Source organism: Paenibacillus sp. EC2-1 (assembly GCF_049311625.1).
In the GTDB taxonomy this organism is placed as follows: Bacteria; Bacillota; Bacilli; order Paenibacillales; family Paenibacillaceae; genus Paenibacillus_AQ.
Map to the genome: position 1 here is coordinate 1482672 of NZ_CP186006.1, position 57671 is coordinate 1540342.

Consider the following 57671-nt stretch of genomic DNA (forward strand, 5'->3'; position numbering starts at 1 on the left):
TCTATGTTAATTGCCATATTAGTCTTCCGGTTAGCATGGGTTCAACTGGTGATGAAGAATCAAAAACCTCCTGGAAGCAAACATACCTTACTTGAAAATTCTCTCTTGCAACGTGAACGGGGTCTCGTTTTAGATACAGGACGAGGGCATTTTTTGGACCGTAATGGGATACCTTTGACGGGTAAATTAATCTGGTCTGCGGTTTTATTTCCTTTTGGAAAAGGAAATGAGGTAACACGGAATGATTCTATGTTGAGAGTGGCACATATACTAAAAACAGATCAAGCAGATTTAAAGAAAATTTGGACGGGTTTGAAAGAACCAATGCTATGGCATGACCGAGGAGCATCCATTCCACTTGCACTGGATTCAGAACAGATTAAGGAAATATCTGCATTGAACTTTGCAAGTATTCAGGTGTTACCATACGAACAAAGATACGGCGATCAAGATTCGGGTATGCAGTGGCTCGGCTATATATCGGGACAACGCCAAGAGAATATGTTCTATCGTGAGTATGAGGGGGTAAAAGGAACAAGCGGACTGGAACGGACGCTGGATACTCTTCTTCAAGGAATGGGTCCAACTGTTGTTTATTTCCCTGTAGATGGACGAAATCAAATAAACCAAGAGATGAAGCCAATGGTGAAAGCAGAGAGCAATCCATACTATCCTTTGAAGATTACAACAACGGTGGATTATGAGCTTCAGAAAAGAATTGAGAAACTCACAGAACAAGCTGGCATGAAAGAAGGGGCTGTTGTAGTGCTAGATGCCCATAACAGTGATGTATTGGCTATGGTGTCTCGCCCCTTTTATAACCCAGAGAAGATACATCCACAGGTCGGGGAATGGGAGAATAAAGCGCTGAAGGGGGCAAGCCCTGGATCGATTTTCAAGATTGTAACGGCAGCAGCTGCTTTAGATAATAACTTGTTGTCAAGTAAGGAGACCTTTCACTGTAGCGGTGAGTACGGTAAGTATGGGTTGTCCTGTTGGAAGAAAGGTGGGCATGGCACAATTACTGTACATCAGGGGTTTGCTGATTCTTGTAACATTGTATTCGCAAGTTTAGCTGAACGACTCACTTCAGGACAGATCACTGATACAGCACTAAAACTCGGGCTAGGAAGAACGATTGGATGGCAGGCACAGAATATATTAGGCCTTCCGGTGTTGAAGCCATTTGATCATGAAGAGAGTGGAGCTATTTTCTCCAATAATATGGATCCAGCCGACTCAGGTGCCAGAGTGCAGACAGCCATAGGACAAAGAGATACGGCGGTTACACCGCTTCAGGCAGCGAATTTGATTGTAACACTCCTTCATCACGGTGAGACCATTCGGCCACGAATTATCCGTCAAATATCTTATGCGAACGGACAAAATGTACAGACTTTAGATCCTATGCGTGGGACAACACATGAAGGAGTTATTTCCCGGGAAACCGCTCATACTCTTCTAAACTGGATGGAGGAAGTCGTTCTTAACGGTACAGGACGTGGACTTCAACATACAATATGGAAAGTAGCAGGGAAATCAGGTACTGCTGAGACAATAAAAAAAGGCCACCCCCGAAACAATCAATGGTTCGTGGGATACGGCCCCGTACAAAAACCTCGTTATGCAGTATCAGTATTTGTTGAAAACGTGACTCCTAACAGTAAGCATGACGCCACGAAATTGTTTGGTCAGGTCATGGATTTGTTAGCTTCACTTGAATCTGATGAAGGCTGATCTGCCTTCGGTCCCATCTCGAAAGGAGACACGTCGAACTCTTCTTTTGGAAGCGTTATCCAACGCTGAAGGTAACCTTGTTGGAGTAGTTCTTTCAGCAGGATCATAAGAATCGGTGATAGGATTAGACCTGCCACTCCGAATATGGATAGCGAAATGATCATGAAGGATAACATTAAATAGGCTGAGGAAACACCGATCGATTCCCCTGTTATTTTAGGCTCAAGTAATTGACGGGTTACCATCACGACCGCAAGTAGGAGTATGAGTCCGACTGCAAGGCTCGCATTTCCAATAACAAAGAGATAAATGATCCACGGGATAAAAATAACTGGAACGCCGAGAAGCGGTAGAATATCAAAGGCTGCACTAATAAGTGCTAGTGATAACGCATTTCCTGTTCCAAGAATAAGCAGACCTATGTACACCAGAACAAATGTAATGCTAACCAACTTTAATTGTGCTTTCAAATAAGAGCCGATTGCAGTAAACACATGATTTTTCAAAAAGAGAAAAGCTTCTTTTAAGGTGCGTGGCGTCTTTTCTTTGGCGAACTTACGCCAGCTTCCAATTTCAGAACTAAGGAAAAAGGCAAGAATAATCGCTACACCAAAGTTGGTTATAAAGGTTGTGAAAGAACCCATGAACCCAATAATGTAGTGGAGAAAACTTCCGAGCACTGTCTGCGCAAAATTCGTAATATCTTGGAAATATCCATTTAACCTTGCAGTCATGTCAGGAGGCAGGGCATCCAACTTAGTCTGTAAATAACTAGTTAAAGATGCGAACTGTTCTTGAAGGGTCTCTGTGTAATAGGGGAGATTATCCTGCAATTGCATGAATTGTGACACAATAAGCGCTCCTGCACCGAATAAAACACCTAAAATGATTAACAAAAATAGTAAGACTGCGATAGCTGCAGCGAATGTCTTAGGTAGACCACGACGGTGAAAAAAAAGGGCGATTGGTTCAATAAGAAAGAATACAAGGAAGGATAAAAATACGGGAGCTGCTATCTGATATAACTTGCTGAAGGCATACATAACTAGGTATACCGTCAGCACAATCATTGCGATATCGAAGAATGTTCTCCAATATTTTTTGTACAGGGGAAGCATAGGATTTGATCGGCTCCTTCTATAATTTTATAATTGTTACCATTGTACATGATTTCAGAAAAAAACGCCTATTTCTTTATTTGCTATGATAAAATAATAAATAGTGTATTGCCAAAGAAAAAGAAAAGCGGGGAGTTGGCATGCAGACATTACTGCTTTGGTTATTTTATATTTCATCTTTCTATGCCTTTATTCCTGGGCTTATTACCCGGATTTTTGGTTTTCGAGTGTTTCGCAGAGGAACGGGGAATCATGAATTTGCCCTGACATTTGATGACGGACCTGATCCAGTTTATACTCCTATGCTGCTTGACCTGCTAAAACAATATGAAATGAAGGCAACTTTTTTCTTGGTTGGATCCCATGCAGAGAAATATCCGGATGTGGTGCGAAGAATTTATGCAGAAGGTCATTTGATTGGAATTCATAACTACATTCATAAATCAAATTGGCTGATGCGTCCCAAAACAGTTCGTATGCAATTGAAACGGACGGATGACATTATCTATGAGATGACGGGTGAGCATCCGACTTATTATCGACCACCGTGGGGGATCGTGAATCTTTTTGATTTTGCTAAGAACAGTGGATACCGCATTGTATTATGGTCCTCTATGTTTGGAGATTGGCGCACTAAGACAGGGTCTGACAAGCTCGCGATGCGGATGCTTCGAAAGCTAAAAGCTGGGGAAGTTATGCTCTTACATGATTGTGGAAATACAATGGGTGCAAATCCGGAAGCACCAGCGCAAATGTTAATCGCTTTGGAACAGGTTTTGGAGGAAGCGAAACGAAAGAATCTTAGAAGTATCCGGATCGATGACATGATTAAGCAAGAGAGAAAATCCAAGAATGCACAAGTGTCTATTGTGAAACGGATTGTTGTATCTTTATGGCTCTTATGGGAGAAGGCATTTCATTTGATGTTCCGGCTTGAGACGGTATCTCCGAAAGATCCCATGCTCCATTTCCGTGCTAGAGCTTATCAAGGTAAAGCTGTGATTTTGGAAGATGGCTCACGTCTTGAAAAAGGAGATCAAGTACTAGAACTTCATTTTGATAATAAGAAACTATTCCATATCGGAAGTCGATCCCGATCAGAAATGCAACTTGCCATTCAGATGATACGGGCTGTTCAAAAGGATCTTCCTACACTCGCCAATATGGTTCTGGAACGACCTGAGTATGTGGATGTTAAAGGTTTATATGGAGTTACGATGATTTCTCGTGGTCCAGAGCAATTTGGATTTCAAGTTCAAGATCTGCCATCCGGGTGGTTTGCAAGTTCTACGCGTATTTATCTTAAGGTATTATTAAGTGTTATTCATCCTAAAGGCCAATCCCGATTGAAGCAGGGGAGTCAGTTACTTGAACCTAAGATGCTAATTATGCCAGTTGACGTATTAATTGAACGATACGCGGAGAAGCATAATCGGCATTATCGGGTCACGGAGAGTGATAACGTAGTAGAGGAACATGAGTTAACGGATCTGCCTATATCGAGCGCATCACAAGGATTGTCTTCTTAAACCAAAAAAGAGGAGCCCGGAACGGTCAAACGACCTAGGGCATCCTCTTTTTTTATTTTGATGAAAGAATTATATTAGATCTTCAATACGCCGCCGGAGCTTGCGTTGGTAACGAGCTTGGAGTAACGGGCTAAATAACCTGTTTTCACTTTAGGTTCGAATTCTTTCCATCCCGTACGTCTCTTCGCCATTTCCTCTTCACTTACTTCGAGTTGAATGACACGGTTGTTTAGATCCAGTTCGATAATATCTCCATCTTCAACGAATGCGATAGGACCGCCTTCAGCTGCTTCTGGAGAAATATGACCGATACTGATTCCGCGGGATGCACCTGAGAAGCGACCATCCGTGATTAAGCCTACTTTTGCCCCAAGACCCATTCCAGCGATCTGGGAGGTAGGAGCAAGCATTTCAGGCATTCCTGGTCCACCTTTAGGACCTTCATAACGGATGACAACGACATGGCCTTCTTTAACCTTGCCATTAGCAATGCCTTCCAGCGCTTCTTCTTGGGAGTTAAAGCAGATTGCAGGTCCCTTGTGATAACCGCCAACGGAAGCATCAACTGCTCCGACTTTAATGATGGAGCCTTCAGGTGCCAAGTTGCCGTACAGAACGGCCAGACCTCCACGTTCGGAGTAAGGATTATCAAGCGTATGAATAACATTGGTATCTTGAATTTCACATCCCGCAACATTCTCGGCAAGTGTTTTGCCTGAAACGGTAATGCAGTCTCCAAACAGAGCACCTGGTTTCTTTAGAAGCTCATGAAGTACTGCACTTACGCCACCAGCGTTATGCACATCTTCGATAAAGTAATCGGAGGCAGGAGCGAGTTTGGACAGATAAGGTACACGCTCTGCAACTTCATTAATACGCTCGAGTGGGTAATCAATACCTGCTTCATGAGCAAGAGCCAGCGTATGAAGAACAGTGTTGGTTGATCCGCCCATTGCCATATCGAGTGCAAATGCATTATCAATAGCTTCACGGGTTACGATATCACGTGGCTTAAGATCCATTTCGATGAGGTTCATAAGCTGAGCTGCTGACTGTCTCACGAAATCTCTGCGCTCATCTGCAACAGCAAGAATTGTGCCGTTACCAGGTAAAGCCAGACCTAATGCCTCAGAGAGACAGTTCATGGAGTTAGCTGTAAACATGCCTGAACATGAACCGCAAGTTGGGCAACCGTATTGCTCCAGCTCAAGCAGCTCAGCATCGTTTATTTTACCGACCTGGTGAGCACCTACACCCTCAAACACAGAAGTCAGAGACAATTTACGTCCATTGCTATCAACGCCAGCTTTCATTGGTCCACCGCTAACAACGATGGTTGGGATGTTGACACGTAGAGCACCCATTAGCATACCTGGTGTGATTTTGTCACAGTTCGGAATACATACCATGCCGTCAAACCAGTGAGCTGAAACGACAGTTTCCAGGGAATCTGCGATGATTTCACGACTTGGCAATGAATAGCGCATACCAATATGTCCCATGGCAATACCATCATCTACACCGATGGTGTTAAATTCGAAAGGTACGCCGCCAGCTTCGCGGATCGCTTCCTTAACGATTTTACCGAATTCTTGAAGATGGACGTGGCCTGGAACGATGTCGATATAAGAGTTACATACCGCTATGAATGGCTTGCCGAAGTCTTCTTCCTTTACGCCGGCGGCACGCAGCAAGCTGCGATGCGGTGCCCGATCAAAACCTTTTTTAATCATGTCTGAACGCATTTTTTTTGCTGTCATGATGTCGGTTCCCCCCAGATCTCTTAAAATTAGATTTACTAGCGCTTTATCGCGGTTCACCGGCAAAGTAGCCGGGTATCCGTAATGAACGTTTAGGTTGTATATGAGTCTATCATAAAAAGGTATGTTTTTCTATACGATTTCATGAGTGTAATGAGGAAAAAGGCCTAGCGTAATAACATAAAGAGATCTGATCCTTATCGTAGGAGCAGACCTCTTTATATGAGATAAGTTATTTTTTTCCGCCTTTACGTCCAATTTCTTGATAGAAATCACGGTCATGATTACGGGAAGTCGCTTCTCCGCCTTTTTGACCGATTTCTTGATAAAAATCACGGTTATGATTTTTTGATGTGGCTCTTCCACCTTTTTTACCAATCTCTTGGTAAAATTCACGATTGTGTTTTTTTGCAGTAGCCTCACCACCAAGACGACCGGCCTCTTCTCTAGACATTTTTCCATTCTTACTGTTAGGTGCCATCACAAATCACTCCTTCTCAGTCGCTTTTTGCTGTGCGCATGACTTACTTACCACAGGAAACTTGTAATGAAACAATAAAAACGACTAAAGATTGGTAATTCAGTGGGGTTATCTGACAAAGAAACGACGCATTGGAATTTTTTCTAGTCTTAGAATTCCTTCTACAGATGGTTCAATAATGGGGTGGAAAAGCTTCTTAAAGCTAGGCTTTGCAAGCAAGATTGTGCATAGAATAGCCGCTATAATTAGAAGTGCTGCTCCACTCGTATTTGTGATGGATTCATGCAATCCGCTGTAATCAGCTACACGAATAATGAATCCATGAAGCAAGAATACGTATAATGTACGGCGACCCAGATCCGTAATATGACCCACAGTCATGGGGATCCAGGCGAGAAATGCCACCGATGCAATGAGTTGTAGCGCATATGTGGCAACTCGGAACACGCCAGCATACCAGGCGTCTTGTCCCAGCTGCATATATGTTAAACTACCGTAAAACCAGCCTACATTCAGTTTGTTACCTGAGAGGCTAAATACAAGCAGTAGTAGCAGCGAGAGAAAAGCCGAAATGAGCTTTATAGATGGCTTAAAGCGCTGGCTGAATGTTTCGAAAGAAAAATGATAACCAGCTATAAAAAATGGGAAGAAGACAAATGTTCGGCTAATGCTTAACCAAACACCATCAACAGGCAAATAACCAACGAACACGCCAAGTAAGCCGGCAATGAGAAGTTGCTGTGCTGCTGTTAATTTATTCATTGCCATAAGCAGCATGCGCCAGCATGCGTGGCTGAATAGAAACCATAATAGAAGGTATGGAGCGAAGAAAGAGCGATGAATATCTTCTACATGAAAAACAGTAGCATCCAATATGGAATACAAGCTTTGGAAGATAACATACTGCAAACCGATCTGAAGCAGTACATCACGACCTTGCTTACCAGTCATCGATTTTTTGGCAAAATACCCGGTTACGAGAACGAACAGAGGCATGTGGAATGAAAAAATCCACAGGTATAGCGTGTGAAGACTGTCCATTCGGGTAATTAAGGGTTCTATCGCATTTCCTATAAACACGGTAACGATTAGAATGAAACGTAGGTTGAGAAAGAAGGTTTCTCCCTTCTGTTCTATGGTGTAATTCATGGTTTCCCCCCGTGGCCCTGATTATTGGAACATGGGCCTTTATATAGTTTAGTTCTCTGTTGAGATTGTTAATTTCATCTACAATTTAAAATTACTCTTATTAAAGTTTTAAATAGGTGATTTAAATCACAAAGTCAGGTGTTGTCAACGTTTTCAAATGTGTCGAAGTATCGACTATCCAAGTATTTGTTGAAAAGATAGACCTCTGTTTTAAGACCTCACATATGGAGGAAGAAAAAGGAGACATTTCTATTTAGAAAGAGTATCATCGAATAAAAGGGAGGGATTTTGCTTGCCAATTATTCAGGTGAATGGACGCTCATCCTCGTGCCGGGGGGTATTATTCGATAAGGATGGTACTCTGCTTCATTTTATGGCGCTCTGGGGCGGCTTTGCTGACTATGTTCTGAAGTTCATGGAAGAGCGTCTCGCCCTTATGGGAGCGGGATTTGTAGTACCCCGAGACAAAGTGCTTGGGACAGTCCATGGCACTGACGGGAAGATACTTGATTATGATGTTCAAGGACCGCTTTCTATGGGGAGTGTAGAGGAAACCACAGGAATTTTGGCATGGCATCTTTATGCAGCTGGTATGCCTTGGAATGAAGCAATCGTACAAGTCAATCAAATTACGAAAAATGCGATGTATCATATAAGGCAGGATAAACCGGCCCTTCCGATGCCGGGCTTGGAACCGTTTTTACAACATTGCAAGAAAGCTTCTATCGAAATGGCTGTTGTCACTTCAGACCATACCGAAGCTGCATTGGAACATTTAGAATGGATGGGAATAGGGCAGTACTTCTCGGTGGTTATAGGCCGTGATCAGGTAGAGAACAGCAAACCGCATCCTGAAATGGTGGAGCTGGCTTGCAGAAAGCTTGGACTAGGGCAACATGAAACTGTCGTGATCGGAGATAGTAACGGTGACATGCAGATGGCTAAGCAAGCAGGCACAGCAATGGCGATTGGAATCTACCCTGGAGAGCAAGGTGGAGAGCATCTAATAGATGCCGATGTTGTGATCTCTGATTATAATGATATTAGTGTAATCCTATAGATTTGTTATTTTATGGTGCTGTACGGAGGTGCGTAGAGTGGAGAATAAGGAAAGAATCGAAAGATTAGCTACTTGGATTGAAGCGAGTGATTATATCGTTTTTTTTGGCGGAGCAGGTACATCGACTGAGAGTGGTATACCAGACTTCAGGTCTGCTGCAGGGCTCTATCAGACGGAGCAGCATTCTCCGTATCCTCCGGAGGAACTGCTTAGCCATACGTTTTTTATGGAACATCCCGAAGTGTTTTATGATTTTTATCGCAGTAAAATGCTGCATCCTCATGCCAAGCCGAATGGTTGTCATAGCCTGTTAGCAAAACTTGAGCAGGAAGGAAAGCTTAAGACAGTCATCACACAAAATATAGATGGCCTGCATCAGACAGCAGGGAGTACAAATGTTCTTGAGCTGCATGGCTCTATCCATCGTAATTATTGCATGGACTGTTCAAGGTTTTATTCTCTGCAAGAGATTATGCAAATCAAGGAGACGGTTCCTCGTTGTCCAGATTGCAGTGGCATCATTAAACCGGATGTCGTCTTATATGAAGAAGAGCTAGATCAGCAAATTCTGATGCGTTCAGTGCAGGAAATATCAACAGCCGACCTATTAATTATTGGAGGGACGTCGTTGACGGTGCATCCAGCGGCAGAGCTCGTGAATTATTTTCATGGCAGTAAAATAGCACTCTTAAATGCAGATCCTACACCGTATGATCATCGCGCAGGCCTGCTTATCGCAGATCGTATTGGAAAGGTCATGTCTGAGGCTGCGGCCCTGCTTCACCGAGATATTTAATTCTAGGGAACAACAGCCGTACAGATCAACGATGTAATCGTTTTCTTGTCAACAGCCATTTTAACAAGCTAAGATATAATAAGGCATCATATAATTCATGCAATTTCAGAGAGGCAGGGATCGCAAGTGACATATGTAGCAAGCGAAAGCCGCTATGAGGGAATGAAATATAATCGCTGTGGGCGATCAGGCTTGAAGCTACCGGCTATATCCCTTGGATTATGGCATAATTTTGGTGGTGTAGATGCTTATGAGAACGGACGTAACATGATTACGCGTGCATTCGATCTCGGGATCACTCATTTTGACTTAGCTAATAATTACGGACCACCAGCAGGATCGGCTGAAGAGACATTTGGGAGAATATTATCGAGAGATATGAAGCCATACCGGGATGAGCTCGTTATTTCTTCCAAAGCAGGGTACTATATGTGGCCTGGACCTTATGGAGATTGGGGTTCACGCAAGTATATGATTTCCAGTCTGGATCAGAGCTTGAAACGCATGGGACTTGATTATGTCGATATTTTTTATTCACACCGTATGGATCCGGATACTCCTTTGGAAGAGACGATGATGGCACTTGATCATATTGTTCGTTCAGGTAAGGCGCTCTACGTGGGGATATCCAACTACTCACCAGAGAAGACACAAGAAGCCGTTACGATTCTTAAGAGTTTAGGAACACCGTTATTAATTCATCAACCAAGCTATTCCATGCTGAATCGCTCCGTGGAGAATAGTCTGCTTGATATCCTTGAAGAGAACGGTGTAGGTAGTATTGCATTTACTCCCCTAGCTCAAGGAATGTTAACGAATAAATATTTGAACGGTGTTCCGAACGATTCCCGGGCCGCTAGTTCTTCTGTGTTCTTGAATGAGAATAATATTACCCCAGAGGTGCTTCGTAAAATCCGCGCATTAAACCAGATGGCTGCTGCGCGTGGCCAAAGTCTGGCGCAGTTTGCTCTGGCATGGGCGCTCCGCGGTGGACGGATTACCTCAGCTCTTATCGGAGCGAGTAAAGTTAGCCAGATTGAGGATAACGTTGCTGCATTGAATAATCTCGAATTCTCGAAGGAAGAGCTTGACCGAATTGAGACTATTCTAAAAACAGAAAATGAGGGATAACAGCAAAGCCACACCATGATACAAATACAGAAATACACAGCCCGCTTTCCTACATGAGAAAAGCGGGCTGTCTTTGTTATTTGCTAACAAGGTTTATAAGCCAGTGATGTCTTTGCGGTAACTAGATGGCGATTGGCCACAGAAACGCTTGAACTGCCTTGAGAAATAGAGGGGATCGGTTAATCCGACCGACGCAGACACTTGCTCAACAGAGAGCTCAGGCCGTTCGCGAAGAAGTCGCTTTGCCTGATCAATTCTTAGCTTAAGAAGGTATGTCACAGGAGAAATACCCGTTTCTTTTTTGAATATGCGGGACAGATATGCTCGATTATAACCAAGGCTTGTACACATCTGCTCGATCGAGACAGGATGCGCATACTGAGAAGTCATATAGTTGATCATTTGCTTCACTGTCCGCTGGACCTGAGGCTCTACGACCTCTAGCTGAAGCGGGCGACTCGTATGGTTCATGATTTCAGCCCAGATAAGATGAAGATATCCAATAGCGGCTGTATGAGAGCTCTCCTCTTTTGTGTGAAATCGTTCCTGTATTTGTTGTATATACGTTGGTACTTGACTCATTTCGGAAGAGTGTAGAACAGGGAAGTCTGGAAGAAAGCCCGCAGACTCCACTAAATCATGACTTGCATCTCCAGTGAATGCGACCCACCGATATTTCCATGGATCCAATGGATTGGATACATAGCTGACTAGTTGTCCTGGATGGATGAGAAAGCAGTCTCCAGGCCCAAGATTAAACACGTCGCTTTCCGTACGAAAGGTTCCCTGTCCAGCTTCAACGGCATGTAGTAAATAGTAGTCATATATTTTCGGCCCTAATGCATGATCTGGCTTCGTCTGGCTTTCACCGGCGAACAGTACCTTTAGTGCACTGGAGTTAGGATGAACCGGGCTTGAAGCTACAGCGTAGCTTTCCTTTTTAGTCATGGTGTAACCTGCCTTTTTCACGGGAGAATTGTACATGGAAGTACATTGATATTATAAATAGTTTACAACTTAAGGTCACATTTATCCATATGTAACACACAAGACTGCATTACCCTCTTTTGATGAATCTTTTATACTATGGATAACAGAACTACCATATGCATAGGATGGAGTGATTAACGGATGAATACACAGCAGCTAATAAAGAAGTTCGTCGAAAAATATGGTGAGAGTAACAATGTATACCGGGTGTTTAACGCACCAGGACGTGTAAATCTGATTGGAGAGCATTTGGATTATAATGGTGGATATGTTCTTCCAGCAGCACTTGAATTCGGTACAACGCTTATTATTAGACAACGTGATGATCAGCAAATATCCTTTGCCTCAACGAATATTCCATATGAAGTTGTTGGTTCAATTCAAGATGAGTTAGGAAGTAAAAGTGATCAATGGACCGATTATCCAGTAGGGGTGATCAAAGAGTTAGAAAAGATAGGTGTACAGCTCAGTAAGGGCTATGATCTTCTCTATCATGGCGATATCCCGAATGGAGCCGGACTTTCCTCTTCTGCTTCCATTGAAGTTGTTACCGCTTATGCGCTTTTGTCCATGGAAGGTAAAGAGACAGATACGGTTGAAATTGCGAAGTTGTCACAGAAAGCTGAAAATCTGTTTGTCGGCGTCAATTCCGGTATTATGGATCAGTTTGCGGTAGCTAACGGGCGTAAGGACCACGCTATTTTGCTGATGTGCGATACGCTGGAGTACGAGCTTGTTCCTTTTGAGACGGGCGCTTATAAAATTGTGATTGCCAATACGAACAAACGTCGAGGTCTTATCGATTCTAAATATAATGAACGTCGTAGTGAGTGTGATCAGGCTCTTGAAATTTTGCAAAAAGAAATTCCTGCTCTTCAGTATTTGGCGCAGCTGAAGCCAGATCAATTCGAAACACTGCAAGATAGCATTCTTGATGAGACGGTAAGACGCCGCGCGAAGCACGTTGTGGAGGAGAATCAACGCGTGCTTGATTCGGTAGAAGCGCTGAAAAAAGGTGATCTCGATTCCTTCGGTCAGTATATGAATCAATCCCATGATTCCTTACGTTATTTATATGAAGTAACCGGTGATGAACTAGATGCGATGGTCGAAGAATTCCAGAGAGAGTCAGGTACCTTGGGTGTGCGTATGACGGGAGCTGGATTTGGTGGATGTACTGTAGCGCTGGTCCATGAGGATAAGGTTGATAGCGTGATTGAGCAAGTTGCACACAATTACGAGTCAAGAACCGGACTGAAACCAGATTTCTATGTGTGCGGTGTTGGTCAGGGTGTACATGAAATAGAGGAGGCGTTGTAAAATGGCGATACTTGTAACGGGTGGTGCTGGGTATATTGGTTCCCATACAGTTGCGGAGCTGCTTGACCGCGGCGAGGAAGTTGTTGTGATTGATAGTCTGGAGACAGGACATCGTGAAGCGCTGCTTGGTGGAAAGCTTTATGAAGGAGATCTTCGAGATAAGGCATTATTGAAGAAGTTATTCGCTGAAAATGAAATCGATGCTGTTATTCACTTCGCTGCCAACTCCCTTGTAGGGGAAAGTATGAAGAATCCAGTTAAATACTACGACAACAATGTTTACGGTACGCTTTGCTTGCTGGAAGCGATGAATGATGCTGGTGTGAAAAAAATCGTGTTCTCTTCAACAGCGGCAACGTATGGTGAACCGGAGAAAGTGCCGATTGACGAGAAGGATCGCACACACCCAACAAATGTGTATGGCGAGACCAAGCTGATGATGGAAAGAATGATGTCTTGGTTTGATCAGGTGCTCGGCATCAAGTACGTATCATTAAGATATTTCAATGCTGCGGGCTCCCATGCAGGTGGCAAAATCGGTGAGGATCACCGTCCGGAGACACACCTAATTCCTCTCGTGCTTCAGACGGCGCTGAAACAACGTGCTCATATTTCAGTATTCGGTGACGACTATCCGACGCCAGATGGTACTTGTATCCGTGATTATATTCATGTAAGCGATCTGGCTGATGCGCATTTAAGAGCTGTTGATTACCTGCGCCGTGGTGAAGATAGCAATGTGTTTAACTTAGGTAATGGTAAAGGCTTCTCTGTTAAAGAAGTTATAGAAACTTCTAAGCAAGTGACAGGGGTGGAAATTCCGGTTGTTATGGAAGCCCGTCGTGCTGGAGATCCGGCTATTTTGGTTGCATCATCTGATAAAGCTAGAAGTGTACTAGGTTGGAATCCTTCCCGTAACAAACTTGAAGATATTATCGAAAACGCATGGAGATGGCATAATAGTTGCCCGAACGGATATGGCGACAACTAGAGGGGGACTGGGAATGGAGAATCTGACAACGAGAAAACCCGAAGTCAGCGAAGTGTTGCATGCGGTTGAACGTCTAGTCTTGTTTGCTCTTAGGAAGGAATTAATTCAGGAAGCAGATTATGATTATAGTCGTAATCTACTCCTGGAGGATTTCGGATTCAGTGAACCATATGCTGGTCAGGTAAATGATGAGCCAGTTGATAGCCCTCAATCATTTCTAGATGTACTGATTGATTACGGTCATTCGATCGGTTTGATCCCTGAAAATACAGATACGTATCGAGATCTGCTTGATGCAAAAATAATGGGTCGCTTAATGGCTCGCCCGTCTGAAGTTGTCCGTGCTTTCCGGAATACGGAACAGGTACAAGGGATTGAGGCTGCAACTAGCGAGTTTTATAAGCTGTGTATCGACTCCAACTACATTCGTATGGACCGGGTATCCAAGAATGAATACTGGAAACATACAAGCGCGTATGGTGATATTGAAATCACGATTAATCTTTCGAAGCCAGAAAAGAGCCCGAAAGAGATCGCGATGGCGAAGCTACTTCCTCCTCCTATATATCCGAAGTGTCAGTTATGTCGGGAGAATGTTGGTTATGCGGGACGGGTTAATCACCCTGCTCGGCAAAATTTAAGAGTATTACCACTAAAATTAAACGATGAAAAGTGGTTGTTTCAATATTCTCCATATGTGTATTATAACGAGCATTGTATCGTACTCCATCATGACCATGTGCCTATGAAATTAACAAAAGATACACTGGCTCGATTACTTGGATTTGTTGATGCTTATCCGCATTATTTCCTCGGTTCGAATGCAGATCTGCCGATTGTTGGCGGGTCCATTCTGACACATGATCATTTTCAGGGGGGTAGACATACCTTCCCGATTCAAATGGCACCAAAAGTTGCTGGATTTAGACATGAGGATTATCCGGATGTGTCTGTAAGCATTGTGAAGTGGCCGATGTCGGTCATTCGCTTATCCTCACAGGATCGAAGTGTGCTCTTGGAATGTGCTAATGATATTTATGAGGCGTGGAAAGGTTATAGCGACCCTTACGTAGATATCGAGGCTCAGAGCGAGATTGAAGGACAGAGAATTCGTCATAATACCGTTACTCCTATTGCACGTCGAAATGTTGAAGGCGGTTATGAAATGGATCTGGTACTTCGTAATAATCGGACGAATGAACAGTATCCGGAAGGGATTTTTCATCCTCATCGTGAAATGCATCATATTAAGAAAGAAAATATCGGCTTGATCGAAGTGATGGGGTTAGCTATACTACCGGGAAGACTAAAGGTGGAGCTGGATCAAATCGCGGATATTTTAGCAGGAGATAGCAAATTGTATGAAGCGGCTCACGCGAAGGATCATGCTCTAGGCGTTCATCTTGAGTGGATTAATCAATTGAAGGATCGCACGAAAGATGGCATTTCAAAAGATCAAGCAGTAGAGCTGATCCGCGCTGAAGTTGGCGGTATTTTCACTACGATTCTTGAACAGGCTGGTGTCTATAAGCATACAGAAGAAGGAATGCAGGCTTTTAGACGCTTCCTTGCTAGCATGGGATATTCAGCAGAGTAAGCGTAATTTCCTGCGTTTCATGGAGTTTTATGAAGTGGCGAGTAATTCATTATCAGTCGTGGTTTCCTATGTGGGAATTGCGGCTGTTTTGTTTTGAGGCAGGTAGAATAGTATAATTAGATAGTTATATCACAAATAGATGACATTAATGGAGGTTGGAAAACGTATGGGACCTTTTGAATTTTATAATCCGACCAAATTAATTTTTGGTAAAGGCAAGCTGAGCTCATTGAAGACGGAAGTACCTAACTATGGACAAAAGGTGCTTCTAGTGTATGGCGGGGGAAGCATTAAACGCAGTGGACTTTATGAACAGGTCATGTCTTTATTAGATGAAATCGGTGTAGAAGTAATCGAACTAAGTGGTGTTGAACCGAATCCACGTCTGTCTACAGTTCATAAGGGTGTAGAGCTGTGCCGTGAACATAATATTGATTTAATTCTTGCTGTTGGTGGAGGAAGTGTTCTTGATTGCTCCAAGGCAATTGCTGTAGGCGCGAAGTATGAAGGAGATATGTGGGACTTTGTAGAACGAAAAGCCGTTCCGCAAGCTGCTCTGCCGCTCGGTACAGTGTTGACGATGGCTGCTACGGGATCAGAGATGAATGGTGGATCGGTTATTACGAATGAGATGACCAAGGAAAAACTGGGATGGGGTAGCATACTGGCAAACCCGGCATTCTCAATTCTTGATCCAACGCATACTTTTTCTTTGCCAAAAGATCAGACGGTTTATGGCATGGTCGATATTATGTCACATGTATTGGAGCACTATTTCCATCTGGATACGAATACACCGATTCAAGATGGCTTTTGTGAGACGATTCTACGCTCTGTTATAGAAACCGCACCAAAGCTTATCGAGGACTTAGAAAATTTCGAACTTCGTGAGACGATTATGTACTGTGGTACAATGGCGCTCAATGGAATGATTAATATGGGGCTCCGTGGAGACTGGGCAACCCATAATATAGAACATGCGGTATCCGCAGTCTACGATATCCCGCATGGCGGCGGGCTTGCTATTCTGTTCCCGAATTGGATGAAACACAATATAGATGTCGATGTAGCTCGCTTTAAGCGCTTGGCTATAAACGTATTCGGCATTGACCCAGCTGGTAAGTCAGATAAGGAGATCGGACTTGAGGGAATCCAAGCTTTACGCGATTTCTGGACGTCTATCGGAGCTCCTAGCACACTTGGTGATTATAATATTGATGGTAGCAATATTGAATTAATGGTGGATAAGACAATGCGCTTCGGCCCATTCGGGAATTTCCGTAAACTGCAGCGTGAAGATGTAATAAGTATTTATAAAATGTCTCTCTAGTGTGAAAAGAAACAAAAGAGGCTGTCCCAAAATTAGATTTTTCTACTTAGGGATAGCTTCTTCATCTAATTTATACAAAAAGGTCCGAAGGCTGACTCTATAGGAGTTTCTACCTTGGACTTTTTTGATTTATTGTCGCCCACTTTAACAGATTGTGGGCAAGCGAAAGCTATCCGACCTCTAGGCTTACTTTGGACAAGCATCTCCCGGTTCCCCTGGGCTTTCGTGTATCAGCTCTTTAACGAACAGAATCTACAGTCTTCACTTCGGTAGTGTCGGCTCTTGATTTCATAGCCACTTTCCGTGCATTGTTTGCTCTCATTGCGAAACCTTAAGATCTTTCCGCCTGAACAACACCATGTATCACTTGCTTCGTCATACGTTCAGTTGGCGATTCGATTATATAGCCTCTTTCCACTTCTTTGATTTCTCTTTGTGATATTTTACTTCACCATGGCCCGAATCTGATTGTCTTCCAAATAACTGTAGTTTTCTTCGCCACCATATCGCATCCGCAATGACAGTGCCCGGGAGTTTCCGTAGTGTAGATTTCACCTACTCTAAATGCGGCTTCCAGACAGCGAGTATCCGTAGGTCGCTGACGAAGCTTGTACCCATCGATTTGTACGTTGTATCCCGGCCTCCACCGGGATAGCAGCGGCAAAAATCTGGTCGTCCAGACGATTAGCAGCAATGTTGACGAGTCGGGAAAGATGGTTTTCGGGGATGTCTTCCTCTAAATTCATTGAAGGTAAGTTGATCCATGAAATATTGAATGTACAAATGAAACCACTCCTTTATAGATGGTGGCTTAGTCGCTTCTATTCTACCAAAGGGCGTTTTTTTTGCGTTGTCAGTTTTTGAATGGATATGCACGAAGCAGCGGAGAGAACGAAACGATTCCGGACCAGCGGCAGCGATCGCCTTTGCCCCCAAATTTCTTCCTTGCTAAAATAATTTCCAAAAATTTGGGGGCAACAGCAAGGGGAGGAACGTTTCGTACGCGGAGCATCTCACAACAACAAACGAGGCCATCCCGTAAGACCTAAATTTTTTGGGACAGCCTCTTTTGTCATGGTTTCGGCCAATCTATGATATATATTAGAGATATTCATGTAAACTAGGTAAATATTTGAAACCGATTCGAACTTTGATACGTATTAATTGTTATATACAGTAAGGGATTCTGAAGGAGGCAGTCAACATGGAGGCACTGTTTTGGGGATGTCTGGTTGGAGGTGTTTTGTTTGCCATTGTGACAGTACTGCTAGGGGATGTACTTTCTGGTGCGCTGGATGGAGTGCTTGATTTCCTATCCGTCGATTTTTTAAAACCGGTTGTACTGGCTACTGCAGTCACTGTATTCGGAGGCACGGGCATTATGCTCGAGAAATACACGGATTTGTCCTCAGTGCCACAGATCGTTCTTTCTGTTCTTATCGCCATTTTGATATCCATTGCTGTGTTTTTTGGTTATGTGCGGCCGATGGAGAATAGTGAGAATTCTACCGGCTTCTCGATTCGAGAAATGGCCGGACGGATTGGTGAAGTGACAGTACCGGTACCTGCACAAGGCTTTGGTGAAGTTATGGTAAAGGTAGGAGCTGGGAACACATTACATATTGCCTCCAGTTTTGACAAAAAGCCGGTTGCTGCTGGAGTCCGGGTCGTCATTGTGGACATAGCAGAGGGTGTTCTTAGAGTATCCGAGCTGGAAGAACGAAAGGGAGATGATTGAGAGCATGCCAGAATTTTTAGTTGTTCCGTCGATTGTAGTAGGGGTTATTATTGTATTGGGGTTAGCTTTCTGGGCTCGCTATAAGACGGTTAGTCCAGATGAAGCTATGATTGTTACTGGGTCTTTTCTTGGAAGCAAGCATATTTCTGATGATGAAACGGGCCGTAAGATCAAAATTGTTCGTGGTGGCGGTGCATTTATTTTACCTGTATTCCAACAATCTGAATTTGTCTCGCTCTTGTCACACAAGCTTGATGTAATGACTCCAGAAGTTTACACGGAACAGGGTGTTCCGGTTATGGCGGATGGGGTTGCGATCATTAAAGTGGGAAGTTCTATTGAAGATGTTGCAACAGCAGCTGAACAATTCATGGGTAAGCCAATTGAAGCTCTTAAGGGCGAAGCACAAGAAGTGCTTGAAGGTCACCTTCGTGCTATCTTAGGTTCCATGACAGTGGAAGAAGTCTATAGAAATCGGGATAAATTTGCTCAGGAAGTTCAAGGGGTGGCTGCACGTGATTTGAAGAAAATGGGTCTTCAGATCGTTTCCTTCACCATTAAAGATGTGCGTGATAAGCACGGTTATCTGGAAGCGCTTGGTAAGCCGAGAATTGCTACCGTTAAGCGTGATGCAGAAATAGCAGAAGCGGAAGCGGTGCGTGATGCTCGTATTCAAAAGGCACGTGCAGAAGAAGAAGGGCAGAAAGCAGAGTTATTACGTGATACGAACATTGCAGAGGCAGCCAAAGAGAAGGAACTGAAGGTTGCGTCCTTTAAGAAAGATCAGGATACTGCGAAAGCGGAAGCGGATCAAGCCTATCATATTCAAGAGGCTCGTGCTAAACAGACAATGGTTGAAGAGCAAATGAAGGTAGAACTCGTTCGGAAAGAGCGTGAGATTGATCTTCAAGATAAAGAAATCATGGTCCGCCAGAAACAATATGATGCTGAAGTGAAGAAAAAGGCCGATGCAGATCGTTATGCAGTGGAACAGGCAGCAGAAGCGGATAAAGCTCGTAAAATGCGTGAAGCTGATGCCATTCAGTATTCCATCGAAACACAGGCCAAGGCATCCGCCGAACAAAAGCGACTTGATGGTTTAGCAGAGGCAGACGCAGAACGCGCTAAAGGTACAGCAGAGGCAGAAGTTATCCGTCTGCGTGGTTTAGCCGAAGCGGAAGCGAAAGAGAAGCTGGCAGAAGCATTTAAGAATTATGGAGAGGCAGCAATTCTCGATGTTATTGTTAATATGCTTCCAGAGCTTGCAGGTAAAATTGCTGAGCCGATTTCGTCCATTGATAAGTTGACGGTGGTCGATACGGGTAAAGGTGAAGGTGCCGCACGGGTAAGTAATTATGTAACAGAGCTGATGGCTACTGCTCCTGAAATGCTAAAAAGCGTATCAGGAATTGATGTTGAACAGTTGATTCAGAATTTTACGAAGCGTCCTGCCACACCGGTACAAAAGCCGGCTGTGATCGAACCAGAAGTAGTCACTCAGAAGACGAATATAGATACCGTATAATCGAAATCAGGCCGCCCTATTTTCATGGGCGGCCTTTCCTTTTGCTGAAATGTAACTTATCTGTTAAGATTGCGGGTATAGTGTGATCAAAAGAGGTGCGTGATGTGAGCAGCCTACAAGTGGCTAAAGTTTTAAATAACAATGTAATTATTGCTAAGCATCCAGAACATGAAGAGGTTGTTGTCATTGGCAAAGGGATTGGATTCAATCGTAAAACGAAAGATGTAATCCCTCTCTCAGCAGTGGAAAAAATGTTTATTTTGACCAAGCCTGAGGAACAAGAGCAGTACAAGCAGCTCGTTCCACAGATTGATGAACCATTGATAGAAGCGATGAATGATATTATTCTTCATGCTTCCAAGTCAGGTAGTGGACCGCTAAATGAACATATTCACATTGCTTTGACTGATCATATTGCCTTTGCGATTAAACGTATTGCTCAAGGTCTAGTTATTCATAATCCTTTTTTATATGAGACAAGGGAATTATACCCTGAAGAGTTTAAAATGGCAGAGTATGCTGTAAACACGATCAAGAACCGATTGCATGTAGATCTTGGAGAGGACGAAGTTGGATTTATCGCACTTCACTTTCACGGTGCATTGACGAATCAGCATATTTCAGAAGTAAGGAAATATTCCGAGCTTGTGTCTGACCTAGTTCAAATGGTTGAAGATAAAATGGAATATAATATCCCGAGGGATTCATTGGATTATTACAGATTAATAACACATCTTCGGTTTGCACTCGAAAGAGTACGTCGTGGTGAACCCGTCGAAGAAACAGATTCACTTGATGATCTGCTTAAGCGAGAGTATCCAGAAATGTATGCGCTGGCTTGGAAGCTTACCAAGATGATGGAGCATCGTTTAAAAAAACCGATTTATGCTGCAGAAGCGGGGTATCTGACGATTCATTTACAACGACTTGCACAAAAGAAAGAGCAAAATGAATAGTAGATGAAGATTCAAAAAACATATTCCAAGTGCTTGAAAACCGAAATCATGGGTGCTATAATACGGTTCAGTAATGAAGTTAAACTACAAATCAACGTGTAACTGATTCGATCAGGCATGAGTGTATAACAGGACATTTTTGGTTGTTTCTAAGCTTTTATGGGTAATCTAATCCATGAAGATTTAGAAATGGACCGAGATCCTGGTGTATACTCATGCCTTTTTTTTCGGTTTGAAGTTTTGCTTCGACACCATGGTCATACAACGAGATGAAAGGGAGAAAAAACTTATGTTTAAACGGCTTTTTGGGGTCTTACAAAGAGTCGGGAAAGCTCTCATGCTACCAGTAGCCATTCTGCCTGCGGCAGGTTTACTACTAGGGCTTGGTAATATGCTGGTCAACCCTGACTTTCTTCAATACGTCCCTTGGCTCGACACAAGCTGGGTTCAATCGATTGCGACCGTTATGATGAACTCGGGACAGATCGTCTTTACGAATTTGTCCTTGCTGTTTGCTGTCGGTGTAGCTGTTGGATTAGCTGGCGGTGAAGGAGTTGCCGGTCTGGCTGCCATTATTGGTTACCTTGTCATGAACGTGACAATGGGATCAGTAATTGGTGTTACAGATTCTATGATCGGTTCTGATAATGCCTATGCTAGCGTGTTAGGCATTCCTACACTTGCAACAGGGGTATTCGGTGGTATTATCGTTGGTATTTTGGCGGCTAGTATGTATCGAAGATTTTATAAGATTGAATTGCCGTCGTACTTAGGATTCTTTGCGGGTAAGCGATTTGTACCCATTATGACAGCAGTGCTATCTGTGTTACTGGGCTTGCTGATGACAATCATCTGGCCGCCGATCCAATCCGGATTGAACACGGCCTCCCACTTTATGCTTGAGCAGAATATGACACTTTCTGCGTTTATATTCGGGGTTGTGGAGCGGGGGTTAATTCCTTTTGGACTGCATCACATCTTTTACTCTCCGTTCTGGTTCGAGTTCGGGGAATATGTGAATCAGGCTGGTCAGTACGTACGAGGTGACCAGAATATTTTCATGGCTCAGCTTCGAGATGGTGTGGAATTTACAGCAGGTACCTTCATGACGGGTAAGTTTCCGTTTATGATGTTCGGTCTTCCAGCTGCAGCACTTGCCATTTATCACGAGGCTAGACCGGAGAATAAGAAACTTGTTGCCGGTATTATGGGTTCTGCCGCTCTTACTTCTTTCTTAACAGGTATTACAGAGCCGCTTGAATTCTCATTTCTCTTTGTAGCACCTTTGCTGTTTGCGGTGCATGCAGTATTTGCCGGTCTATCCTTTATGACTATGCACCTTCTAAGCACAAAGATTGGAATGACGTTCTCTGGTGGTTTGATTGACTATGTAATTTTCGGTGTTATTCCAAACCGGACACCATGGTGGAATGTTATCATTGTCGGTTTGGTAATGGCGGTAGTTTACTACTTTGGTTTCCGATTTGTTATTCGGAAATTCAATCTTAAGACGCCTGGACGCGAAGCGCCTTCTGAGAATGAGGAGAGCACGAATTCAGGTGGGAATAGCAAGGATGAGCTTCCAAATAACATTTTGGTTGCCCTTGGTGGACAGTCTAACATTGCACATTTGGATGCATGTATTACACGTCTCCGGGTTGAAGTTAAGGATAAAGACAATGTAGATAAGACTCGGTTGAAACAATTAGGTGCGTCAGGGGTACTCGAAGTAGGGAACAATATCCAAGCAATTTTTGGAACCCGTTCGGATACGATTAAGTCACAGATGCAGGATATTATATCTGGAAAGACTCCTGTTCCTTCTAATGATAATTCTAAAGATTCTTCTCAAGATACAGTTATCGAGAAGCCAGCAGTTGTGGAGCAAGAAGCTGCACAAGATGGTGATGCTGTTATTCTTGAAGATATTGTCTCTCCGGTCAATGGTGAACTGATGGACATTTCAAATGTACCTGATCCCGTGTTCGCTGAACGAATGACAGGAGATGGATTTGCAGTATTACCGCACGATGGTAAGATTTCATCTCCAGTGTACGGTAAAGTATTTAATGTCTTCCCAAGCAAACACGCAATCGGCATTATGTCTGATGGCGGTAAAGAAGTGCTTGTTCATATAGGTGTAAATACAGTCAAGCTAAAAGGACAAGGCTTTAACGTGCTTGTGAACGAGGGAGACCTCGTTTCAGCTGGACAGCCGATTATGGAGGTGGATCTCGATTATGTGAAAGAGCATGCGAAATCCATAATCACTCCGGTCATCTTCTCGAATCTACCTGAGGGAGTCTCGGTGAAGTTGAATAAGACGGGGGTTGTTAAGGCGGGAGAACCCAATATTATTACAATTCAATAAGTTTGGGTAAATAATTAATTAAGAAGATAATGAAGAAAGAGGGATGATAAACATGCAAAAAACATTCAGAATTATTGACGAGGACGGAATCCACGCACGCCCTGCAACAGCATTGGTAAACACAGCTAATAAATTTAAAGATACCGAATCTTTTGCAGAAGCAAATGGCAAAAAAGTGACCCTGAAATCTATTCTTGGAGTTCTCTCTTTAGGACTAGAACAAGGGGACACACTGACGCTAATCTCGGAAGGAGCAAGTGAAAACGAAGCGCTAACTGCTCTTTCAGAAGTGATGATTAACGAAGGGCTGGGCGAAATCAATGAGTAATATTAAGGGGATCGCGGCATCGGCGGGTATTGCCATTGCCCGCGCATTTACCTTAGAGCACCCTGACTATACGGTGACTCATCAGCAGACAGATGACGTTAGTCGTGAGATCTCGAAGCTGGACTCTGCGCTTGAGAAATCGAAAGCGGAGCTGGAAGCAATCAAGGAGCGCACACGCCAAGAGCTTGGTGAGAAGAAGGCTGAGATTTTCGAATCTCACCTTCTGATTCTTGAGGATCCTGAACTTATTAACCCAGTGAGAGATAAAATCGCTGCTGAATCGGTAACTGCGGAATATGCCTTAAATGAAACTGCAACACAATTCATCGAAATGTTTGAGAAGATGAAGAGTGCTTATCTACAAGAACGTGCAGCTGACATGCGTGACGTAACGAAGCGAATCTTGAAGCATCTTCTAGGACTGAATTATGTAAGTCCGTCTGAGATTAGTGAAGAGGTTATTGTTATTGCTGAGGATTTGACTCCTTCTGATACAGCACAATTGAATCGAACTTATGTTAAAGGTTTCACAACGAATATCGGTGGACGTACCTCCCACTCGGCGATCATGGCACGCTCCCTGGAGATCCCTGCGGTCGTAGGAACAAAGAATGTTCTTTCTTTAGTGAAGTCTGGAGATTTGATTATCGTTGATGGTCTCGAAGGGAATGTACTGATCAATCCTTCTGAAGAAACCGTAGCAGAATACCGCAAAAAGCAAGAAGCTTATGCGAAGCAGGTTGAGGAATGGAGAAAGCTGCGCAGTGAACCTACGGTATCAAAGGATGGCGTTCATGTAGAACTTGCTGCCAACATCGGTACTCCAAATGATGTTGCAGGCGTTTTAGATAACGGGGGTGAAGGCGTAGGTCTTTACCGTACAGAGTTCTTGTATATGGGCCGTGATAAGCTTCCATCCGAAGAAATTCAGTACAATGCATATAAGACGGTGCTGGAAAAAATGGAAGGGAAACCGGTTGTCGTTCGTACACTTGATATCGGTGGCGACAAGGAATTGCCATATCTCGATCTTCCGAAAGAGATGAACCCGTTCCTTGGATTCCGTGCAGTTCGTCTTTGCTTAGAGCGTCAGGACATTTTCAGAACACAGCTGCGTGCATTGCTTCGTGCAAGTGTTCACGGGAACCTGCGGATCATGTTCCCAATGATCGCTACACTCGGTGAATTCCGTGAAGCCAAGGCGCTTCTGGAGGAAGAGAAAGCGAAGCTGATCTCGGAAGGAACAGCTGTTTCTGATAACATTCAGCTTGGTATTATGGTGGAGATTCCATCTACAGCTGTGATGGCTGATCAATTTGCTAAGGAAGTGGACTTCTTCAGTATCGGAACGAACGATCTGATTCAGTACACGATGGCTGCTGACCGTATGAATGAACGGGTATCCTACCTGTATCAGCCATACAACCCAGCTATTCTTCGTTTGGTTAAGATGGTTATTGATGCTGCACATCGTGAAGGCCGCTGGGCTGGTATGTGTGGTGAGATGGCTGGGGATGCGACTGCAATTCCATTGCTGCTCGGCCTTGGGCTTGATGAATTCAGCATGAGTGCAACTTCCATTCTCCCTGCCCGTAGCCAGATTTCCCGTTTATCTCGGGCAGAGATGCAGGAACTAGCAACGAAAGCGCTTGACATGCGGACAGCTGAAGAAGTTGTTGAACTCGTCAATCAAGCCACTGCTGAGTAAACGATAGACTAGGTAACAGAATTCGTTTCAGATATTTTACCCAGGGTAATTCTAAGGCATCTGTCTATATAGACAGATGTCTTTTTTATATTGAAGACTCAAGCTAATCAAGCAGTAACACGATTAATGTACCATCACGTATCCACTTGAATATTCCGATAATAATAGTAGACCTAAACCCAAGCCAATTGGCGCGTCCTAGCATATAATGAAAAATATAGGCGATTTATCAGTCCGAGAGGTCTGTCTTATGAATCAGGCGCCAATACTATTAAATGAATCTACTTTAAAAGTGACGGTGATAATGATGAGTATGGACACGATCAAGAATATGAGAGATTTAAAATTAGGAGTAACTTATACCAAAAATCAATGTACTTTTAGCTTGTGGGCTCCCACAGTTCGTTCGGTCTTTCTCGTATTGTATGAGGATGCTGGACAGTACGATGAGGAAGGAGTCGTCACAAGACATGAGGGTGGTCAGGAAAGTCAAATGACCCGTGGTGACGATGGTTTATGGACGATCCATTTCCCAGGCGATTTAGCCGGACAATATTATATGTACAAAATTGAACGTGAGAACGGCGAGTCTCTGTATGCTATCGACCCTTACGCAAAGGCAGTATCTGCGAATGGTTGCCGAGGGGCCATCGTTGATCCAGTTCAATGCAATCCGAAAGATTGGAATCTGGATATTCGCCCTCCTTTCTTACAACCAACAGATGCTGTTTTATATGAGCTTCATGTACGTGACTTTTCCATCTCACCTGACTCAGGAATGAAATATAAAGGAAAGTATATGGCATTTACCGAAACTGGACTTAAAGATGAAAGCGGAAACAGCTTAGGGATCGATCATTTGGTGGAGTTGGGAATTACACATGTTCATTTACTTCCTATATTTGATTTTAGAACGGTGAATGAACTAGATTGTCAACCCTCGTATAATTGGGGATATGATCCCCAAAATTACAATGTGCCAGAAGGTTCTTATGCAACAGATCCTACGAAACCAGAGATTCGTATTCGTGAATGTAAAGAGATGATACTCGCACTTCACAAAAAGGGAATACGAGTGATTATGGATGTGGTGTATAACCACACTTATACGGTGGAGGATGGACCTTTCGAGCCGATCGTTCCGGGGTATTTCTATCGAAAGAATTGGACTGGTGATCTATCCAATGGTTCTGGTGTAGGGAATGAGTTAGCAACTGAAAAGCCTATGGTAAGAAAATATATCAAAGACTCTCTTCGTTATTGGGCAGAGGAATATCACATTGACGGCTTCAGGTTTGATCTTATGGCTTTGATTGATACCACGACAATTTATGAAATTGTTGAGGAACTGCGCAATGAGGTTGACCCGTCCTTATTGATTTACGGAGAGCCCTGGACAGGTGGAGACAGTCCACTGCAGAATAAGACAGTCAAGGGAACACAGCGAGGTAAAGCTTTTGCTGTATTTAATGATCATTACCGTCATGCGATTAAAGGGGATAATGATGGCTACGGCAAGGGATTTTCGACGGGAGAAGGCTGGTGTGAAGGTGCTGTAGCTGAAGGGATGATGGGTTCAGTTCACGATTTTGCAGATCAAGCCTCTGAGACGATTAATTATGTTACAGTGCATGATAATCTGAACTTATGGGATAAGGTTCTTATCTCTATAGGAATGGGCCATAAAGCAGGACTGTTACACATGAATAATGGATATCCTCTAAACGGTGGGGATCTGTTCGAAGAGGTGTCTAAGTGTCAACCATACTATGCATTATCTGACGGTGATGTTATGGATGCTGAACCTGTGCGTCGAAGTATTCTTGCAAACGGAATCGTATTTCTTTCCCAAGGAATTCCTCTTATGCATGCTGGAGATGAACTTCTAAGGAGTAAATACGGGGATCATAATAGCTACCGAAGTGGAGATGCTATCAATGCAATTCGGTGGGGCCATAAAGCAAGATTTCTTCCTGTATTTCAATATTATAAAGGGTTACTGGAACTGAGACGATCCCATTCTGCATTCAGAATGAATCATCGCGAGCAGATTGAAGAACATATGGAGATCATTCGCTGCGGAGATCAGATGGTAGCTTATCATCTCAACAACCATGCTAATGGAGATTGTTGGAGAGATATCGTTGTCATTGTGAACGGCGGTAACCATGAAGCGATGATGGAACTGCCTGCTTCTTCATATGGCTGGAATGTGGTCGTGAATGATAAACAAGCTGGAACGGAGACCATTAAGACCATCGATCATTCCGAGATTACAGTTCCTGCGTTATCGATCATGGTGCTACGATCAGATCAAGAGCGTCCGAAGAACAATCTTGTGACGATTGAGCTGGAGTATGAGCGCGAAGACCAACAATATGAAGGCTGGAATTTATGGGTGTGGGGTACTGGTATTCAGGATGGACGGATTGATTTTTCGCCAAAAGAGGATGGAAGGGTTACAGCAATCTTTCGTACAGAATCAGGTATGAAACAGATTGGTTGCATCGTACGATTGAAAGAATGGGAAGCAAGAGAATGGGAGCAGGATCGTTTCATTATGCTTCCTCCTGGAAAACAAGAGTTAAAGATTAAAGTCATCAGCGGAAGTGGTGAATGTCGAACCTACTCGGATAGGGCCAGTTGAAATGACAAATAGAGCATGTCGATCATGATCGACATGCTCTATTTTATATATTATTTGAGAGGGGGTAATTATCATTACCCTTCTACTAGGGAATGAAACGAATAGACAGTAATAAAATTGTTTAGCGACCAAGGTGAGGGGGTAATAGTAGATAGGCTTTGTTTCGTAGAAGGAGGATGTTAATTATGACGTCAAAAGGAAACAATGTTCAACTAAATGCAGAAATTCGAGATGATTTCACGAGAGCTTCTCGCCGTGAAATACGCCAGAATGGGGGACTTCCCGCGGTTGTATACGGCTCGGACACGGAGAGCATTCCTGTGTCTGTTAATCTAAAAGAAACAACCAAACTTTTTCACACGGGACGTTCAGAAGTCTTTGATCTTAACATTAAAGGTTCGGATTCCGTTCCTGTATTGATTAAAGATGTGCAGAAACGTGATGGCAAAGTCGTGCATGTCGATTTCTTGCACATTTCTATGAATAAGACCGTTCGTGTTTCCGTTGCGCTAGATTATCAAGGAACGGCAAAAGGAACGAAAACGGGCGGCATTTTGCAAATACAAGAAACAGAACTTGAGGTAGAAGGACTTCCTGGAAATCTACCTACATCTATTGAGTTAGATGTTTCCGACTTGGATATTGGTGATAAACTTACGGTTGCAGACATTGAACTTCCATCAGGTATCACGTTAAGTGCATCTGGTGAAGAGGTTCTAGCATCGATTATCATCCCTCGTGCAGTAGCTGCTGGAACTGACACAGATGATGATGCATCGACAGAAGAAGTAAAATCTTCCGTAGACCAATAATAATAAGTCAGCATTGGAATGCACCCCTTAGGATTGTCTAAGGGGTGCATTTTCATGCCTAAACCTATAACCGGGAGGACTATCGTTGGCGATCCATAATCCCTTTATACGCGGATGGGGAATCGCCAAAATATTTACGCCATATTGCCAAGTAACTCCCGTCAGCCTGCATCGTCTCCAGTGCATGATCTACTGCAGCCACTAGGTCAGAGTTTCCTTTGGCAAATGCCGCACATACTTGGGTCACATGGTCGAGAGAATCTGTTGTTTTTACTGGGAATTCGGGATCATTCTGATGCAGGTTCAACATCGATAAGCTGTCGGTAAGTACGGCATCTACTTTATGGTCAACAAGCAATTGAGCAGATGACAAAAAGTTGTGTGTAACCACAGTATTAGACTTATATTTAGAGGCAATTCGCTGATAATCACCGTTCGCTTCAACGGCTGTGGAGATGTCTTTAAGGTCTTCAAAGGTACGAATTTTCTTATCATCTGAACGGGTGACAAGTACTGGATTAGATGCCATGTAAACATTGGAGAAATCATATAAAGACCGTCGATCTTTGTGGTCGGCTATTTCATTGAATACAGCATCATATTTCCCCTCGGATAGGCCTGAAAGCAGATCCTTCCATTCCGTTTCAACGAAAACAGGCTTCATCTCCATATGGCGGGCCACTTCCTCGGCGATCTCAACATCGAAGCCAGTCAGTCGCCCTCCGGTTCCACGATAGCTAAACGGTGGATAATTTTTTTCGATTCCGATACGTAGGGTGTCACGGAGTGCAGCATTTTGGAGTAATCCACCTGTTTGAACACGATACGGTGCCACTCCCATATTCGGGTTCGGGACTCTATCATAGCTTTTTTTTCCACATCCCGGAAGCATAAGCACTATGATCAGAAATGTGATGAATATGATTTTTTTGGCGTATTTATGACCGGTCATTTCAGCCTTATCCTTTCTAAACCAAGGTTTCGCATCCATAGACTGCTGGTTGTAAGTGTTAGCTTATCCGAAACTGTTCGTTGTATTCCTTAAGAAGGAGCTAAAAAGGTTAGATACCAAAAACAGCTTAATTAGCCCAGTAGAAGGAGCCAATTAAGCTGTTATGTATTTTCAGAACTGAATTATCTTCCCATCCATCCTCCATCCACACATAGAACGTGGCCGTTTACATAGTCTGAAGCGGATGAAGCTAGGAAGATGGCAGGGCCTCCAATATCTTTAGGCGTTCCCCAGCGTCCAGCAGGGATTCGGTCTGTAATTGATTTGGTTCGTTCCGGATCTTGTCGTATAGGTGCAGTATTGTCCGTTTCAATATAACCAGGTGCAATACCATTGACTTGAACACCGCTCGCAGCCCATTCATTAGCAAGCGCTTTCGTGAGACCAGCAACACCGTGTTTACTTGCAGTGTATCCCGGGACATTGATTCCGCCCTGGTAAGACAGCATAGAGCAGATATTTATGATTTTGCCGCTCCCTCTATCTATCATATGGCGTCCTGCAATTTGAGACAGGAGATAAACACTGTTTAGATTGAGATTTATAACGTCAAACCAATCTTTCGTACTATGATCTTTGGCTGGAGCACGGCGGATAATTCCGGCATTATTAACGAGAATATCGACCTGTCCCGTTAGCGCAAGGGATTCATCGAATGTTGCTTGAAGCTTAGAGTGATCACTAAGATCAACTTGAATCTCGGTTGCCTGCCTCCCAAGAGAACGAACTGCTTGTACCGTATCTTCACTTGAACTGAAGGAGACTGCCACGACATCAGCACCTGCTTCGGCAAGTGCTATTGCGATGCCTTGACCGAGCCCACGAGCTGCTCCGGTAACGATTGCAGTCTTGCCAGATAAATCAAAAGGACTCATAGTAAAAAACACCCCTTTAAACACATAATAAGCTTTCGGATGAGGCAATTAGCTGGAAATTTCAAGGGTGATACCTTCATTTTTGAACAGTTCAGCTGTTTCTTTAGGTAGGTCTTGATCGGTAATGATTGCCGTTATCTCATTTACTGCAGCAAATGTTCGCAATGCGGTTTGTCCAAATTTTTGATGATGCGCTACAGCGAACACTTCACGTGAAGTACTGACTAGCGCCTTCTTGAAATCAATTAGATCACCTGTATAAATCGATAGCCCATGCTCTAAATGTACCCCGGTTGCTGACACAAAAGCCTTCTGGATATTTAACTGCTTAACATACACGGCAGACTCCGGACCAGCTAGCATATTTCTAACCCGGTATCCACCAGGAACGACAAGCCGAATATGATTTTTGGGCGCTAGCTCACTAATGATATACACGTCGTTAGTAACGATGGTTAGGGGCTCATTTGGCAGTAATCGAGCAATTTCGAGTGTTGTGCTTCCTCCATCCAAGGCAATAATGTCTCCAGATTGGATATGCCGAATTGCCATCTTTGCAATTTGATGTTTTTCATCAGCATGTATGGTCAGTGGCTCTTTGGAAGGAAGAATACCGAATTGGTCCTTTTGAGCCAGCATAGCTCCTCCATGAATTCGGACGATAAGCCCCTGTTCCTCCAGCTTCGTTAAATCCTCTCGAATCGTCTTTCCTGTCACCTGAAGCTTGCTGCTGAGCTCCGCTACCGTGACTTCTTTATGCGTAAGCAATAGCTCCATAATATTTTCGTATCGTCTAATAGGGTTCATTTTCGTTCATCTCTTCCACTTGGTTTGTTAATTCTATTTTAAATCATGCATGGAGACGGGGTCCATATCATCGTATCTTTTATTATCGCCTGCCATGCCCCATATAAATGTATAATTGCTTGTTCCTACACCACTATGAATGGACCAGCTTGGAGAAATAACAGCTTGCTCGTTTCTCATGACGATGTGACGTGTCTCTGTGGGTTCGCCCATAAGGTGAAATACAACTGCGTCCTCTGGCAGGTCAAAATACATATATGCTTCCATCCGGCGTGGATGTGTGTGTGCAGGCATTGTGTTCCACATGTTTCCGGTCTTTAGCAGGGTCATCCCCATGACCAGCTGGGCACTTTGAATACCATTTTGATGGATAAATCGGTATATAACGCGGTCATTTGAATTTTTTATATCGCCGAGTGCGCTTGAATCGACTTCCTCAAGTGATGCCTTGGCTGTTGGGAATTCTTTATGTGCTGGTGCTGAGTTTAGATAAAATTTAGCTGGCTGATTCTTATCTGCACTTTTAAAAATAACTTCTTTCGTTCCCATACTGACATATAGGCATTCTTTATGATGAAGCGAGAACTCTACTCCGTCTGCAATTACGGTTCCTTCTCCACCAACGTTAATGATGCCAAGCTCACGCCGGTCCAGAAAAAAAGGTACACCAAGTTCTTTTAGATCCGTCTCTAGTTTCACTTCCTGCTGTACCGGTGCTGCGCCACCTATAATCAAACGATCCTCGTGGGATAGTACTAACTCAAGCTTCTCTGGTGTAAATAGAGTTGGGATATGAAATTCTTTACGAAGGCGCTGAGTATCGAATTGTTTGACCTCATTTGGATGTGATGCATAACGTCTTTCCATCATGTTTATTCCCCTTCACAATGTAGTTATGAACACTGTATTGTTCATATATGTTCAACTTACTCCATTTAGGTTCATATTACAAGTGTAAATGGGAAATTCACCCGATTGTATTTGAGGTAGTAGCACGATGAGTAGTCTTGATATTAACTTCTCATGGAATCATTTTTTTCGGGAAAACTAGGTTGGATTAAAGGCTTTCGCTTTGTAAAGGGGTGAACAGCATGAGAGTGGAATTAAGGTTGGCAGTGGTTATTGGGGTGCTTCTTACCCTTATTCTTGGCAGCACATACACGTCTCTGGAGCAACTAGTTAGTAAGGTATGGTTGCCGGAAACAAGTGACGTACTTCGGATCGCTCATCGAGGAGCGTCAGGATACGCCCCGGAAAATACGATGGCAGCCTTTGAGCAAGCGTACAAAATGGGTGCAGATATGCTTGAATTGGATGTTCAGCTAAGCAACGACGGACAAGTCGTTGTTTTTCATGATACGAGGTTAAACCGGACAAGCAGTGGTAGAGGTACAGTACAGAATATGACTTTGCATCAATTAAGACAGTTAGATGCAGGATCATGGTATAATAGCAGATTTCGTGGACAGAAGATTCCGACTCTGGATGATATACTTCAGTATTTCGGTGGAAAAATACCTTTATTGATCGAGCTTAAGTCATCAACTCAAAATTCGGGTATCGAACAAAAGACAGCCGAAATCATTCAAAAATATAATCAAGAGTTGTCCCTTAACCTACAAAATCAAATTATTATACAGTCCTTTAATATTACATCTCTTCGGCTCTTTCATGAGCTACTTCCAGAAGTGCCGCTTGCTGTCTTGACATCTAATTCTTATGAGCTCAGGGATGAGAGGCTGTATGAACTTGCACGTTTTGCACAGGTGCTCAGTATTTCTCGTCCTCTGGTAACAGAGGAGAAAGTTCAAAGAGTTCACGATGCTGGGATGAAGGTGTTTGTGTGGAATGTAAGGCATCTATTTGATATCCCTTCTCTTCTGCATGCCAAAGTAGATGGAATCATTACGGATTATCCAGATATGCTTCCGACACGTCAGGGTGAGAGTACTGCTAAATTAGAAGATGATTAACAGAGATAAAAGCAGCCAATATAAAAAGGGGTGCTTTATTTCTGTTGCGGGGCAGTTATAATGAATTTTACGAAGATTTGTATCAAGAATACAGCAAGCCTCTCAATTGTTTATATATTCATAGATTATGAGTCGAAATGTAATTATATGACTAGTATTTCTAATCGTTTTGCTAGATTATAAATTATTTCCCTCAAAAAAAGGACTGTTCCCTAGGTCACGATCATGACTTCGGAGACAGTCCTTCTCTGTTATTTGCGCCGAATAGGGGAGACGGAGATGGAGGCCTCCGGATCTATTCTGCGTACGAGTGACTTTACTCTAGCGGTTTCCATTAGGTGAATTTGATATAATAACGCATACTCAGATCGGTTGTTGTCCTCTAGTGAGGGAGGAACAGACACGGATTCTCTTCCTAGCAGCTTTATTATATTATCTTGAATTTCCTGTGTATGTGAGCTATGAATGATAACTTCTCGCTTTAGCGTATACCCAGAGGTCGTTAACCGAGCAGCCTCAAGTGCCATTAGGCAAGCAATTGCGGAATACATAGCCTGTTCTAATCCAAGCAGTAAACTAGCTAGGGATAGAATGAGAACATTGATAACAATCCCTGCATTGGACAGACGCAAGTTATTAATGATGGCAACCAGTGGTGGTGGTAATTTGGGATTATGCACTAGCATATCCATCACAGCACCATGTTTGATTCCGATGCCGATCCCAAGACCTAGAAAGAAGCCTCCCAGCCCAGCTGCTGCGGCTCCCCCTTCAATTAGCGGGGGAAGAGGGTGGAGCAGCAATGAACAGATGGAGAAGACGGTAAGTCCAGCCGCAGCTCGAAAGGCTACATTGCGATTCGATTCGCGAAACATAAAGATGACTAAAGGCAGGTTAAGCATAAACAGGAACATTCCAGTCTTCAGTCCGGTAATTTGTGAAGCCAAGGCAGATATGCCTGTCACTCCTCCGGCAATAAATCCATTCGGTACTAGAAACATATCCAGCCCAAAAGATGCCACTAGGCTCCCTATAATAACCATAAATAGCGGCTTTCGTTGTGAAAATAATGAAGGGGCACGCTGTGCACCGTCTTGAGCTTCAAATGATTTAAACATTAGGCTCACTCCTACTTTCAGATGAACGAAAATCGTAGGACGATGATCCGGGCTAACTCACCCCATTCCAACAAGTTGCCAAACTACTTCTATGTTGAATGGGCAAGTGATTAAACCGAACCATCCTCTTTTAATATGACAGGTTCATGTTTCTTTTTTCGGTGATCCTTAAATTTGAAGATCTTATTTAACAGGTTATATACATGCTTGGATTCTTTAGTGAGAAGAGGTCCAAGTATAGCGAGAATTAATACATATAGCGCTGCAAAAGGTTGAATAATCGTCATTAGACCACCTGCTTTGCCTAAATTAGCGAGGATGATAGAGAATTCTCCGCGTGATACGATAGTTAATCCGATGTTGGCGGAAGCTTTGGAGGACAGTCCTGCGCTTCGTCCAGCAAGCATACCTGCAGTAAAGTTTCCAATGAGTGTAACGATAACAGCTGCTAAGGACAGCCACACGGCACCGCCAAGCTCAAGCGGATTAATCGTTAATCCAAAGCTAAAGAAGAAGATTGCGCCAAAGAAGTCCCGGAAAGGCAGAATCAGATGTTCAATTCGCTTCGCGTGTTCCGTTTCAGCCAGGACCAAGCCTAGTAGAAGAGCTCCGATAGCTTCTGCCACATGTATCGTTTCTGAGAATCCTGCCAGTAAGAACAATGCCGCAAATACGACAAGTGCGAATAATTCATTAGAACGGATATTCAGTAATCGGTTCAACAGAGGAACGGCTTTACGACCAACAATGAGTACAAGAAGCATAAATCCGAGTGCTATAGCAGCCGAGAGTAGAACTCCCCCTAGAGAAGACGAACCGCTGAGTACTAGACCTGAAAGAATGGAGATATATACAGCTAGAAACACATCTTCAAACATAATGATGCCTAGAATCATTTCTGTTTCTGAATTGGCGGTTCGTTTAAGATCAACAAGCACTTTAGCGACGATTGCACTGGATGAGATGGTTGTAATACCAGCAATAACGAGTATTTCAGCTATTGGGAAGCCCGCGATAACTCCAATCAGTAGACCGAGTGTAAAGTTGATTGCGATATAGATCGTTCCGCCAACGGCGATATTTCGACCTGATTTAATCAAACGACCTACTGAAAATTCAAGACCGAGGTAGAACAGCAGGAACAATACGCCAATGCGTCCCATGAAGTCTATTAGTGGGGCACTTTCGATAAAACGGAAGTCAAAATGCCACCACTGCATAGCGTGAGGCCCAACCGCCATCCCAATCAAAATATAGAATGGGATGACGGAAAAACGGAGTTTGGAAGATAACAAACCCGCTAAAGCGATCAGAGCGATCGCCAATCCAACTTCAAATACAAGATGATTCATCTATTCAACCACTTCCGTTCAACAATATTTGTTTAAATAGTCGTTGTTGTTGGCGCTCACCGACAACAACAAGTGTTGTATCAGCTTTGATGACAACTTCAGGGCCGGGGTTAATCTGTTTGCCTTGGTTTTTTTGTACGATTGCGATAATCGTGGCTCCCGATGCTTGACGCACACCAAGTTCACCAATTGATTTACCTACACCATAATACTGGGATTCAACCCGATACCACTCAATAATTAACTCATCAAGAGCAATGTCTATGGTTTCAAGTGCTTTTGGTTTATAAGTAAGCCCGCCTACAATTGCAGCTAACTGTCTGGCTTCATCATCATCCATCGAGATCATGGAGATGCTTTCCTCGGGCTCATCATAATCGAAATGGTACATTTCACGACGACCATCATCATGGATGATCACAACGGCTTTATCTCCTCCACGAGTTTCAATAACGAACTTCTTACCGATACCAGGTAAATCACTTTCACGCACATGCATCGAATAAATCCTCCTAAGGAATACACTTATTTTAATTAAAAAATAACAAACTCAAATAAGCCTACAGAAATGGGCTTTTTCTTAAAATATAGATCTGAATGGTGGAACAATAAGGAAAAAAGGTTTAGATATACCTAAGAGAACGCATCTTTAAGAATGCGATGCAGGTGAAAGGAATCACACATAAGTAGAGGTGAATTTTATAGGGGATAAGAATAAGAGGCGGAGCCTTAAAAGAATGATCGGTCGGTACGGAAGTCTTGGTTTCGGGACACGGAGCATTAGAAGACATGTAAAACCAAACAATATCATAACAATCTTTCCAGAATTGAAATGCTTGGATACCGAATGATTCGTCTTCTTCACTGCAGAAGCTTTAACATGAGTGTGCGTATCATGAACAGAACGTCCCTGAACGTTCTCATTCCCGTATTGATCTTGTACAGGAAAGTACAACGCAAATGCGATGATAAAAAGAATGACAAACATTGTAATATTTCGTGAAACGTTGTAAATTCGCTTCATTTTGTCCCACCTCCTTTCCATCCAACCTTTCTCAATTCATCATAACACAGATCATAATTGATCTCAAAAAGAGATTGATGGATTTTAGCAGAAAACGCAAATAAATATTTTCCAACAGAAAAGGAGCTGCCTAGGTCACTTGATAGACCTACTGGACAACTCCTTATTGTTATTGGTCATTCAGGTTGTTACTTCTAGATTGCTTGTAAGATTCCTTGATCTCTTTCTCATTCTTGTTCTCCAGAATACCTGTAACGATATCATCTAACATATCCGTTGCAGCTTGATCGGGCCTGTCTGGTTCAGGAATAGGATCGACTCCGGGGAAGCGTCCATTAAATTCTGGATTTTTATCACTCATGATCTGCTCAGTCCTTTCCATTTATATATTGACACAAAGCGGGACGTTATATGTAACGATAAACCGGATAGAGAATGATGAATCACAAAGTAGGATCTTCACAGGCCATTGGCGAAGAACAACAGATACTTGTTGTGAAGAATACCCTTTGGAGAAACGGTTACAGGAAACCTAATGAATAACCTAATAAAGATACTGGTAGACTGTCCAGTTCTATAAGAATAAGGTTAAGAATATCCTTGATGTAGCTTTCCCTTGAGAAATCTATTTCAAGCGATTAGTAATGCTGTTCTTCCGTTTAGATTCCTTTACAATGAGTTGAAACGAATACCAGTTATTTCACGTATTAGAACAAAAGATATGATGTGTAGGTTCGAAAGGAGTGTTTCCATGAGTTTTATGGATAAATTTAAAGCCGGTGTTGCAGAGGCGGGGAGCAAAGCTAAGACGCTGGTGGAGATTAATCGAATCAAATTGCAGAACAGCGGCAAGAAGAATGAGATTGAGGAGAAGTATCAAGAAATTGGAAAGCTTGTTTTTGATGCAGCAGAGGAAGGAAGATGGCCGCTTTCGAAGGAGCAGCTTGAACCACAGATTAATCATATTTTGCAGTTGAAATGGGAGATTGAGCAAAACATAGAGTTAATCAAAAATCTGACCGATGAGAAGACATGTAAATCCTGCGGGATACAAGTATCGATTAACGATCGGTTTTGCTCAAAATGTGGTTATACGTTCGAAATTGCACAGGAACCTATCCAAGTCATTGAAGAGAGCAGCTTAGGTAACCAAGGAGAAGTTAAAGTAACACTTAACGTTCCGAACAAGAAGGACGAATAATCGCTACGGGTTCATATAGGGGCCGCATGTTAGGATTGACTAACATGCGGCTCTTTAATGTACGACGAACTTTTCATACTTCCTCCAAAAGATCGGAATAAATAAGATTTTATACACTATGTTATTAAAAAATAAACGACTATAATTGTGATTATTATTGGAGGGAGTGATTGGTGCGAATGAAGAAAAAATCATGTGTTTTGCCTATCATTTTTGTAATCGCTTTCTTTGTGACTTCTGGGTGTGATCTTATTCGAAGTCCAGTCAACAATCAGTCTTCTAGCAAATCGCATTCCGAGAAAATAAGTATTGTCATATCGAATCTAGGAATGACTTTTCCTTCGGGGATGGACGAGAATGACAACCGGTATCTCAATTACATTGAGGATAGCACAGGGGTAGAAATTCAGGTCACTACACCACCTGCAGAAGTATATGATGAGAAGCTTGATGTGATCATGTCCTCAGGTAATTTGCCAGATATGCTGCATACGTATGAACCGGTTTGGTTTGATAATTATGTTAAGCAGGGGGCATTTATGCCGCTTGATGATTTGATAGATAAGTATGGACCGAATTTAAAGGAGAAAATTCCAGCCGAAGTGTGGGACAGAGTCCGATACGGAGGGAAGATCTATGCGGTCCCAAGCTTGAATGAGGTTAGCGGTGTAGAGCTGATGTATGCGAGAAAAGATTGGCTTGACCGACTTGGATTGAAGCCTCCTGTAACGCTAGAGGAGTATTATGAGGTCATCCGGGCATTCACTGAAGATGATCCCGATGGTAATGGTCTAGATGATACGGTTGGTCTTACATTGACTGCGAATTTGGGACGATCCTCTCCATTCTTTGGCGCTTTTGGGGTACAGCTAAATGCTTGGTTTGAGCGTGATGGAAAACTTGTAAATGGAAATATTCTTCCAGAGACCAAAGAAGCACTTACCTATCTGGCAAGGTTGTATGAGGAAGGCTACCTCGATCGGGAATTCCCATTAAATTTACAAAACAACTTATATAAGAAAATCGAAAATGGAACAGTCGGCCTGTTCTCTGCGACCTGGTATGACACGCGCGGTCCAATAGCGGACAATATGAAGAAAGAGCCGGATGCTAGATGGATTGCTTTGGATTTTCCGACGGGTCGAGGTGGACTTAAAGGCGTCTATGATAAAGATATTATTCGCGGATATAATGTGATTCCGGCAGGGTCGACACATGCAGAATCGGTTATTAAGATGCTTGATTTTATCGCAAGTGATTATAAAAATCTGAAGCTGGGATTCGAGAACGAAATATGGAAGTGGGAAGACGGCCATATGGTGACTGACTTTGAGAAACATGATGAGCATTTATATCGTGGAATCTATCAATCACTGGTGGATGTACCGGACCCGGTGTTGTCTAGGGAGCGCCTGGAATCACTTGGCGATTTTCAACTGTACAATAATCTAGAGATGATTAAAAAGAACACGATTAAAAATGCGTTCTATGGGATACCCACACCGGCTATGAGTAAGTATGACAAGAAACTTGACGATTTAAGCGATGTATTCACAAAAATCATTATGGGCATTGAACCTATCGATTCATTCGATCGTTATGTAGAACGCTGGAAATTGGAGGGTGGCGCCGAAATTACGAAGGAGGTTAATGAATGGTACCTCACCAAGAATAGCAGCAGATTGCTTGGGGGAGAGGCTAAATGAATCATCTGAGACGGAAAATTGCTGAAAAGTTCTCACGAAATATTCAAACGCGGTTAACAGGGTATTTCCTACTCATACTTCTGCCCCTTGTCATAATTAGTTTATTTGCTGTTGAGAGATCGCGTGACATCTTGTACGAGCAGGCGGTGGAAAGAACGGAAATGGCTCTTGCTTCGGCTCTAAATCATTTTGATCTCGCACTCCAAAATGTAGAGGAAATTTCTACCCTGATTGCCGCAGATCCAGGGATGAATGAACTGCTTAACAAGAATAGCTCTTCCTCACCTGATTTAATTGTAGATTTTGCGTTTATTCTTGGACAGTTGTCAAATTCCGTATCCGTGAATCGTTTTGTATCACAAATTTCTATCTATCATCAAGCATCGAATATGTTCGTTTCAACGAACTTCGGTGGACGCAAGCTAAACTCAGAACCTCAGCAGGCATGGTTGGTTGAGTCGGCGAGGAGCAATGGCACGGGTATTTCGTATGTCATGGCTGATTATCCTGTAGGCGATGGGCAAACGTTCGGGAAGATGATTGGTACGGATACTTTTTCATTAATTCGATCTATGGATCTTTATAACTCGGAACGACAATCGAATTTATTAATCGTGAGTTTTAACAAGAATAAGCTACTCAATATTCTTAAAACACTTCTGCCTTCCGAGAATAGCAGGGTCTCCTTATTGAATGAGAAGGGAGAGGTCATCATTGAGACAGGAAAAGGCGGAGGTGATACAAGTTTATCAGAAGATGAGATGGAGGTAACCAAAGATTCGGATTACTCCTCGTGGCGGCTTGCCTTAGTTCAGCCGAAGAAGGAGCTTTACGAAGAAACAGATCAGCTGCGATTATACACCTTCACGATCATTGGCCTGAGCATTTTATTAGCCCTTATCATTTCATGGGTAGTCTACAGCGGAATAGCATCGCCTGTTCTTAAGCTTTCACGAGGGATGAAGAAGCTGAGTCATGGGGAGATGAACGTTCAGATTGATACGAAGAGAAAGGATGAGTTTGGATTTCTCATTCAGTCCTTTAATCGGATGGTTTCTGTTCAGAAGCATTTGATCGAAGATCATTATGAGCAGCAGCTTCGGTTAACGACAACGGAGCTTAAATTTTTGCAGTCTCAGATTAACCCGCATTTTCTATATAATACACTTGATTCGATCTACTGGACGGCTAAGAACTATGAGGCAGAAGAGATTAGTGAGATGGTCATGAACCTATCGAAATTCTTCCGTCTAAGCTTGAATAAGGGAAGAGAAGTATTCTCCATTGAGGAGAGTGTTACGCATCTTCATTATTATATTCGAATTCAGCAGCTCCGCTTTCTAGATAACTTCTCGGTGGAATATCAATTGGACGAGGAAAGTAAGGGCATTCCTATTCTAAAATTGCTGCTTCAGCCCTTAGTAGAGAATGCCATCATTCATGGAATGGAAGGGAAGACCGCGGGTGGGAGTCTAATTATCGCAAGCAAAATCGAAAGACAGCAATTCGTAAGAATCAGTGTCCAAGATAACGGTCCTGGAATTGCATCGGAGCGGCTTCAATATATTTGTCACGAGCTCAGCCTTATGAGAGCTCGCAGTATTCCTTCTCTTTCACAAGATGAGGAGAACATAAAGGATCTATTCGGACTCCGAAATGTATTCACCAGAATGAGGCTGTACTACGGGAATGAAGCGGATATGACGATTAATAGTACGCTTGGAATGGGAACGGTCGTAACCATATTGATTCCTTTGGATCGATGCGCAAGTGAGTGAAGGGAGAGAATCTGATGAACTTGATGATCGTGGAAGACGAACCTCGATTACGTAATTCTCTAGCATATAATATTCCATGGGAAGAGCATGGGATCGAAATTGTGGGCCTCGCCTCTAATGGATTGGAAGCGCTCCAGCTCGTGGGAAGTAAAATGCCGGATTTAATGCTAGTCGATGTACAGATGCCGGAGATGGATGGATTAACACTAATCAGTAAACTGAAGGAGCGTCAAACGGGACGTTTTTTGCTCAAGATCATTATCCTGAGCGGCCATGATAATTTTGAATTCGCTCAGCTCGCGATGGAATTTGGAGTGTCGAAGTATTTACTTAAACCTGCTGGAGAGACAGAAATCTTAAAGGCGGTCCTAGAAGCAAAAGAGCAGCTTCGACATGATCTGGAACAGTGGAGAATGACAGCAGAGCTAGAGCAGAAATGGAGGGATAATCTTCCGAATTTACAAAACAACTTTATGCTGAATTGGGTGAATGGGAGATATACCGTTGATGAAGTGCTGATGCGAAGCAAGGAGCTGTATATCGATCTAAATGAAGATGCGCAGCTTGCGGTTGCGGTAGTTAGTCTTGATCCCATTCCTGAGGATGATACTAGATTCAGATTAGCAGATCAGGAGTTGCTTCAATTCACAATCCACTGCTTGGCAAGTGAGTTCTTATCTACATCCTTTTGCCGGGTATGCACAGATCCAGATCATGACCTGCTGCTTGTATTTATAGCAGATTCCGTTCGTGATGCGAAAGAGCTCATGCTCTATATCAATAGTACGGTTGTCAAGCTCTTGTCTCAGACGAAGGAGATCTTAAAGTTAACTGCAAGCGCAGGCATTAGTGCAGGTACAGGCGGAATTGATGATATGAACCATCTGTATGCCCAAGCGACCAGAGCATTACAGGAACGTGTTGTATATGGGCATGACATCGCGATTCCATATCGGGAGTTAGAAAGTACTTCTAGACAAGATATATCGGCTTTGCCAAAGCTTGAGAAGCTCCTAGAAATTGCACTGGAAACAGCAGATGAGACTCGTGCGATGGATGTGATGACCCAGTTATGGGAAGAGGGATTCTCGCTGACAGAATCATCGGAGGAGTTTCACGAGGCTGTTCTATATATGAATAGTATATTTACACGTATGATTTTGAAACAGGGATGGAGAGTTAAGCAGGTTGTGGAAGAGGATTTCGTTTATTTTCAGAATATCAAGCTTCTGAATACCAAAATCGTAACTTGGTTATGGCTGACAAGGACAGTACAGAAAATTACAGCATACATGCGGAAGCAGCGTAAATCGACAAGCCACCAAGTTGTGAAAGAGATCCTCTCCCTTATTGATCAAGAGATTGATCAGGAAATCACGTTACATACGGTGGCAGATCGACTATATGTGAATTCATCGTATCTCAGCAGATTGTTTAAACAGGAAATCGGGGTAGCCTTTTCTTCCTATGTATTAGAGCAGAAGATGGAGCGAGCAAAGCGGGTCTTGCAAGAAGGGCATAAAGTTTATGATGCAGCTCGACTTGTCGGGTATAGAGATGTTAGCTATTTCACCAAAGTATTCCGTAAGTATTGGGGAGTTAATCCCGGGGAGTTTAAAATGTAGTCGAATATGTCCCGGAAAATTAGGAATGAGGAATACCCAAAGTGGTCTGTAATCGGATCATATTGGGTGTTTTTTTATTTATTTTAGAATGTGAAAGTATACAGATTACCAGAAATAGTAATGACATTCATCTACTATGGAATCGCTTTCAATTCTAAAATTTAAAGTATCAATTAACTCATTCCTAGCAAAAACAGGGGGGAACGATATGAAGTCTGAAAGAGCTAAATTGCCCATACCCCATTCAAAGCGTGGATATTTCTCGCGTCTCTGGTCGGATATATGGAAAGAGTGGGACTTATACCTGCTGCTTGTACCTGGTATTCTGTTCATTTTGTTATTTAAGTACACACCGATGTATGGAATTATTATTGCCTTTAAGGATTTTAATATCTTCTCAGGTTTCGCGGAGAGTCCTTGGGTGGGGTGGAAGCATTTTGAGAAGTTATTTACTTCACCGGATTTTGCGCTTGTGTTCAAGAATACGGTAATTATTAGTTTACTCAAAATTCTGATTCTATTTCCACTGCCTATTATTGTGGCTTTGATGCTTAATGAGATGAGGAAAATGATCTTTAAACGTACGATCCAGACGGTTATCTATCTTCCACATTTCTTGTCATGGGTTATCGTTAGCGGATTATTTATTGATCTGTTATCGACCAATGGTGGGCTTGTTAATAAGCTTCTGGTCTCGCTGAATCTTGAACCTATAGCATTCTTTCTGGATAACAGTGTATTTCGGAGTGTACTTATCACTTCTGCAGGCTGGAAGGAAACAGGCTGGAGCACAATCGTATATCTAGCCGCATTTAGTACGATTGATCCAGTGCTGTATGAGGCAGCCAAAATTGATGGAGCTGGCAAATGGAAGCAGCTGTGGCATATCACACTTCCGGGTATTGCACCGATTATTATTCTGATGTTCATCCTGCGACTTGGAAGCATACTTGAGGCAGGAACTGAACAGATTCTTGTAATGTACAATCCGGTTGTGTATAAAGTTTCGGACGTCATCGGTACCTTCGTATATAGGCAGGGCCTTGGTAATCAAGACTACAGCTTTACAACAGCCGTTGGGCTGTTCGAAGCAATTATCTCATTTACATTAGTCATCGTTGGTAACTCCTTGAGCAAAAAGTATCTGCAGCGTGGAATCTGGTAATGAGAGGGGGAAGTGAATCTTGAGTCATAATCATGTCTTACAGAGCGGAAATGGTAAAAAAGTGAAGAGCGCAGTCAAAATCTCATGGGGTGAAAGATGCTTTGCTGTATTCAATTACTGTTTCTTTATTATCATGGGATGCACTACTCTACTTCCCTTTGTTAATTTGATCGCTAAGTCGATGAGCAGCGAGGAGGCAGTTATCTCCGGCAACGTGGGACTTTTGCCGGTCGGCATACAATTTGAAACTTATAAATATGTGCTGCAGGACTCCATGTTTCTATCCTCTTTAAAAACATCCGTGCTTCTCACGATCATTGGTACCACACTGAGCCTTACATTAACAACCCTTACGGCTTATCCGTTATCCAAAGTCAGGTTGAGAGGGAGAAAGTGGATACTGCTCATGTTCGTATTCACCATGCTCTTCAGCGGTGGATTAATACCTACGTACTTACTAATGCAGAATTTAAACCTCGTCAATACGCTTGGGGTGTTGTTCTTACCAGCTATGGTGAACGTGTTCAATATGCTTATCATTAAAAATTACTTTGAGGGACTGCCAGATTCACTTGAGGAATCCGCAAAGCTGGATGGGGCAGGTAATATTCGCATCTTGATTCATATCATGCTGCCGCTTTCTTTGCCTGTTATGGCAACCATTGCACTCTTCTTCGCAGTTGCATTCTGGAACGATTTTTTTGCAGCGATGATTTATATTACTAACCCAGAACTGAAACCACTACAGCTGTACTTAAAAGAGTTGATTGTATCCTCTAGCGGGGATTTTCTGAAAAATAATGTGGATGCCGCCATTAACATGACACCGCAATCCATTCAAGCATCATCGATCCTTTTAGCTACCTTGCCGATCCTGCTCGTCTATCCTTTTTTGCAAAAGTATTTCGTGAAGGGTGTGCTCGTCGGCTCTGTTAAAGGTTGATATGAGACTTTTTAAAGGCGGTGATGCTCCAGTTATTGTAATGGATGATTCGCAGGCGTTATTCATATACGAGGAGGGTATAAGATGAGAAAAAAATCAACAATGCTTGCTATTTTATTAGGTATGAGTTTAGCGATATCTGGCTGTGGTGGTGGCACCACGCCGAAAGCAGATCCAAAGCCCAATACAGCGAACACGCCAACGGATGATAAAAAAGAAGATGATAATAAAGAAGCGGTTAAGCCCGCTATCCGCATGATTATGCAGTATGGTGTGTTTGATCCTAGTAAAGAATTCACGAGTAAATTGATTAGTGAGAAGACCGGATATGAAGTGCAGTATGAAATGCTTCCGGCTGAAAATGCGGATGAGAAGCTGAATTTATTAGTAGCGAATAAAGAAGATTTCGATGTTATGAAGCTTAATTCTGCACAATTCTATAGTCTTGCCACTGCAGGAGCACTGGAACCTATTGATGAATTGCTTGAAGCTCACGGTAACAATATTAACAGAGCAATCAAACCTGCATCTTGGGGAAGTGCGACGATTGACGGGAAGAAGTACGCCATTCCTGAAGTGGGCTCTGGTGTTGCGGTTGGTGAAGAGCTTGTGGTTCGTCAAGACTGGCTGGATGAGTTGGGATTGTCTGTTCCAACGAATCCTGATGAGCTCTACACTGTACTTAAGACGATTAAAGAAAAGAAAAATATTATCCCACTAACAGGCAGTAAAGACTCAATTTATGGGGATATCGCAACGACTTTTGGTATATTAACGGATTGGAAAGATGTTGACGGAAAGCTTGTTCATCGAGCGGAGCAGCCGGAAATGAAAGAGTTCATCGCCTATATGAATAAGCTCTATACTGAAGGGTTGTTGGATACGGAAATGCCAATCAATACCGCTCAGAAAGCAATAGAGAAATTCACAAGCGGCAAAGCGGCTGTATACAAGCTGGCTTGGTGGAATGCGGGTAGTACCATTGCTGCGCTTGAGAAAAACACACCTAATGCGAAGGTGTCCATTATTCCTTACTTGAAGGGTAAAGATGGCAAAGCTGTTGTTGGTGCGAATGCGAATACAAGCTGGTTCATCGCCATTCCGAAAGCGTCCAAACATAAGGATGAAGCAATGAAGTTCTTGGATGCGAAGCTAGAGCCTGAGACGTTCAAAGAGCTTGCGATCGGTCAAGAAGGAGTTCACCATGAAGTGAAAGATGGTAAATACTATCCGATCTTGCCTAAATTCAACGAAGATTTGGGTAATGGCAGTGGTTTCCTAACTGGTGTAGATGAAGAGATGTACCCTACTTATTGGCAGGCACGTGTTCGTAAAGATCCTGTACTTCAAATGTATTTTGAAACATTCCAGAAAAATGCGGAAGGGATTATTGTAGTTGATCCAATGTCTCCTGCACCACCGATTGAGGCCGTTTCGAAAAACACATTGAAGCTGAGAACACTGCTTGATGACAATGTTCTTAAATTTATTACAGGCTCTGAACCTCTAAGTAGTTATGATAAATTCCTAGAGCAGTGGAGAGCTGAGGGAGGAGCGGATATGGTTAAAGCCGCGAATGAGTGGTATCAGACCGTTAAATAATGAGGAACTTCTTGAGAAGAGCAGTTGCATAGCATGTGCAGCTGCTTTTTTTTCAAAACTTATCTGATCTTCGAAGGGTGGTATTGTTATGAAAATAGATCTAAGGAGAAGACTGACAACCTTTCTCAGCGTGACTCTGATCCTCTCAATAGTGACCTCATGGACACCTCATATAGCTGCACAGGTTAGCGAGTATGACGAATTGGAATTGGCTCCTGTAACTCTCGTTTCTCAAGATGGATCGCAGCGATTGATGCTAACGGACATGAATACGGACGAGGATGTTCTCTTACAGAAGAATGATTACCTTGCGGTGTTTACAAGTAAAGGTAGGGTTACCGCTGACGTATATGATGATCTGGTACTCGTTCCTTCTAAGCATGTAGCTCTCGTTGTTGATGCTTCTGGAGTTATACAACAGAAATATGGGCCGAATGCTGATCCGCCAACGGAGTGGAGCGCTGATGCAGACGTAACGATTTCAGATGGAGGCTATGTTGTTATGGCAGGAGGGGCCTCTTGGGATGAATCAGCTTATCTGAAATTGTTATTTGCATATTATGGAGTCGGCGATCAAGTTAAACTCATGCGCGGCGAAACGGAAGTAACAGCTGTGGATTTTGTGAAGCCACCTGTACTGAATCCGGACCCAGAGCCTGAACCAAGTCCTGAGCCAAGTCCTGAACCAAGTCCGGATCCGGACGGAGAATCTCAGTTAAAACCAGAGCTAGTGATGAATACACAGACAGACACGATTGTTACTATCCCACTCGTTGAAGTTAGTGGTTATGTGAAGAACTATACGGAGGATGCAGAATTGAAAATTATGATTAATCAGAAGGAGACACCTATTACAGCAGGAGGTAGCTTCAGAGCGAATATGTATCTAGACCCTGGATCTAACGTTATTACAGTTCGCCTTGTCGATGGACAAGAAGAATTAGCCTTAGTATCCCTAAATGTTGTTTATGATAGTTCGGATCAGAATGCGGATTACATTGAAGTTGAAGCGGCTCCAGTCGACATTACGATTGGTGTTCAAGGTCCACGAAAACAGTTGAATTACATTGATCAAGATGTCAACGGTATTTCCAATATTATTGCTTTGTTTACTACCGATTCCGGCTCAGCCATTCAAGTTCCTAAGTTGAATGTAGCTGTTCAGGTAGATAGCAATAATCGTGTATTGAGTGTCGTTAACCCATCTATTAATGGGCAGCCCCCGGTCTGGGCAGGACCGACCGATCTTCCGATTCCGGAAGGTGGATATGTACTCATGGCACAAGATAGCAGCTATGCGGGGAATGATATCAAGCGATTTTTGGCTCAGAAATTCAAAGTCGGAGATGTCATTAAGCTTCGGAAGAACGGTGAAGTGGTACAGGTTCAAGATCTAATGAGTGGAAATGGTCTGATTGCAAAGCTAGTTCTTGAGAATGCCCCAATGTACACTGTCACCGAAAGTCAAACACCTGTAACCGGGAGAATTGACAATATGGATGATCCCGCATCGACCAAACTGATGATTAACAATGTAGAAGTTCCTTATGGCGAGGACGGGACTTTTTCGTATCCATACTCACTTGAAGCAGGCACGAATTACATTGATGTCGTTATACAGAAGAATGAGATTGAGCAGGATAAGCGCAGTCTTGTGGTCTTCAACAGACCTGGATTTAAACCGGACAAAGAAGTGATTTTATGGGTTGACCAAGCTGCAAATGCGAAGAAGTTTCGGACTACGGAACACGTTAAGGAATTTTTAGAGCAAGCCAAAAAAGGCGGCGTGACGTCTGTAGTATTTGATGTGAAAGGCGTCGAGGGCTTCGTCTCTTATAAGAAGAATAACCTAACAGGTCGTCCTTACGTGAGCGAAATTAAAGCCCCAGAAAAAGCAGGCGCAAGTCCTGATCTGGATCTGCTCCAAGAGTTCATAACGTATGGCCATGAATTTGGCCTAAAAATTCATGCGGCGATCAATGTTTTCGCTGAGGGATCCATAGCACACCAAGAGTTTGCAGTACTTAATGATCATTTGGACTGGGAAGAACGTGTTCATTTTGCAGAGAATAACGGGCAGATTAAGCGTCTTCGGGAAAGTGCTAAGCAGGGATTAGTTGCGTTTGTGAACCCATCGAATGATGAGGTTAGAGATTATGAGCTAAAGACGTTCGAGGAAATTATTCGAAATTATGACGTTGACGGTGTCGTGCATGACCGCGGTCGATATGATAATGAGGGAGCCGATTTCAGTGATGAGACACGTGCTAAATTCGAACAATTCTTAGCGGATAGAGGCAAGCAGCTAGTCAATTGGCCTAACGATATCTTTTATTATGAGAATAATGTTCGAGTTAATGGACCACTCATTCAAGATTGGTGGGAGTTTAGATCTGGAACGATACAGAGTTTTTTTGGAGAGGTAAAAGACCTCGTTGATTCTTATGAAGCGGAATCTGGTCGGAATATTCAAGTCTCTTCTTACGTTGGGTCCTGGTATGAGACATACTTCTTGAATGGTGTAAACTGGGGCAGCAAGAATTTCCGCTATGATCCAAGGCTTGGATTATTAGATGAGTCTGTTTACACACCGGAGTATTACGAAACAGGCTACATTGAATATTTGGATTTCTTGATGATTGGTGCTTATCAAACTACGAGTCAGGAAGTTAAGAAATACATTACACTTGGGAATATCGTAACAAACGGTGAAATACCGTTATATGCGGGTATCGCACTGACTAATGTACAGACACCGGCGATGCAGCGGGAAGTATTCCAGGCGGGACTAAGCACAACGAACGGATTGATGCTCTTTGACGCTTCCCAGGTTAACTGGCCGATCGTTACAGCTGCCCTGCAGGATCGGGAGTGGGTTAAGGATTATCAGCTTGGGATGAGCCTGCCGGAGAATCCGAATGAATTTATGGAGGGGAACTTCTATAATGTGAATCGGGTGGAGGGTAATGTCAATGTCATGACCGAAGACTTTGGTTATTCAACCGGAACGAATCGTTTTGGCGTAGAAGTCGTTGTTGATGCTTCGGGTGAAGTTACACGTGTTGTGAACAGAAATCAGGCTATCAAGTGGAGCTGGGGTTCTCCAGAAGAGAATAATAGCGTTATTCCACAGGGTGGATTTGTTATTTCCACTGTAGACCCTTCAGGAACAAGGACGCTAAGGCAGCGTGTTGCTAATGCTTACGACAAAGGCAATCAGGTAAGATCCGCAGTACTTAGCGGTCTTATGGATGATGAAGGAAAACAGACAGCGAATGGCTCAGTGATTGTGGAAGGACATGTGGAAGTGCTCGGAAAGGGTACGGCAACCGTGCAGTTTAACGGTCAACCTGCTACGGTGAAGGCTAACGGGGATTTTACAGCTTCTATTTCTCTTTCACCGGGTTCGAATAGAATCACATTTGACGTATACGTAGATCAAATGAAGACGAACAGCAAGTCACTGGATATTGTTCGAACATCTAGTGGAGGGGGAACAGATCCGGGTAATCCAGACGGTTCCGGCAATTCAGGTAATTCTGGCGGTTCTGCAACATCAGGGACGCCTTCTGTACCCACGTCTCCTGCTCTTCCGGAACGTGTGGTCATTAAACAGGAAGCTTTAAAAGATGGCCGAAAGGTTACTCACGCAGATGTTAATCTGGAGCGTATGCTGAAAGAAATTGAAGAGTTAGCTAAACAAAATGGGACTTCAGCTAAGCTAGAGTATACCCTCAAAGAAGTAGGTGAGGGAGCTCAGGTCAATCTTCCTGTTAGCGGAATAAATATGGCAATGAAGCTGCTGAAGTCTGGTGAAATTGTAATGGATACACCATTTGGTGTACTTCATATCCCATTAGCTTCGTTACAAAAGGCGTTATCCTCAGGGGAGAATGCGGATATGTTGTCCGTGAGGTTCGGTACGTTACCGAATCAGCAAGAAGAGAAATTGAACGCTAAGCTGTTACTAGAAGGGGCTTCAAGGATCGGTCATACGCTAGATTTGCAAGTCGTACTGAAGAAGGGCGAGAAGGAAATAGATTTTCCGGGATTTACTGCAGGGTATGCGAAATTAGTGTTGTCATTGCAAGATAAGACAGACCTAGCTGTAGCATCGGCACTTCGATATGACCTGGATCTAGATCGTGTAGCTTTCGTTCCTTCCATTATTGGAAAGAATGGAACTATTGAACTCATCCTATCCGATGATGGAGTCTTGAGCATTGTGAAACGGACGAAGACGTTTAATGATGTAAGCCGTCACTGGGCAGAGAAGGATATCTTACTTCTTGCTTCGAAAGGACTCATTGAAGGTGTGAATTCAGACCAGTTCGCACCGGATCGTCCAGTTACTCGCGCGGAATTCACATCACTACTTGTTCGAACACTAGGAATGAGACCGCTGGATCATTCGTCGGTCAGCACGTTCAGTGATGTAAAGCCAAGTGACTGGTACGCTTCTGCTGTAGAAACGGCTGCTGGTAAGGGACTCATCGAAGGCTTTCAAAGTGGAGAGTTCCGCCCCAATGCGCAGATCACTCGCGAGCAGATGAGCGCGCTTTTAATACGTGCACTCGAAATGACGGGAAACAAGCTTGTTACAGCAGATGGGAAAGAGACGCTCAGTGGATTTAAGGATTCGGAAATGATTGGAACATGGTCAGAATCCGCAGTTGCTTCAGCGGTTAAGGCAGGACTAATGCAAGGACGTTCAGCTGACCTTTTCGCTCCACAGGCACCATCAACTAGAGCAGAGGCAGCGATCGTATTGAAAAGAATGCTTCAAGCAGCAGGCTTTATGAACAATTGATCGTATGATATGAGATAGAATGAAGCGGGAGCTGTTTCTTAGTAGATTCTTTTGCTAAGGAACAGCTCTTTATGTTGCAACAAATGGTCGAGTGGAAACTCATGTTAAGAGCCATCACAACACATAAAAAGGCCATCCCATTTCCGGGATAGCCTTTTGTGAATATTAGACAGGATATACGGACGGCCAATGCAGCTCGATCCCTTCCTCTGTCAATCTCTGCTGGAACTGTGATAACTCAACTTCATTATTACGAACGGTGCTAGGAATCAGGTTTCGATCCAGACAGTAGCTTACACAGTACCCGGCTGCTTCTCCGATGTTCCATTCCACGGGATGGAGCCTATAGCAGCCGTTAGTGATATGCGTGACACCGATGTTCTTGCACGCTGCTAGAACATTAGTTACACGTTTGGGAATCAAGCTGCCAAGCGGGATCTGAAATGGAAGAGATGAAATATCGATATATGGTTTACCACCTGTGCTTGGATGTAGATCAATACGGTAACATCCGATGCCTACGGTGTCGTGGAACGCTTCAGCTACACCATCGGGGCGACTAGCTGTGGACACATGCTGCTCTAGCACCGTGAATTCCGCTTGAATTCGGCGTGATTCACGTATGTACGGATACTTCGCCAGACCATCTTCCGTGCCCACGACATCGGGACGTAGTCTTAAACCGGGATATCCTATTTTTCCATCTGGACGAGGTGCCTCAGTCTGTAACCAGTAGAGTAGGGATAGGCTTAGCAGCTTAGCGCTATACAGATGACGATTTCGCTCTTCATCACTTACATCGATGATAGAACCTAACCAATAGTCATTCTGCGGCCAATTCACAAGAGAAACTGCACTTTGAAAGGTACTCCGGTCAAAATGGGAAGGATCAAAGATCTGTCGGTACTGGAACAATGAGAATTTATCTGTATCTGCAAAAATTTCATATCGTACCGGCTCCATTGTAGCAGGTCTGACGCCGCTAAGGCTCAGTAGATGGTCTGGCCAGAAGTCAGGTTTATAATCACGCCAAAATTCGTATTGCTCAGGCTTGTTGATGGTATGATCTTCATCCGGATGGTAGTCCACTGCAAAACAATAGGTGAAGCCCTGCATATCCATCGGCTGTGCATCCCCATCGACAGCATGAGGTTCGCCTGTCTGTGCTTTTGATTCAGCACCAGTAACGTATTCGATGCCTGCCGCCGGAAGAAGATCTCCACATTCGGTCGCATCCAAGAAGAACGGTGCATGTAACACAACCTGATGATGCCTCAATATATTTTTGACGGTCACGCTAACGACCTGGTCTCCAGCAACTTCGGCCTTCTCTAATACATATCCATGCAAGATTTTTAAACGTCCACTATGAATATAAGGAGCGAGCATGTCGTTCAGCACAGCTAAAGCAGTGCGTGGCTCATGGCATAGACGACTGACAGTTCCACTTCCGGGATTCAGGTGAGCATTCCCTCTAGCCTCCGCAGTTAAGGGGAAGTTGCGCGCATAATATTGCCTGACACCGTCACGAAATTCCCGGTAGCTTCGTGTACAACCGAATGATTCGATCCATGGGTGTTCGTCAGGTGGTACGGCTTGACTTGTTAGCTGACCACCAATCCACTCAGTCTCCTCGGTCATAATGACATTCTTTCCTGATTTCGCGGCAGCGAGTGCAGCTGCTGTGCCTCCTGTACCGCCTCCGATAATGACAACATCTGCTTGCAGTTCATTTACCATCTAGTAAACTCTCCTTTTAGTCTGATTAGGACAGAGATCCGTCCTTCTTCGACTCCAAGCGCTAGGATTGATCTTGACGTTTGGGTACTTACCTTTATTGTAAAATTTCACATGTCTGAAATGAACGGTAGGCAGGTGACCTTTTTTGGTAAAATGATGCTGTTTTTTGACCGGAATTTAAAGGAATGCATGTCAATATACTAATTCTATGATGAGGATTGAGAATAAAAACAAGGAGGTTGATAATTGAATGGTTAACAGATTTTCATTCCGGATGGGGTTGGTATTTGCTGTATTCGTACTATATTTTTCAGTTTTACATATGCCGTCTAATCTAGATGCGGACTCAGCTTCAGGTTCAGATCGATCTAAAGAGAACTTTAATCTCGGCTGGCGATTTTACAAAGGAAACGTAGCTGGAGCTGAGACAGTAGATTTCGATGACGCTACATGGAAATCGGTTGTATTGCCACATACATTTGAATATACGGATTATATGGCGAACTATTGGTATCGCGGAGTAGGGTGGTATCGTAAAGAATTTACTCTTGAAGAAATGGATCGGGGTAAAAGAATTAACATTTACTTTGAAGGGTCTAAGACCTCAACTGAAGTTTGGGTGAATGGGGTTAGATTGGATAAGCATGTAGGTGGCTTCAATCCATTTAACTATGATATTACGGATCACGTTAAATTCGGTGTAAGAAATGTTATTGCGGTGAAGGTTGATAATAGTTACCAAGAACAAGTTGCTCCAGAGAAACCGGACGGTTCTTATGTAGGATTTAATATGTTTGGTGGAATCTATCGAGATGTCTACTTGATTAAATCCAATAAACTATATATTCCTGAAGCCATCCATTCATGGAATAACAACTGGAAGGAAGGCGGAGGTGTATTTGCCTATAGCTCAAATGTAAACTCCGAGTCGGCAGATGTTCAGGTGAAAACCTGGGTACACAATTCCAATGAGAGTCCTGTGAAAAGCACGATCATATCTGAAATTGTAGATGAGAGTGGTAAGGTGGTTGGTACTTCCGAGAGCACTCATATTATTAATGCTAATCAAGTGCAGGAGTTCTCTCAAACGATGAAAGTGTTGAGTCCCAATCGTTGGTCCATTCAGAAACCGTATCTATATAACGTTAAGACGGTGGTGAAAAACGGCGATGCCATCGTAGATGACTATATTACAACGTTCGGAATTCGAAAGACGGAATGGACGAAGTCTCAGGGCTTCTTTCTTAATGATGAACATGTAAAAATATTCGGCGTTAATCATCATCAGGATTATCCTTTCATTGGTGATGCCGTACCTAACAATCAGCATGTCTTGGATGTAGCACGCATTAAGGAGGCAGGTGCAAATTTTGTACGGGATGCACATTATTTGTACGATGATGCCTTTATGGATGCTGCTGACAAGTTAGGCGTAATGCAATGGGTAGAAATACCGGGTTGGGGTAATATTAATCCTTCTTCATTCGGAGAGGCATGGAAACAGAGCAATAAAGATGCATTATATGCGGCGATACGTACAGCCAGGAATCACCCGAGTGTTGTCATTTGGGGGGCAGGTATTAATGAAATGCAGCAGATGGTTGAGCTGGAGACAGAATTAAACAATATTGCCAAGGCTGAGGATCCTTCCCGCGCCACTTCCATGGGGAGAAACTATAATACATCCAATAACATCTTTGATGTGTATGGACGGAATGTGTATACAGAGGCCCAGTGGAACCAAGCTGGATTACAAAATGCCTCACCTGACCCTAATGCTAAGGGGTTGTTAATCACAGAACATACGGGTCATACCTACGAAACATGGCGAGATGCGGATGAGGAAAGACTCATAGGGCAAGCGCTTGCTGCTCAAAAAATGACGGAGCTGGCACGTGCAGAGGACTATGTTCATGGTAGTTTAATATGGGAAATGCATGATCACCATCACCAAGTATCCATTGTAAGGCCTCACGGTTTAACCGATGCGGGTAGGATACCAAAGTTCGCTTATTACTGGCATCAAAGTCAATCTGCTCAGGATAATTATGATGGATCTGTGAACCCGATGGTATTCATCGCTAATTACTGGAGACCTATCTCCCCGACAAAAGTGACAGTGTTCAGTAATGCCGATCAGGTTCGTCTTTCGAAATGGGACGGTAAGGCGTGGAAGGAATTTCAAACGAATAATCCGATGCCGATCAATGTAGCGCATCCTCATTTTGAATTCGAACTTGGTGTCCATGATACGACAAAGATTAAAGCAGAAGGCTTAATTGACGGTAAGGTCGTGGCAACCCATATCGTGGAGGAACCCGGAGTGCCAGTGTCTGTTGAATTGAAAGCAGATACGTTAACGATCGATGGAAATGGGAGCGATATCGCTATCATCGAGTTCTATGTTAAGGACCAGAAAGGTACAGTGGTTCCATATTCAACGAATAAAGCGAATTTTGAGATTGAGGGTCCGGGTCTTCTAATCGGAGGACCTACGGTAGCAGCTCTGAATGGTGCGAATATGATTCTTGTTAAATCAACAGGTGCACCAGGTACAATTACGGTAAAGGCAACCTCATCAGGTCTTGAACCAGGTACACTTCAGTTAGAAGCAAGAGATGTGGGAATGAATCTAGAGCAGCCGGAACCTGAACCCACAAATCTGGCAAACCATAAACCAGTTACGTTTAGCAGTGAGCAGGTAGGCACAATTAATAATCCTGCAACAAACGCCAATGATGGAAATTCCGCGACACGTTGGGCTGCGAGCAGCAGTACCTTACCACAGTGGTGGCAAGTAGATCTTGGTGAAGTAATGAACATCAATCGGACCAATATCATGTTTAACCAGCAAAATGCGCGAAGCTATGAGTATAAAATCGATGTATCTACAGACAACACAAATTTCACAACTGTTGTCGCGAGTACAACTTCAAATACATTAGGAGATTCGGAGCAGTTATTTAAGACGGTAAAGGCTAGATATGTACGAATTACGATTAGTTCTGTAGTGCCGTCCAATTTTTGGGCTTCCATTCTTGAAGCGAGTGTATTTTATGATGAAGAGTCTGCCCCCGAAATCCCTGCTTCAACGTTAAGTGAAGTGGAAAGTCCTGTTCATTCGGGTCAGAGCTTCACAGTGAATTATGGATTAAAAGCTGCTGAAAATGTGTATGCGCAGGATATTACCCTATTCTACGACGCTTCCATCATGGAATACGTATCAGCAAGATCTATGATTCCCGGTGTATCGATTATCGATATTAATTCTAGCACCTCTGGGCAGATCCGATTAATTGCTGCAAGTGAAGGTCCGGATCATGATGTAACAGGTAAAGTGGAGGCTATTGAGCTGACGTTCAAAGCAAAGGCTAGTGATTTGCCAGCTTCAGGGACGATCGAGACCACAACTGTCACATTAGGCAATGCAGATGGTGAAGAGATTACAGCAAGAACACAACTGGTTACGGTTCAGGTAGCCCCAAGTGTCATAGAAAATTCTCTAGATATTAATAAGGATGGAAAAGTAAGCATCGGTGACCTGGCAATTGTAGCTGCCAACTATGGTAAGACTAGCGAAAGTCAAGATTGGAATCAGGTGAAGCATGTAGATATTACAGGAGATGGCCGAATTGATGTGGCAGACTTAGCTATGATCGCTCATAAAATCATAGAGTAACGGAAGATGAAATACCACCAAAGATCACTATGATCCTTGGTGGTATTTTCATTTTTAAATCCATTATAAATTGAATATTTTATTTAAGAATCTGACGAGCAATTTCAGCAAGGTCCATAATGTCGATCTTACCGTCTTTATTGATATCTGCATGTTTAATCTGTGCCCAATCGGAATCATTAGATGT

General features: G+C 43.2%; 43 protein-coding genes (2 of these 43 cut by a window edge). 27 read left to right on the forward strand and 16 right to left on the reverse strand.

Annotated elements, in window-relative coordinates; translation table 11 throughout:
* Positions 1-1737 carry the 3' portion of a peptidoglycan D,D-transpeptidase FtsI family protein gene (locus ACK8P5_RS06950; protein WP_422660228.1) on the forward strand. The gene continues 60 nt to the left of window position 1, outside the view, so 1737 of the gene's 1797 nt are visible here — the last part of the coding sequence; its start codon lies off the left edge, out of view; its stop codon occupies positions 1735-1737.
* On the opposite strand, the gene ACK8P5_RS06955 is transcribed toward ACK8P5_RS06950, so the two are convergent.
* Positions 1692-2855 (reverse strand): AI-2E family transporter, encoded by a 1164-nt coding sequence (locus ACK8P5_RS06955; RefSeq protein ID WP_422660229.1) that lies wholly within the window; start codon positions 2853-2855, stop codon positions 1692-1694. The two genes, ACK8P5_RS06950 and ACK8P5_RS06955, sit on opposite strands and share 46 nt — an antisense overlap.
* Before the next feature lie 140 nt (positions 2856-2995).
* Here ACK8P5_RS06955 and ACK8P5_RS06960 point away from each other — a divergent pair, with 140 nt between their 5' ends.
* Positions 2996-4384 carry a polysaccharide deacetylase family protein gene (locus tag ACK8P5_RS06960; protein ID WP_422660230.1) on the forward strand — a complete coding sequence of 463 codons (1389 nt, stop codon included), beginning with the start codon at positions 2996-2998 and terminating at the stop codon, positions 4382-4384.
* A 74-nt stretch (positions 4385-4458) separates the two neighbouring features.
* Here ACK8P5_RS06960 and ilvD read toward each other — a convergent pair whose 3' ends face one another.
* The 3 genes from ilvD to ACK8P5_RS06975 form a co-directional block, all read right to left on the reverse strand.
* Entirely contained in the window at positions 4459-6144 is a 1686-nt protein-coding gene (gene ilvD / locus ACK8P5_RS06965) for a dihydroxy-acid dehydratase (protein ID WP_422660231.1), read from the reverse strand.
* Positions 6145-6376: 232 nt separating this feature from the next.
* Positions 6377-6625, reverse strand: coding sequence for a KGG domain-containing protein (locus tag ACK8P5_RS06970; RefSeq protein ID WP_422660232.1), 249 nt, complete (start codon positions 6623-6625; stop codon positions 6377-6379).
* 108 nt (positions 6626-6733) lie between these two features.
* The gene (locus ACK8P5_RS06975; protein WP_422660233.1) at positions 6734-7774 is read right to left on the reverse strand and encodes an acyltransferase family protein; all 1041 of its coding nucleotides are present in this window, start codon (positions 7772-7774) and stop codon (positions 6734-6736) included.
* Positions 7775-8066: 292 nt separating this feature from the next.
* Here ACK8P5_RS06975 and ACK8P5_RS06980 point away from each other — a divergent pair, with 292 nt between their 5' ends.
* From ACK8P5_RS06980 to mgrA, 3 genes are all read left to right on the forward strand, one after another.
* Complete coding sequence (locus ACK8P5_RS06980) at positions 8067-8834, forward strand: HAD family hydrolase (protein WP_422660234.1); 768 nt, start codon at positions 8067-8069, stop codon at positions 8832-8834.
* Between the two features lie 37 nt (positions 8835-8871).
* Positions 8872-9630, forward strand: a complete 759-nt coding sequence (locus tag ACK8P5_RS06985) for an NAD-dependent protein deacylase (protein WP_422660235.1) — start codon at positions 8872-8874, stop codon at positions 9628-9630.
* A 126-nt stretch (positions 9631-9756) separates the two neighbouring features.
* Positions 9757-10761, forward strand: a complete 1005-nt coding sequence (gene mgrA / locus ACK8P5_RS06990; RefSeq protein WP_422660236.1) for an L-glyceraldehyde 3-phosphate reductase — start codon at positions 9757-9759, stop codon at positions 10759-10761.
* A 93-nt stretch (positions 10762-10854) separates the two neighbouring features.
* Here the strand turns inward: mgrA and ACK8P5_RS06995 are convergent, their stop codons facing one another.
* Positions 10855-11709: a helix-turn-helix domain-containing protein gene (locus ACK8P5_RS06995; RefSeq protein ID WP_422660237.1), complete on the reverse strand. Its 855-nt coding sequence runs from the start codon at positions 11707-11709 to the stop codon at positions 10855-10857.
* A 183-nt stretch (positions 11710-11892) separates the two neighbouring features.
* Here ACK8P5_RS06995 and ACK8P5_RS07000 point away from each other — a divergent pair, with 183 nt between their 5' ends.
* The 12 genes from ACK8P5_RS07000 to ACK8P5_RS07055 all read left to right on the forward strand — a co-directional run bounded on the left by ACK8P5_RS07000 (position 11893) and on the right by ACK8P5_RS07055 (position 29074).
* Entirely contained in the window at positions 11893-13071 is a 1179-nt protein-coding gene (locus ACK8P5_RS07000; protein ID WP_422660238.1) for a galactokinase, read from the forward strand.
* Position 13072: 1 nt separating this feature from the next.
* On the forward strand, positions 13073-14062 hold the full coding sequence (galE, locus tag ACK8P5_RS07005; protein ID WP_422660239.1) for a UDP-glucose 4-epimerase GalE: 990 nt from the start codon (positions 13073-13075) through the stop codon (positions 14060-14062).
* Between the two features lie 13 nt (positions 14063-14075).
* Complete coding sequence (locus ACK8P5_RS07010) at positions 14076-15659, forward strand: UDP-glucose--hexose-1-phosphate uridylyltransferase (protein ID WP_422660240.1); 1584 nt, start codon at positions 14076-14078, stop codon at positions 15657-15659.
* Between the two features lie 166 nt (positions 15660-15825).
* Positions 15826-16989 (forward strand): iron-containing alcohol dehydrogenase, encoded by a 1164-nt coding sequence (locus tag ACK8P5_RS07015; protein WP_422660241.1) that lies wholly within the window; start codon positions 15826-15828, stop codon positions 16987-16989.
* A 1204-nt stretch (positions 16990-18193) separates the two neighbouring features.
* The gene (locus tag ACK8P5_RS07020; protein WP_422660242.1) at positions 18194-18727 is read left to right on the forward strand and encodes a protease; all 534 of its coding nucleotides are present in this window, start codon (positions 18194-18196) and stop codon (positions 18725-18727) included.
* A 4-nt stretch (positions 18728-18731) separates the two neighbouring features.
* A complete protein-coding gene (locus ACK8P5_RS07025; RefSeq protein ID WP_422660243.1) occupies positions 18732-20252 on the forward strand; it encodes a flotillin family protein in 1521 nt (506 codons plus the stop codon).
* Positions 20253-20356: 104 nt separating this feature from the next.
* Positions 20357-21208, forward strand: coding sequence for a glucose PTS transporter transcription antiterminator GlcT (gene glcT, locus ACK8P5_RS07030; RefSeq protein WP_422660244.1), 852 nt, complete (start codon positions 20357-20359; stop codon positions 21206-21208).
* A 289-nt stretch (positions 21209-21497) separates the two neighbouring features.
* Positions 21498-23579, forward strand: coding sequence for a glucose-specific PTS transporter subunit IIBC (gene ptsG / locus ACK8P5_RS07035; RefSeq protein ID WP_422660245.1), 2082 nt, complete (start codon positions 21498-21500; stop codon positions 23577-23579).
* Positions 23580-23631: 52 nt separating this feature from the next.
* On the forward strand, positions 23632-23907 hold the full coding sequence (locus ACK8P5_RS07040; RefSeq protein ID WP_379249616.1) for an HPr family phosphocarrier protein: 276 nt from the start codon (positions 23632-23634) through the stop codon (positions 23905-23907).
* Entirely contained in the window at positions 23900-25615 is a 1716-nt protein-coding gene (gene ptsP / locus ACK8P5_RS07045) for a phosphoenolpyruvate--protein phosphotransferase (RefSeq protein WP_422660246.1), read from the forward strand. The genes ACK8P5_RS07040 and ptsP overlap by 8 nt, the downstream gene beginning before the upstream one ends.
* Positions 25616-25865: 250 nt before the next feature.
* Positions 25866-28262 (forward strand): type I pullulanase, encoded by a 2397-nt coding sequence (gene pulA, locus ACK8P5_RS07050; protein WP_422660247.1) that lies wholly within the window; start codon positions 25866-25868, stop codon positions 28260-28262.
* 185 nt (positions 28263-28447) lie between these two features.
* On the forward strand, positions 28448-29074 hold the full coding sequence (locus tag ACK8P5_RS07055) for a 50S ribosomal protein L25 (protein WP_422660248.1): 627 nt from the start codon (positions 28448-28450) through the stop codon (positions 29072-29074).
* Between the two features lie 79 nt (positions 29075-29153).
* Here ACK8P5_RS07055 and ACK8P5_RS07060 read toward each other — a convergent pair whose 3' ends face one another.
* The 4 genes from ACK8P5_RS07060 to kduI form a co-directional block, all read right to left on the reverse strand.
* A complete protein-coding gene (locus ACK8P5_RS07060; RefSeq protein WP_422660249.1) occupies positions 29154-30026 on the reverse strand; it encodes a transporter substrate-binding domain-containing protein in 873 nt (290 codons plus the stop codon).
* 182 nt (positions 30027-30208) lie between these two features.
* Positions 30209-30961 carry a 2-dehydro-3-deoxy-D-gluconate 5-dehydrogenase KduD gene (kduD, locus tag ACK8P5_RS07065; RefSeq protein ID WP_422660250.1) on the reverse strand — a complete coding sequence of 251 codons (753 nt, stop codon included), beginning with the start codon at positions 30959-30961 and terminating at the stop codon, positions 30209-30211.
* A gap of 48 nt (positions 30962-31009) precedes the next feature.
* Positions 31010-31768: a DeoR/GlpR family DNA-binding transcription regulator gene (locus ACK8P5_RS07070; RefSeq protein WP_422660251.1), complete on the reverse strand. Its 759-nt coding sequence runs from the start codon at positions 31766-31768 to the stop codon at positions 31010-31012.
* A gap of 33 nt (positions 31769-31801) precedes the next feature.
* On the reverse strand, positions 31802-32635 hold the full coding sequence (gene kduI, locus ACK8P5_RS07075) for a 5-dehydro-4-deoxy-D-glucuronate isomerase (RefSeq protein ID WP_422661400.1): 834 nt from the start codon (positions 32633-32635) through the stop codon (positions 31802-31804).
* Positions 32636-32859: 224 nt separating this feature from the next.
* Here kduI and ACK8P5_RS07080 point away from each other — a divergent pair, with 224 nt between their 5' ends.
* Positions 32860-33741 carry a glycerophosphodiester phosphodiesterase gene (locus tag ACK8P5_RS07080; RefSeq protein WP_422660252.1) on the forward strand — a complete coding sequence of 294 codons (882 nt, stop codon included), beginning with the start codon at positions 32860-32862 and terminating at the stop codon, positions 33739-33741.
* 251 nt (positions 33742-33992) lie between these two features.
* On the opposite strand, the gene ACK8P5_RS07085 is transcribed toward ACK8P5_RS07080, so the two are convergent.
* From ACK8P5_RS07085 to ACK8P5_RS07105, 5 genes are all read right to left on the reverse strand, one after another.
* Positions 33993-34859, reverse strand: coding sequence for a YitT family protein (locus ACK8P5_RS07085; RefSeq protein WP_422660253.1), 867 nt, complete (start codon positions 34857-34859; stop codon positions 33993-33995).
* 110 nt (positions 34860-34969) lie between these two features.
* Entirely contained in the window at positions 34970-36211 is a 1242-nt protein-coding gene (locus ACK8P5_RS07090) for a cation:proton antiporter (RefSeq protein WP_422660254.1), read from the reverse strand.
* A gap of 4 nt (positions 36212-36215) precedes the next feature.
* Positions 36216-36710 (reverse strand): cation:proton antiporter regulatory subunit, encoded by a 495-nt coding sequence (locus ACK8P5_RS07095; RefSeq protein WP_422660255.1) that lies wholly within the window; start codon positions 36708-36710, stop codon positions 36216-36218.
* 177 nt (positions 36711-36887) lie between these two features.
* Positions 36888-37235: a hypothetical protein gene (locus tag ACK8P5_RS07100; protein WP_422660256.1), complete on the reverse strand. Its 348-nt coding sequence runs from the start codon at positions 37233-37235 to the stop codon at positions 36888-36890.
* A 169-nt stretch (positions 37236-37404) separates the two neighbouring features.
* Complete coding sequence (locus tag ACK8P5_RS07105) at positions 37405-37596, reverse strand: hypothetical protein (RefSeq protein WP_422660257.1); 192 nt, start codon at positions 37594-37596, stop codon at positions 37405-37407.
* Between the two features lie 390 nt (positions 37597-37986).
* On the opposite strand from ACK8P5_RS07105, the gene ACK8P5_RS07110 reads away from it, so the two are divergent.
* The 8 genes from ACK8P5_RS07110 to ACK8P5_RS07145 all read left to right on the forward strand — a co-directional run bounded on the left by ACK8P5_RS07110 (position 37987) and on the right by ACK8P5_RS07145 (position 52065).
* The gene (locus ACK8P5_RS07110; RefSeq protein ID WP_422660258.1) at positions 37987-38436 is read left to right on the forward strand and encodes a zinc-ribbon domain-containing protein; all 450 of its coding nucleotides are present in this window, start codon (positions 37987-37989) and stop codon (positions 38434-38436) included.
* 179 nt (positions 38437-38615) lie between these two features.
* Complete coding sequence (locus tag ACK8P5_RS07115) at positions 38616-40142, forward strand: extracellular solute-binding protein (RefSeq protein WP_422660259.1); 1527 nt, start codon at positions 38616-38618, stop codon at positions 40140-40142.
* The gene (locus ACK8P5_RS07120) at positions 40139-41920 is read left to right on the forward strand and encodes a cache domain-containing sensor histidine kinase (protein WP_422660260.1); all 1782 of its coding nucleotides are present in this window, start codon (positions 40139-40141) and stop codon (positions 41918-41920) included. Before ACK8P5_RS07115 ends, ACK8P5_RS07120 begins: the two co-directional genes overlap by 4 nt.
* A 14-nt stretch (positions 41921-41934) precedes the next feature.
* Positions 41935-43545, forward strand: a complete 1611-nt coding sequence (locus ACK8P5_RS07125; RefSeq protein WP_422660261.1) for a response regulator — start codon at positions 41935-41937, stop codon at positions 43543-43545.
* 208 nt (positions 43546-43753) lie between these two features.
* Positions 43754-44710: an ABC transporter permease gene (locus ACK8P5_RS07130; RefSeq protein ID WP_422660262.1), complete on the forward strand. Its 957-nt coding sequence runs from the start codon at positions 43754-43756 to the stop codon at positions 44708-44710.
* Positions 44711-44771: 61 nt separating this feature from the next.
* The gene (locus tag ACK8P5_RS07135; protein ID WP_422661401.1) at positions 44772-45653 is read left to right on the forward strand and encodes a carbohydrate ABC transporter permease; all 882 of its coding nucleotides are present in this window, start codon (positions 44772-44774) and stop codon (positions 45651-45653) included.
* An 84-nt stretch (positions 45654-45737) separates the two neighbouring features.
* Positions 45738-47255, forward strand: a complete 1518-nt coding sequence (locus ACK8P5_RS07140; RefSeq protein WP_422660263.1) for an extracellular solute-binding protein — start codon at positions 45738-45740, stop codon at positions 47253-47255.
* 88 nt (positions 47256-47343) lie between these two features.
* Complete coding sequence (locus tag ACK8P5_RS07145) at positions 47344-52065, forward strand: S-layer homology domain-containing protein (RefSeq protein WP_422660264.1); 4722 nt, start codon at positions 47344-47346, stop codon at positions 52063-52065.
* Positions 52066-52230: 165 nt separating this feature from the next.
* On the opposite strand, the gene ACK8P5_RS07150 is transcribed toward ACK8P5_RS07145, so the two are convergent.
* Positions 52231-53805, reverse strand: a complete 1575-nt coding sequence (locus ACK8P5_RS07150) for an FAD-dependent oxidoreductase (protein ID WP_422660265.1) — start codon at positions 53803-53805, stop codon at positions 52231-52233.
* A gap of 250 nt (positions 53806-54055) precedes the next feature.
* On the opposite strand from ACK8P5_RS07150, the gene ACK8P5_RS07155 reads away from it, so the two are divergent.
* Positions 54056-57484 carry a discoidin domain-containing protein gene (locus ACK8P5_RS07155; RefSeq protein ID WP_422660266.1) on the forward strand — a complete coding sequence of 1143 codons (3429 nt, stop codon included), beginning with the start codon at positions 54056-54058 and terminating at the stop codon, positions 57482-57484.
* A 79-nt stretch (positions 57485-57563) separates the two neighbouring features.
* Here ACK8P5_RS07155 and ACK8P5_RS07160 read toward each other — a convergent pair whose 3' ends face one another.
* A protein-coding gene (locus ACK8P5_RS07160; RefSeq protein WP_422660267.1) for an NPCBM/NEW2 domain-containing protein crosses the window boundary here: on the reverse strand, positions 57564-57671 show its end. It continues 2445 nt past the right edge of the window; only the last 108 of its 2553 coding nucleotides appear in the window; the start codon falls outside the window, past its right edge; the stop codon is at positions 57564-57566.

Coding starts and splice junctions, on each gene's coding strand:
- ACK8P5_RS06955 (WP_422660229.1), bottom strand. CDS start 2,855: ATGCTTCCCCTGTACAAAAAATATTGGAGAACATTCTTCGATATCGCA.
- ACK8P5_RS06960 (WP_422660230.1), top strand. CDS start 2,996: ATGCAGACATTACTGCTTTGGTTATTTTATATTTCATCTTTCTATGCC.
- ilvD (WP_422660231.1), bottom strand. CDS start 6,144: ATGACAGCAAAAAAAATGCGTTCAGACATGATTAAAAAAGGTTTTGAT.
- ACK8P5_RS06970 (WP_422660232.1), bottom strand. CDS start 6,625: ATGGCACCTAACAGTAAGAATGGAAAAATGTCTAGAGAAGAGGCCGGT.
- ACK8P5_RS06975 (WP_422660233.1), bottom strand. CDS start 7,774: ATGAATTACACCATAGAACAGAAGGGAGAAACCTTCTTTCTCAACCTA.
- ACK8P5_RS06995 (WP_422660237.1), bottom strand. CDS start 11,709: ATGACTAAAAAGGAAAGCTACGCTGTAGCTTCAAGCCCGGTTCATCCT.
- ACK8P5_RS07000 (WP_422660238.1), top strand. CDS start 11,893: ATGAATACACAGCAGCTAATAAAGAAGTTCGTCGAAAAATATGGTGAG.
- galE (WP_422660239.1), top strand. CDS start 13,073: ATGGCGATACTTGTAACGGGTGGTGCTGGGTATATTGGTTCCCATACA.
- ACK8P5_RS07010 (WP_422660240.1), top strand. CDS start 14,076: ATGGAGAATCTGACAACGAGAAAACCCGAAGTCAGCGAAGTGTTGCAT.
- ACK8P5_RS07015 (WP_422660241.1), top strand. CDS start 15,826: ATGGGACCTTTTGAATTTTATAATCCGACCAAATTAATTTTTGGTAAA.
- ACK8P5_RS07020 (WP_422660242.1), top strand. CDS start 18,194: ATGGAGGCACTGTTTTGGGGATGTCTGGTTGGAGGTGTTTTGTTTGCC.
- ACK8P5_RS07025 (WP_422660243.1), top strand. CDS start 18,732: ATGCCAGAATTTTTAGTTGTTCCGTCGATTGTAGTAGGGGTTATTATT.
- ptsG (WP_422660245.1), top strand. CDS start 21,498: ATGTTTAAACGGCTTTTTGGGGTCTTACAAAGAGTCGGGAAAGCTCTC.
- ACK8P5_RS07040 (WP_379249616.1), top strand. CDS start 23,632: ATGCAAAAAACATTCAGAATTATTGACGAGGACGGAATCCACGCACGC.
- ptsP (WP_422660246.1), top strand. CDS start 23,900: ATGAGTAATATTAAGGGGATCGCGGCATCGGCGGGTATTGCCATTGCC.
- pulA (WP_422660247.1), top strand. CDS start 25,866: ATGAATCAGGCGCCAATACTATTAAATGAATCTACTTTAAAAGTGACG.
- ACK8P5_RS07055 (WP_422660248.1), top strand. CDS start 28,448: ATGACGTCAAAAGGAAACAATGTTCAACTAAATGCAGAAATTCGAGAT.
- ACK8P5_RS07060 (WP_422660249.1), bottom strand. CDS start 30,026: ATGACCGGTCATAAATACGCCAAAAAAATCATATTCATCACATTTCTG.
- kduD (WP_422660250.1), bottom strand. CDS start 30,961: ATGAGTCCTTTTGATTTATCTGGCAAGACTGCAATCGTTACCGGAGCA.
- ACK8P5_RS07070 (WP_422660251.1), bottom strand. CDS start 31,768: ATGAACCCTATTAGACGATACGAAAATATTATGGAGCTATTGCTTACG.
- kduI (WP_422661400.1), bottom strand. CDS start 32,635: ATGGAAAGACGTTATGCATCACATCCAAATGAGGTCAAACAATTCGAT.
- ACK8P5_RS07080 (WP_422660252.1), top strand. CDS start 32,860: ATGAGAGTGGAATTAAGGTTGGCAGTGGTTATTGGGGTGCTTCTTACC.
- ACK8P5_RS07085 (WP_422660253.1), bottom strand. CDS start 34,859: ATGTTTAAATCATTTGAAGCTCAAGACGGTGCACAGCGTGCCCCTTCA.
- ACK8P5_RS07090 (WP_422660254.1), bottom strand. CDS start 36,211: ATGAATCATCTTGTATTTGAAGTTGGATTGGCGATCGCTCTGATCGCT.
- ACK8P5_RS07095 (WP_422660255.1), bottom strand. CDS start 36,710: ATGCATGTGCGTGAAAGTGATTTACCTGGTATCGGTAAGAAGTTCGTT.
- ACK8P5_RS07100 (WP_422660256.1), bottom strand. CDS start 37,235: ATGAAGCGAATTTACAACGTTTCACGAAATATTACAATGTTTGTCATT.
- ACK8P5_RS07105 (WP_422660257.1), bottom strand. CDS start 37,596: ATGAGTGATAAAAATCCAGAATTTAATGGACGCTTCCCCGGAGTCGAT.
- ACK8P5_RS07110 (WP_422660258.1), top strand. CDS start 37,987: ATGAGTTTTATGGATAAATTTAAAGCCGGTGTTGCAGAGGCGGGGAGC.
- ACK8P5_RS07115 (WP_422660259.1), top strand. CDS start 38,616: ATGAAGAAAAAATCATGTGTTTTGCCTATCATTTTTGTAATCGCTTTC.
- ACK8P5_RS07120 (WP_422660260.1), top strand. CDS start 40,139: ATGAATCATCTGAGACGGAAAATTGCTGAAAAGTTCTCACGAAATATT.
- ACK8P5_RS07125 (WP_422660261.1), top strand. CDS start 41,935: ATGAACTTGATGATCGTGGAAGACGAACCTCGATTACGTAATTCTCTA.
- ACK8P5_RS07130 (WP_422660262.1), top strand. CDS start 43,754: ATGAAGTCTGAAAGAGCTAAATTGCCCATACCCCATTCAAAGCGTGGA.
- ACK8P5_RS07140 (WP_422660263.1), top strand. CDS start 45,738: ATGAGAAAAAAATCAACAATGCTTGCTATTTTATTAGGTATGAGTTTA.
- ACK8P5_RS07145 (WP_422660264.1), top strand. CDS start 47,344: ATGAAAATAGATCTAAGGAGAAGACTGACAACCTTTCTCAGCGTGACT.
- ACK8P5_RS07150 (WP_422660265.1), bottom strand. CDS start 53,805: ATGGTAAATGAACTGCAAGCAGATGTTGTCATTATCGGAGGCGGTACA.
- ACK8P5_RS07155 (WP_422660266.1), top strand. CDS start 54,056: ATGGTTAACAGATTTTCATTCCGGATGGGGTTGGTATTTGCTGTATTC.